The organism is Lactiplantibacillus herbarum, assembly GCF_001039045.1.
In the GTDB taxonomy this organism is placed as follows: domain Bacteria; phylum Bacillota; class Bacilli; order Lactobacillales; family Lactobacillaceae; genus Lactiplantibacillus; species Lactiplantibacillus herbarum.
On record NZ_LFEE01000042.1, the window covers coordinates 40626 to 89422 of the forward strand.

Here is a 48797-nt window from a genome sequence, read left to right on the forward strand (position 1 = left end):
CAGACCATTAACCTAAAAGTCACTCGTAATCACGCTAATTTAGCGGACTGCGGGTGACTTTTTATGCTTAAATTAATGCTGTAACAATAAAAAATTTAACGTTAGCAATGATAAACAATCCAAATACAAGCCCCATACTAAGATGATTCAAACCCTGCCGATCCGCAGTATTGGGGAATAGAATAAAGTGCAAATCTAATATCAGCAGCGAACTAAACGCACTGACCGTCAGCCACCAAACCGTATTAGCCATCAGTGTAATCAGTAGTATGGCAGCAACGCCAATAATAAAACCCTGACGCCATCGAAGTGCAGAAAACTTTGATAACATAACATATTACCCCCTCCTTTAACCACATCATACGAGGGCTGACATCAAAGCGTTAGGCAATACATTTGTAACTTAACTGTTCAAATATTGCAGTCCTAAACAACAAAAGGTAGCGTACTCAGGCTTGGATAAGCTCCGTGTACACTACCTTTTAGGCAATCATAATTGCTAATTTATTTATTTTTAAACCTATAACTTTCTAGTGATATAGATCAAAACGCCCCTTGCTGAAGACGGTCCCTAGATGGGCACTTTCCATCAATGAACGGTCCGTAATAATCTTCTTCAATGCTGAAGCTGGGTAGCCATGTACTGGTTTGTTACTGCTGAAAACTTCACCGATCCCATCGCGGTCACTCAATGAGGCCACGGTACCGCTAGATTCATACTTGAACGCCGTCGTTGCTTGATCATGGCGTAGAGCAGCAATGTTCTTGGCCGCTTGTTCACCCGCAGCTAACGCAATTTGAGCCGTGGTTGGGTATGGACGGTTACTTTCTGGATCCATTACAGCTGAGACGTCTCCGACAATGAAGACTTCAGGATGATCATCTAATGATAGATCGGGTTTAACCACAACACGGTTACGGCGTTGTTCAAAACCAGAATCCGCAATCACGTGTGATCCACTAACCCCAACGGTCCAAATAATCGTGTTGGCCGAAAATTCATGTTCTTGCTTGTCCGTATCGCTGTAAACGACGGCACCTGGCTTAATAGCTTCAATAATTGAACCTAAGCGCATCTCGACGTTGTTCTTTTCCATGAACTTCAAGGCATAGTCCCGCAATTCTTGCGTAAACATTGGCAAGATCGAAGGCATCCGTTCCAAACAAACTAGCTTGATAGCGGGTGTTTGGTACTTCGCTTGTAATTTTGGTAACGACTGGGTTAATTCGCCCAACAATTCAATCCCAGTAAAACCGGCACCACAGACTGCGATCTTCAAGTCATTCTTATCTTGCGTCGTCTTGTATGCCTTGATGCGATCTTCAATATGTTGATAGACCGCTTCAGAGGTTGCCAAGTCATCCATTGGTAGCGCATTTTCATCCGCACCAGCGACACCGAATGTTTCAGACTGGAAGCCCAATCCTAAGACAAGATAGTCATAGGATAAATCCGCGTGATCTTCAAAACTAACTTGTTTAGCTTCAATATCCACGTGCTTTACGGTCGCTTGGACAAATTGTACCCGTTTCCCAATGATGTCTGGAATTTGATAAGTAATCCGCTCAGGTGCAATCGTCCCCGCTGCGACCTCATGAAGATTCGTCTTCTCCGTATGAGTCGCCGTCTGATCAACCAGTACGATTTCGTCCTCAGTTGGTAAGCTCTTCTGCAAAAACTTAACGGCACGCATCCCTCCGTAACCTCCACCCAATACTAAAGTTGTTGCCATAATCTATTAACCCCTTTCATCACGGGCTTAACGTGATGCCAAAACGCACTTTATCACTAGACCTAATCGCGTTACGTCAATCATCATCAACCCATTTATAGCCTGATAACTATACTTACATGGTACACTGTTCTTTCACAAAATTCAGCTAAAACGGCATACTATTTTCATTGTTTACAATTAATTTGTTAACTAAGCAAAAGACGAGCTCTTCAACAGCTAATTTTGCGATAAAAACACCCTTTATTCGACTTTAATAACTGCTTATAGGCAATCACTCACTTCTCACGCCAACCAAAAAAATCATTCCTGCATAATCGCAAGAATGATTTTTTAGTTTTATTCAGTTTTAGCAAGTCGTTCGACATCACGAACAATCATCAATTCTTCGTTAGTAGGCACAACCATGACCGTAACCGGTGCATCGTCTTGGCTAATAACCTGTTCTTCACCGTGCATGTGGTTCTTTTCGTCATCAACAGTCACACCGAAGTAACTTAATTCATTTAAGATCCGTTCACGAATCATCCATGAATTTTCACCGACACCAGCGGTAAAGACTAAAGCATCGATCCCGTTCATTTCGGCAATGTAGCTCCCCACGTACTTCACAACCCGATTAACAAAAATTTCGATTGCTAATTCAGATTGTTCACGGGTTTCCTTAGTCTTATCAAGGTCACGCATATCTGGTGACAAGCCTGAAATCCCAAGTAAACCTGATTTGTGATTCAAAATATCCACAAAGTCTTCAACGTCTTTGATTCCGAGGTGACGCATTAAGAATGGAATCAAAGAAGCATCGATGTCACCAGAACGGGTACTCATTGTAATCCCAGCTAATGGTGTGAAGCCCATTGACGTATCAACGGCCTTACCGTGATCAAACGCCGTGATTGAAGCTCCAGATCCAAGGTGTAATGTGATTAATTTCAATGAATCTAGCGGTTTGCCTAATAATTCAGCCGTCCGGTTAGCAACGTAGCGGTGGCTAGTCCCATGCGCACCGTACTTACGGGCACCAAACTTTTCGTAGTATTCATAAGGAATACTGTATAAGTAATTGACCTTAGGCATGTCCGAATACAGTGATGTATCGAATACAGCGACCTGAACAGCCTTTGGTAATAAATCACGGAATACTTCAATATAGTAAGCCTGCGTTGGATTATGTAGCGGCGCATACTCAGATAAATCCTTGATTTGTTTCAAAGTCTTAGGGGTAATCACAACGGAATCTTTAAATTCCTCGCCACCCGCAACGACGCGGTGGCCAACCCCAGTAATTTCGCTCAAATGTTCCACGATATTGTCACTCTTTAAACGAGTAAGAACCATTGCTGCGGCTTCTTTGGCGTCAATATTATCCTTAGTTTCAGAATACTTAGTGCCATCCGCTTTTTTAATCTTAAATACTGATTCTGGTAACCCTAACCGGTCTACCATTCCTGATGCGATCACCGTTTCTTCGGGAACGCTAAATAGTTTCCATTTTAAAGTTGAACTGCCGGCGTTAATTGCTAAAATTTTTGCCATGACTATTTCCTCCATCCATCATCAAGTGCCTACTGCCAGTTTATCCAATTATGGATGCGCTTTCAAGGCCTTTTTCACAAACTCTTAGTTTTCCTTAACCATAACAACTAAAACGCTTGCATATTGTTGTTTTCATAAGTCTAAATTAACGTATAATAGCCGTAAATGAAAGCGAGGTGTTTGTGATGGCAAAAAAATCATTTTCTTGGACGCTCAACAACTTGTTTGCCGCCCTACTGCTACTCGTTGGTTCGGGACTGACCGTAACGGCACTAACCATCAGTTTTGGTAGCTGGATTAGCGTTGAAGCTATCGTTACGGCTGCCATCCTAGGATTAGTCGCACTAATTTTTCTTCACCCGGCACCCATCAGTGCCCTTGTCCCGATCACTATTCTGATTAGCCTCGGCATAGGTTACGCGACCTATTTCAGTACAACTTCACACACTTGGCTAATGACCAGTTTAGCCGTCATCATCACGGCTAGCATCATCGGTTATGGATTACGATTAAGACAGACTATCCGACAGCGCCACAGCCGTTGGTACCGCTGAGTTAGTATTAGTTTGACTGATCAAATTAATCCTTTTTACTTCTATAATGTATATTAAGAAACCAATTCAGCTTAAAGGCCTAACTCAAAATAAGCGACTTCAGTAATATCACCATTCTGGAGTGGCTTATTTAGCTTGCCAATTTATTAGTCCCAAAACGTTCACCCACAGGCAGACAAAACCGAACAGATGTTTTATAATGAAGGATAACTAATCTCAGAAAGGACACCCCAATGACAACTAAGATCGGTATTCGCCAACTCGTTGAATTTGTACTGCGGCAGGGCGATTTAAATGAAGTTAAAAATAGCCAGAACACCGCCCTCAACGGTGCCAATATCCACCGTCAGTTGCAGAGTACCCGGGGTGCCGACTATGAGAGCGAGGTCTATCTTAAACAGACCGTCAGCATGAACGATACTGACTACATCATTTCCGGACGGGCTGACGGTGTTCAGCTCAACGATGATGGCGCTCTGATTGAAGAAATCAAGACATCAGATCAAGCATTCACTGATTTGACCCCCAATACCCAAACACTCTACTGGGGACAGGTACAAGTTTATGGTTACCTGCTATTACAGGATCATCCTGAACTTGACCAAGTGACCTTACAGTTAACTTATTTTCAGGTTATCGCTGAAAAGATCACTAAGACGCAAAAAATCATGCACCGTGCGGAACTAGATACTTTCTTCAAAGACCTGATTACTGAATACGAATACTGGCTAACCCTGCGTGCCGACCTCCGGCAAAAACGAAATGCTTCTATTCAAGAATTGCCCTTTCCGTTTCCCGCATTTCGACCGGGACAACGAGAACTAGCGGCAGCGGTCTATAAAGCGATTCGCTTACAAAAGCGGCTTTTCGTGGAAGCTCCCACAGGAACCGGTAAGACGATTTCGACACTATTCCCCGCCATCAAAGCAATGGGCGAGGATCAGATTGAACGTCTATTCTACTTCACTGCTAAGCAGAGCACCCGCCACGTCGCTGAAGAAGCCGTGACCTTGATGAGTCAAGATGGTCTGCAGATCAAGAGTATTACCTTAACGGCTAAGGACCAGATTCGCTTTCCTGAGGAACAGGATGTTCTGCCTGAAGATAATCCATTCATGATTGGTTACTACGACCGCCTCAAGCCAGCGCTCAAAGATATTCTGACACACGAGAACCAACTTACCCGGCCCGTGATTGAAGACTATGCACGCAAACACACCGTTGATCCGTTTGAATTCTCACTGGATATCTCACTATTCTGTGACATTGTCATCTGTGACTATAATTACTTATTCGATCCATTAGTCTACTTGCAGCGATTCTTCAGCGAAAGTGACGACGAAAACTTTTTTCTCGTCGATGAAGTTCATAATCTCGTCAGCCGAGCCCGCGATATGTACTCGGCTACCGTTAGCGACCAACCAATTGGCCATCTGCTAAAGCTAGCCAAGCCCGATAAGAGTCAACCAAGCGACGATCTGCAGCGAGAACTTAAAAAAGTTCGCCGCAGCTTTACCCGTATCAGTAAAACGCTCGTTGATGATGAGGTTACGGAACAAGTCTTGCCAGATCCGCCCGATAAATTACTGCGCACACTCCGCATGTTCAATGAGTTTATATCCGACTGGCTCATGAAGCAGAAGCCTAGTGCCTTGCTCGATGCCGTTCGTGACTACTTCTTCGCTTGCCTTACCTTTGTCAAAATCGGTGACCTCTACGATGGTAGTTATCAGACGCGCTTCGTTATCGAAGATCGGCACCTAACCATCAAAGAGCTCTGCCTTGACCCTAGTGATTTCTTACACCGCTCGCTGCAACTCGGTTCAGGGGCCATCCTTTTCTCGGCAACCCTCTCACCAATGGATTACTATCAGCGAGTTCTGGGCGGTCAGGGTAACAGCATTGCCTACCAACTGCCATCACCCTTTCCACCAAAGCACCAAGCAATTCTAGTCACTCAATACGTTCAAACGACTTACCGCGAACGTGAACATAATATAGAAAGAATCGTTGCTAGTATCCACGCAATGCTGACAGCCAAAACCGGGAATTACCTTGTCTTCTTCCCGTCTTACGGCTATTTAACTCAGATTGCCACTGCCTTTAAAGCGACTTATCCTGATATTGCGACGACCATGCAAGCACCGACAATGGATGCGGCTGCACGCCAAGCCTTCTTAGACCAATTCACAGATGCTCCCGAGCAGACTTTGCTAGGATTCTGTGTCCTGGGTGGTATCTTTTCAGAAGGAATTGATCTCCGTGGTGAACGTTTGATTGGCGTCGCTATCGTGAGTGTCGGCTTGCCCGGTATCAACGCTGAAACCAATCTGATTCGCGATTACTATGACCATCAAAATGGCCAGGGATTTGCTTACGCCTATCAATTGCCAGGCATGAATAACGTTTTACAAGCCGCGGGACGCCTGATTCGCAGTATGACTGATACGGGGATCATCCTATTACTGGATCAACGTTTTGCCAGTCGCCGTTACGCGGAACTCTTCCCACCACACTGGCAGTATTTTCAAACGATTGACTCGCTACCTCAATTAGCAGCAACGATTGGTAACTTTTGGCAACAGACGGAGGATTCTCATGAAAACTAAACTCACGCGCCAATTAGAAACTACCCTCTATCAGTATTGTCTGGAACAGGGGGCCTACGTTGTCGAAGAGGTTGCGATGCCTGACAATCAGGGTATCGTTGACACGCTGAGTTATCAGCAACTTCCCGATAACCAGGTCGAGTGGCGTTGTTATGAACTCAAAGTGACTAAGGCAGACTTTCATTCTAAGGCTAAGTTGTCATTTATCGGCCACTATAATTACTTTGTCTTGCCGCAAGCACTCTATGAAGAAGTGCAGGCTGAAATTCCGAGCCATATTGGCGTATTGAGCTACCGCGCTTTTGATCAGCGCGCACTCGACCTTTCTCCCCAGCCATTACGCACACCCGGATTCTTAACAGTTGTCAAAAAAGCGCAATATCAAGACTTGCAGGTTGACCAACTTCCTTTGATCAGTCACTTTATTACGTCTTTATTTCGCGAAGTCGACAAGGCCAAACGGGTCAAAAAAGGACTTCAGCTCTATTCAGATGACCAATTATTTAAGGAACTGAAAAAAAGAGCACGAACGGGTTACGACGTTTACGATCCTGAACAAAACATATACGACCGCTTTATCAAGGACACTCAGACTGATGCCATTACAGCGCTACAAGCTGAATTAGATGCCCGCAATGCTGAGTACCAAGCGTTACAACTGAAGTATCAGGAACTACTAGCACCTAATCTGAGGGAACACCTATGATAACTTATTACCCTTATTTTCGCGGGCGTATGTATGATTTACTCGCACTCAAAGCCCTTTGTGAACAGAAGCAATTGGGACCACAGATCATTCCCGTTATTGAACCGGTGCGAGATTCTAAAGAATTACAGCAACTTGTTCAGGCGTTTATAAATACGCAACAACCTTTTAGTCTCATTGCTAATCCGCAAGTTAGCGTGTATGGTTTAAATACGGTTAAACGGTTTCCGTTACCAGACTTATCTAACGCGCCGTTTTATCACCCAGGAGCGATTCTCGCTGCAGATTTTAGTAGCGCTTTTGTACACACCGAGGTCGGACAAACCAGCTTGCTACTCGCACCTAACTTTCCGTTACTACAAGCTTATCAGGATACCGAGGTCCTAAATCAAGTCAGCGGTGTCCTGATTCCAAATGAAGCCCGACTACATCAACTGGTCTCCAAACAAGCCATTTTATTGACCGACTCAATTGTTCCACCACATCACTCAGACGAACCTGATCTGATTGATAGCTACTTTTCATCGGCATTCTGGGCACACGTACCAGTTGGTTATCAAGGTTTCGGCGACTATTCCTTAATGGGCAGCACTTACTTTGATCACGGGATGCCCTCGCGAGCCATCACTCTGCATATTATCTATGTGACAGTTGATGGCACCTTACGAATACACCATTTTGTCTCTGATAGTAATGACAGCATGCGTGGGCAGAAGCAGAAATTTTTCGAAGCGCTCCACAAATTAACCGCTTGGGCACCACCTTATTTAACCGGAATCAACCAGACACCAGCCCTGAATGAGTTACTCGCTTATGCAACTACGACTAAATTTCCGGGCCTCGGAACCATTAAGAAACTTGCAATCATGCACCACCTACAACTCATGCGTCGGTTACTGGCGCTTAATATAGGAGCGTAATCATGGCACAACACGAATCTGCTTGGAAACAAATGATTAACTATTATCGGACTGATTATCAAGAAAAGCACGCACCCATGCTTTACGGGAATGTCTGGATAACAACCAAATCTCACCAACGCTTTGTTCTTGGACTCACTGATTCAGCAACCGCAACATTCACCAACATCAATCAGGTTGAACTTCCAGCAGCTGGTGATCACTTAGCGGCTGGCGAAACGCTCGTGACGATTACCGCTGATGGTAGCCAGCATGTCATTACCACACCATTCAGTGGCACCGTTAAGAAGTGCAACACAGCGTTAGATACTGATCCAGCTGTGTTAAAGGCCACTAAACAGGCTAAAAACTGGCTCATTCAGCTAAAAGCAGACTAATTAGTTACTTACTAATAATAAGTAACGGTGCTTGGTAATAGATTCATCAATTATCAAACAAATATCACCTGAATTTATTAATTTTATTCACGAAAAGTCCAATTACCAGCGTAATAGCCTGATAATTGGGCTTTTTCAGTACATATATCGTAGTTATCCCATCTAATAGTCAGTCCCCTAATTACTCAAACCGGTTAATCAAGCCGATTCGCAGTGGTTAATCCCCTGCGTTATATTACAAAAGATTACAAAAAAGCCCGTTTATTACAATTAACCGTTGATTTCGTAAAGTTCCTGCTATTTCACTGTCACAATCAGCAGTTATACTAGGTTTATTCAATGCGCTTGGGAAACATTACGGGGCCAAGCCAAATTCGGACTAAAAAATAGGAGTGTACAATTACATTATGAAGATTAAGAATGCTTTATTATCAACTGCTGCCGCTACTGCTAGTCTCTTTGCCATTGGTGCAACCGCCCAAGCTGCTACGGTAACTGTAAAATCAGGGGACACCGTTTCAGAAATTGCTTCAAAAAACAATACAACGGTTGACGCTATCCAAAAAGCTAACGACTTAAATAACGTTAACTTGATCTTTGTTGGTCAGCAACTAGAAGTAAATGGTGACAATACAGCTGCTACTACGTCAACTACAACGACGCAAGCAACTCAAACTTCAACGACTACTACTAGTCAAAGCACTCAAGCTAGTCAATCAAGCCAAGCTAGCCAAACACAGAGTTACAGTGCACCAGCTACTACTACCACAACTGCTTCAACACAAAGCTCAACGTCAAACTACAGCAATAACGGTTCTGACAGTGCTGCAAAAGCATGGATTGCTAACAAAGAATCTGGTGGTTCATACAGTGCTCGCAACGGCCAATACGTTGGTAAATACCAATTAAGTTCTTCATACTTAAACGGTGATTACTCTGCTGCTAACCAAGAACGTGTTGCTGAAAGCTACGTTTCTTCACGTTACGGTTCATGGTCAGCTGCTAAGAGTCACTGGCTTTCAAACGGCTGGTACTAAAATTCTAGCTTAATCTAAAAATTCAATTGATAACGGGTGTGCGATTTAATTCGCCACCCGTTTTATTTTGCGCTAATTACTGTTTCACTATATTGATTCCATTCATATGGGTAAGCAACCGCTCGTAACTGCTATAATATCCACCTTGTTAGCTAAAAACCTTCTATTATTTTAAGCATCTTTTTTTACATTACTTCTATAGTATAGAAACAAAATTCCAATCGGCTACTAAAGGTTGAAAGTCCCAAAACAACTTAAACCATTGATTTAACAGTGAGTCTTGGATGAAAATTAGTATCAGTGCTTAATTCTCCGCGCCCGTCAGCCATGAAATCGTGTCATGGGGAACGGCCCCAGCCAAACAGCGGTCTGGGGCCTCGCTTCAAAGCCTTAAAGGACAATCTTTTGAAGACGTCCCGCAACCGCAAGCTAAGGCGGCCAAGAACGCCGTCTTAGCTTGCCTTCATGACACATTTCCCGGCTGACTCCGCTTAAAACGGAGGCAATCTCTAGCTCCTTGGTTATACGTAATTCGCTTGATCGGAACTAAAGTTAAGCACGACTATCGTAATTAACAACCAGTCTAGACGGAGGTGGGCAGTACTAGCGATGCTGTGAAGGTGGCGTTAGTTCGGTGATTTTCCGAAGTTAGGCCACGGACGTCCTTGGTCATTGGCGATTTTTGCTAAGGGCCAAGACGAGGGTTAAGACCGCTTCTCAGGCTTAACCCGGTCCCAACAAGTGAGCTAGTACGGACCACCGGAAGCGAAAGTTGTGTCTAGTTTTAACTTTTAGACCACAAGCATACCAACACTTTCAGCAAATAATTAACTTTTAACCTTTAGTTAATGGTGCATTTTGAATTCGAGATAGCGGTCGTTATACAAACCGACTTTGGCTGGTGATAAATCTTGATAGATCTGCAAATGCTTGATCGTATTATCATCAGGGTAGAACTGTTTATCTGTTCGAATCGCTTTAGGTAATAGAGCCTTCGCTGCTTTATTAGGTGTCGCATAGCCAATGTATTCAGCGTTTTGAGCTGCGTTCTTCGGTTCGCTCATAAAGTTTAAGAAGGCGTAGATGGCCTTGAAATGTTTAGCGGTTTTGGGAATGACTAAGTTGTCAAACCACAAGTTGCTACCTTCAGAGGGAACCACGTAATGTAGGTGCGAGTTACTTGCGAGCATTTCGCTGGCTTCACCCGACCAATCCACAGCAACGGCCGCTTCATTTTGAATCATGTACATCTTGATTTCATCGGCGACAACGGCCTTAACGTTTGGCGACAGTTTATTCAACTTATTACGTGCCGCTAAAAGCGTGGCTGGATCAGTCGTATTCAAGGATTGATTCATGGAAGCTAGTGCAAATCCCATGACATCACGGGCACTGTCGATCAACATGATTTTATTGCGGTATTTGGTCTGCCACAAGTCGTTCCAGTGATTGATACTTCCTGGTTTGACGTACTTATCATTGTAGATAATACCCAACGTGCCCCAGAAATAAGGCACCGAATAACGATTGTGCCGGTCAAAATCAAGGTTCATGAAGCGGGAGTCGTAATTACTCATCCCGGTCAGCTTGCTCTTATCTAAGGGTAAAAGTAAGTTGGCTTTTTTCATCTTTTCAATCATGTAGTCACTGGGAACGGTTAGGTCATAGCTAGTCCCGCCTTGCTTGATCTTGGTGTACATCGCTTCATTGCTGTCGAAGGTTTCAACGTTGACGTGATAACCCGTCTCTTTTTGAAACTTCGTCAACAAGCTCGGATCAATGTAATCGCCCCAAGTATATAAGTTGAGTACCTTTTTACCGGTACTCCCAGAACTTGTCTGTAACTTTTGGGCACCGAATGCCAGTAAGCCACAAACGACTAACAGGCCGAGGATAATACTAAATAGTTTTTTCATTTCCGCCGCCCCCTAACTTTTGGTCGCCGGTGTCGACTGCTGTACTGGTTGACAAAGTAGTAGCCAATCACAAGTACGAGGGCCATCAAGAACATCAGGCCGGACAGTGCGTTGATTTCCAAGTTGATACCTTGGCGAGCCCGTGAGTAAATCTCGACGGAAAGGGTAGTAAAGCCGTTTCCAGTCACGAAGAAGGTCACCGCAAAGTCGTCGAGCGAGTACGTCAATGCCATGAAGAATCCGGAGAAGATGCCGGGCATGATGTAGGGTACGATAATCTGACTGAGGAGCTGCCAGTTGTTAGCTCCTAGGTCAGCGGCCGCGTCGAGCAAACTCGAACTCATTTCCTGAATCTTTGGTAAGACCATCAACACAACGATTGGAATCGAAAAAGCGATGTGGCTGAGCAAAACGGAGCCAAAACCGAGTGGGATTTTTAACGCTGTGAAAAAGATCAAGAAGCTGGCCCCAATAATAACATCGGGCGAAACCATCAGGATGTTATTCAGTGACAATAACGTGCTACGAGTGATCGGTTTGGTTGTGCTATTGATGCCCAAAGCTCCCAAGGTTCCAATCACGGTGGCTAAGATTGACGATAACAGTGCAATTAAAATCGTATCTAAAAAGATGGCAATTAAACGACTGTCAGCGAATAGATCCTGATAGTGTTGCCAAGTAAAACCGTGAAAATTATTCATGATCGTACCTTGGCTGAATAAATAAACGACTAGAAAGAAAATGGGCGGGAAGAGCACGATGAAGACGAGCCACAAATAAAGGTTACGCCATTTGAAATTACGAAAGGTCATTATTTAAGCCCCCTTCGTGTCCGTCGTTTGCCGCCATTTGTCAGCCACATAATGATGACCATGGCGATGATCAGGACGACGCCAATCGTGGAGCCCATGCCCCAATTCATGGTTGTTAGGAAATGTTCTTCAATCGCGGTCCCCAGCGTTATGACCTTATTGCCGCCGATTAGACGTGTCAGCATGAATAGGGAGAGCGATGGGATGAAGACGGCTTGAATCCCCGCCCGAACACCCGGTAATGTCAGTGGAAAGAGGACTCGACTGAAAGTCTGCCAGTTAGTAGCTCCCAAGTCACGACTAGCATTGACGTAAGAGGTGTTCAATTCACTGATCGAATTGTAGATTGGTAAGACCATGAACGGAATCTGAATATAGGCGGCTACAAATATGAAACTGAAATTAGTGAACAGGATCTGTTTGGGACCAATCCCGATAAAGCTCAGAAATTGGTTCGCAATCCCAGCTTGGCTGAAGATCCCAATGAAGGCGTACGCCTTTAATAGTAAATTGATCCAAGTGGGCATAATAATCAGGAGTAACCACAGCTGCGGATGCTTGGTTTCATTCAATAAATAAGCAGTAGGGTAGCTGATCAGTAAGGTCGCCAGTGTGATTAAAAAGGCGTACCAGACCGAGTTCAATGTCATCATCAAGTAAGTACTCGATGAAAAGTAGGTCTGATAATTAGCGAACGTGAATTGCCCGTTGATACTGAAGAATGATTGATAAATCAATAATAGGACCGGTGCGATAACGAATAGCACGATCCATAACATATACGGAATAAAGTAGGCCGTACTGCGGCTTAACCGTTGTTTTTGTTGCATCGATACGCCCCCCTAATCGTCTTCGTATTGTTCGAGGCGGGCGTCGGAGGACGCTTCGCTTTCGTTAAGCCGCATGACGTGAATGTCTTGTGGGTCAAAAGTCAAACCGATTGGTTCCCCCTCGGTGGCTGGGTTAGTTGAATGAACTAGCCATTCGTTACCATCCGTATCGTATGCGACGATTTCAAAGTAGTTACCACGAAATAGTTGTGAATCGACGGTAACCACGAGCTTGCCTTGATCTGCTGCCACGATGTCGAGGTCTTCTGGTCGTAAGACGATTTCGACGTTTTCGTTGGGCCGCATGCCAGCGTCAGCACATTCAAAATTTTTACCGACGAAGCTTACTTCAAAATCTTGAATCATTTGACCGGGGATAATATTACTTTCACCGATAAAGTTGGCGACAAAGTGATTGATCGGTTCGTCATAAATGTCGACGGGGGAGCCACTCTGTAGGACTTCGCCAGCGTTCATAACAAAAATCTCGTCACTCATAGCTAAGGCTTCTTCCTGGTCGTGAGTCACGAACAGGAAGGTGATGCCGAGACGTTGTTGCAGATCCCGTAGTTCGTACTGCATGTCTTTACGCAACTTGGCATCGAGTGCGGACAGGGGTTCATCTAATAATAGGACTTTTGGTTGCATCACCAGTGCCCGAGCGATGGCGACCCGTTGCTGTTGACCACCGGAGATTTCACTGATTTCACGTTCGCCAAAATCAGCGAGTTGAACCATCGCCAGTGCTTCTTGGACGCGTGTTGCGATTTCATCTTTCGGTACCTTATGTAGTTTTAGTCCGAAAGCCACGTTTTCCGCCACGTTCATGTGTGGAAAGAGGGCGTAGTCTTGGAAAACGGTGTTAACTTGTCGTTGGTTAGCGGGCAGATTGTTGATGACCTGACCATCGAAATAGACTTGGCCAGAAGTCGCGTCAGTGAAGCCAGCAATTGTCCGTAGAATAGTTGTTTTACCACAGCCGGATGGGCCTAACAGCGTATAGAATTTACCGGCTTCGAGTTCTAAATTAATCTTTTTTAAGACTTGATGGTCACCATAACTCTTGGTGACATCAGTTAAACGAATGATTGGTTGTGTGTTAACCGCCAAAGTGAAGACCTCCTCTAATTGTTAGCCAATAAATTTTGGCTAGCTAGTTCTCAATTATAAGTAGGACGCGGTCGTGACCAAGGTGAACGTACAGGACGTCGATCCTTGGTTACGAATTTGATGCGTCTCAGTAGCGTGAAAATAAAGCGTATCACCCGCGCTTGCAGTGTGACACTGTTCTCCTAATTGTAAGCTCAAAGTGCCGGTTTGAACCATAATAAAGGTTTCCGCCGGCGAAGGCTCAAAAGATTTGAAGCGACCGTTGGGAGCTAGCGTAATGGTGACCGGTTCGAGCTGATTCTCGTTGGAGGCCGGTACGAGCCATTTAACGCGGTAACCGCGGGCTTCATCGTCATAAGTGGTCTGTTCTTCAGGATGGTACACAATTTTACGGGGCGGCTGTTCCAACGCAAAGAATTCAGCGGGGTTACTACCTAGAACGGCTAAAATAGCAAAAAAAGTCTCCATTGAAGGTGATGACTGGTTATGTTCCAGTTGGGAAATATACCCCTTACTCAAGTCGGTGCGTTCACCGAGTTCTTCTTGGGTCAGCTGTTTTTGAATCCGTAAATTGTGGATATGTTGACCGATGTCCATGACATTCACCTCGAATCGTTGGTTTTGTTAAAGTAAACAATAAGTTTAGTACGACCTTTAATTATAGCGGAAATTTTAGTTGTGACAAGCGATTTTGAGGTCGACTTTTAAATAAATTCAACGTCCAGATTGCTGGTCTTCATTGGTATAGTTGAAAGTTGGCATGGCGACTGTTCTAACTAAGAAGCCATAGAATCTGATGCCAGCAAAAAAGCCCAAGACACATGGTCTCAGGCCGTTATCGTTATTCATTAGTCTGCACGGTAAACGACTTCGAAGACTTCGCTAACCATGGGTGTGTCAGCGTCAAGTTTACGATCATGCGCTTCCAGATTAGGGGTGAATTCTGCTGTCTTGATCTTGCGCCAATCGGCAAGGGTCCGGTCACCGACAGCTTCGTGATAAGCGTGTTCGGCTGAAACTCGGTAAAACGGAATCAATTCTGAAACGACCGTTTTAAGAATAGCTACGGGTTTCATATCGCCATCTAATAAGACGTTATAATCACCGGCTTGAGGGATTGCGACACGTTCTGCCGTGTAATCATCCAGTGGTGTCGTTGTGGCTGTTTGGGTACCAGCCAAGATCCCATCTGTTAGAGCTTGGACTTCGGCGGGGTTACTCTGTTGACCGAACCACCGTGTTTGATAAATGGTGCCGTTAGTATCGGTTGTTTCATTATAAGCTTTCCATAATTGTTCTGCTGATTGTGCTGGCATAAGCTTCACCTATTTTCGATTAGAATATTGAATTCAGAATATGTAACCGAATTCACAATTTAAGTATAGCATTTTGAGGGTTAAAACGACACGTTCACGCCTGCATTTTACTGGAAAATAAGGTTAGCCAACTATTCATAAATATTTGCTATAATGATGATACTAATTAGGAGGCGAGTATATGGAGATTACCCCAGTTAAAATGGCGGATTTGCCACAGATTATGGCGATTGAAAAGGCTGGCTTTTCGGAAGATGAAGCGGGTAGTGAGGTCGCTTATCGAGAACGGATTGAAAAGCTACAAGATACCTTCTTAGTTGCTCGCGACGGTGCGATTGTACTTGGTTTTATTGTTGGGCCCGCGGTTAAAGAACGCTATATTGAAGATGAGATGTTTGCGACGACACCGACAAATTTGGCTCAGGGTGGCCATCAGCTCGTCTTTACGTTAGCCGTCTCGCCATTAGTGCGAAAACAGCACATCGGTAGTCAGTTGTTAGCGGCATTGGCAACGGCCGCACAGGAAAAGGGTCGTACAAGTCTATCATTGACTTGTTTGGCCCGCTTAGTGCCTTTTTATGAACGCAATGGATTCACTAATCAGGGAGTAGCGGCATCTGAGCACGCCGGTGAAACTTGGTATAACTTAGAGAAAGTCTGGGATTAACTTATGAAATTAGCAACGTTACAGGAACAATTACCGAACTTCAAAATCAAACTATTAACTTTGGCTGATCAGGAAGCATTGATGCAGCTCGAACAGAGTAATCCGGAGTACCATCAGTATTTTTCACCGGAACCATTGACGGCGGCAGAAGTCGAACGTGATCTAACGGCTCATCCTGATGAATTGGCTGCAGAACAGAAACAAGTCTTTGGCTTTTACCTTGCCAACCATTTAGTGGCTGTTTTGGACGTCTTGAGTCAATATCCACAAGAACAGTGCTTGTTCGTTGGATTATTGATGGTCAATCAAGCTTACCAGCGTAAAACGGTTGGTAGCGTCATTGCCACGGGACTTATGCAAGCCGCTTTACAGAGTGATATTAAGATGATTCAACTGACTAGAGTGTCAGCTGATGAGGGTGTTGCGCACTTCTGGCAAAAACTGGGCTTTGAAGACGGCAATCAGTTGTTTTTACCACTGCAACATGGTGGCCGAATCGCTGTGACAACAATGACGCGAGTACTCCAATAGAACTCTAATCAAACTTTTAAGAAGGACGCTTATTAAGCAAACGGATTCATGTTAAACTCATTGTGACTTATAAATAGAAATGGGGTTAACACGATGATTAAGCATTGGGGAAAAACCGATACTGGCATGTTAGTCGCTGCGGTTGTCTTAGTGATGATGATTTTTGTTTTCTTTGGTCTGACAGCTAGTTTAACGATCAGTATTATTGGTTTTCCAATTAGTTTGATTGTGTTGATGGCGGTTATGGAATACGCTGCAATGGAACTACGGCGGAAGTAATGATAATAGAGTGTCTTCAGCAGGCGGTTAGGGACCGAGCATAGCCTAGGAGTGGTAAGGATTGCGTTCTTTTGCAATCGTTGCTGCTCCGTAGCTAAGCGGAGGTCGCTGCCTGCTGAAGCACGTTTCGGCTAGTAATAGTTCGTGGTAAAGCTTGGAATAAACATTCCAAGCTTTTTTATTTACTGAAAATTAAGAATTATAGAGTCTACCAGTTTTATCTATGTAGCTAGTGAGCTGTGTCGGGGTTTACGGTTCTTACTAGGGTTATTAAGTAAGGGATAACTAATGCCAAGATGGCTGCTGATCACTGATTTACCTTGTCAGTAATTACGGAAAGTTGTATGATTTCCTGAAGCAGTACAGCATAGTACAGTTGGGAGGCACGGTGATGCAGATTGATCATGAGAACGGTCAGCCGTATTATAGCCAGCTGGTTACGGGAATTAAACAAGATTTGGCTCATGGCATTTTGCAGGTCGGTGATCAGTTGCCGTCGGTGCGTGAAATGGCTCGGCAACACTTGTTGAAACCCAATACGGTGAGCAAGGCATACAAACAATTAGAAGCTGAGCACGTGATTCGAACAGTCGCGGGGAAGGGCACGTATCTGAATACGGTCGACCCGGAAGCGGTACAGATTGAAGTACGACAACAATTACAGCGAGTTGTGGATCAGGCGCAACAAGCAGGTATCAGTGTGGCTGAATTACAAGAATGGCTCAGAGAGATGGAGGAGATGGAATGAGTTTAGTTGTTGATAAGTTAAATAAACAAATTGACCACCAAGCAACTTTGGATCAGATCAGTTTTGAAATTCAACCCGGTCAAATCATCGGGGTGATTGGACGTAATGGTGTGGGGAAAACAACGCTATTTCGGACGATCAATGGTCAGTATTTGGCGGACACCGGTACGGTTTTGGTGGATGACCAGGTCGTTGCTGATCAACCTGAATTACGGACTCAGTTATGCTTCATCGATCCGTTGGCTAACTTTTTCAGAGGGGCAACAATCAAGCAAATTCAGTGGTATTACCAAAATGCCTACCCTGATTTTGATAATGAAAAATTTGAAGGCTTGTTAACGCGGTATGGTTTAACAACGAATCAAAAGTTACGACATTTTTCCAAAGGAACTTTCGGGCTCTTTACGATTATTCTGAGTGTTGCAACGCAGGCAACTTATCTATTCTTAGATGAACCGTTGGATGGCTTGGACGTGCTGACGCGGAAAAACATTCTCGGTATTTTAATTGATGAAGTGGCGGATGGCAAACGTTCAATTCTGATTGCATCACATAACTTGGCCGAATTAGAAGGGGTCATTGATCGAGCTTTGATGCTTAAAGATGGTCAGATTGTGAATGATTACCAGTTAGAGACGATGCGTAGCAATGCGCGTAAATTGCAATTGGTTTATCGGGATAAGCAGATTCCAGCAGTCGTTCGTGAATTAGGGCGAATCGTGCACGTTTCTGGTCGGGTGATCGTGGTGGTCTTTGAGGATTATACGGCGACGGTGCAAGCACAACTGGCGGCAACTGATCCGGTCTTTCAGGAAGAGTTACCATTGTCATTGACGGACTTGTTCTTGGCAAACTTGACGGATCAAACCGATTTTGAAGTGTTATCGTAGGGGGCGTTGAAATGACAAATCGTAAATTATGGCAATTATTATGGCGACATTATCGAACTTTACTACTGGTTGCCGGTGTATTAATTATATTAGCGGGGATTAAGGAAGGTTTTAGCGCCGTTCATGATCCCAAGCTATACCTAGTTGATTTCATGAATCAGCAAACTTTTGCCATTCCGAGTGGGGGTAATTTACGGGTGCTGGTTACAATTGTGGTCAGTTTTGTATTAGGACTAGTCTTGTTTTTGAGTGATAACTTCACTAATTTTGATCAGTATTTATTCAGCCTACCAGTAACGCGGCGGTGGATTTATCGGCGTAAAGTCGGCCTGTTAGTTGGAACGTTAACGTTAAGTTATGTTCTTATGGAAGGCAGCTATTTATTAATTATTCACCGAATACTGATGGCAAAGCATATCCAGATTAACTGGACTGCTAGTCTGTATGAGAGCCTAGAATCAATTGCAATTATCTTAACGTTAAGTCTGCTGGCAGCGACGTTTGGACTATGGGTCGGCCACGTGATGGCCAGTGCACTAGCCGGATTTATCTTTAGTTGTAGTTTAGTGTTTGCGTATAATGGTTTGATTAACATTGTCGCTGGTGTGACTGGTTCTAAGTATCATCAAGTAGACGTTTTGAATCAACTGAACGGTGATCATTGGAGCGGTCTGGTGACAATTGCAATAATCTGTTTAGGATTAAGTGCTTTCCTATACTGGTTGAATCAGTGGGCGTTCGAAAAGCTCTCACTTGAAAATAGTCGCGACTTTTTCCGCTTTCCACAGTTGCGGATGGCGGTACTGGTTTTTGCCATTGTGTACTTGATTGTGGCAATCAGCTGTTCTCAGTTTGGCTTGGGAATTTTAGGAATGATTACGGATCATTATCGCGAACAGATGCCATTACCAGCAGGAACTGTTATGACCGTGGCAGTTGCTTACTTGACGTGGAGCCTCGGTCGCTGGTTCCTGTATCGACCTGATAAGTTTCGGGATGTCTGGACGTTTAAACGATTAGAATAGGAGTGCTAAATAATGGCAAAACAACGATATGCGGTGATTCCCGCAGTTTATATGTTGATTAAAGATGCGGATGGAAAGACGTTATTTTTACGACGGCACTTAACTGGCTACATGGATGGCCGTTTCAGCTTGGTAGCTGGGCACGTTGAACAGGGCGAAACACCCGTGATTGCGGCAATTCGTGAAGCTCGCGAGGAAGTTGATTTGACTTTGAAGGCGAATGATCTGCAAGTCGTGCACACCTGTTACCGGCCACAAGTTGGACGCGTGGACTTCTTTATTCAAGTTGGTGCATGGGCGGGCCAACCGCGCATTATGGAAACTAATAAGTGTGATGAGCTACGGTGGTCGGCGGAAGTGCCGGATGAATTGATTCCTAGCTTGAAGCCAGTACTGCGAGCGATTGGTGAAGGTCAGCATTTCTCAACGTCGACTGAGTAGAATCTGCATTTAAGTAATATTGGTAATCATGAATAACGATATAAAAAAACAACCTAATTTGACTGAGACGGAAGCTGTTTCAGTGGAATTAGGCTGTTCTTGCAATGGATCTGTTTAAAGTGATGCCCGATTAATTGGACGTGATAGAATTGAATGGTCACCGGTAGCAAGTAGTGTTAGAACTTTATCAGTATTAATCTCATAAAGTAACAGCCAGTTGTTGCATGTCCAGGTGCTTTTTATATAATTTCTTGTAGTTACGGTCAAAAACTTTAGTTGTTTGAACCTTATTCAGCATCGGCTATGTCACATAAATTTTTTGAGTGAGCATGTAAGCCGGTGCGATTATACTGTTTTAAATTTTTAGATTGTGCTTCAATCAAAGCCGGATCCAGATCACTTAACTGGTTAGTAGGTCGAAATGGGAGCCCATTATCTGTAATCATTTGATTGATGAAAATTTTTAGAGCATCGTCTAAAGTAATTCCCATATTATTAGCAATTGTTTCTGCTTGTTGTTTTTGACTAGTGCTTAGATTAACAGTAATTCGAGTTGTTTGATTGCCTTTAGATGCGTTTAGCATAGGTAGTCTACGTGCTTGATAAGGTCCTGATGCAGTTATTTTAACATGAAGCATGGGCAAAGCTATTTAATTATGTTCTAAGAGTAACTGTTCTATGTAGAGACTTGTTTAGGATTAGGTTACTTTTGTGTAAATTAGTGAAGCAAAGTGAATGTCTGAAAAATGATGTACGAAAATAAAGCACGCTACGAGATTCCTAAATAGGAGGTAATCGTAGCGTGCTTTATTGATGTAAAACATAACTAAAACGTTTGGTTGGCGGCAACAACTAGTGTTTCAGTAATCTTGAAGGATTAACGAATTTTATTTAAGCGTTTGGCAACGGTCTTGATGTTCAATAAGTCCCAGTCTTCCAAATTGTGAGAGATTGAGTTATGACCCCAAGTTCCACAGCCCAAAGTAAGTGATGGGGCAACGTTGTCATATTTGAAACCAATGGCTCCTTGTGATGATGGAACGTTGATCAAGGCACGGCAAGCAGTCATTTCAAGCGCAAACTTGTTCATGACTTGTTCGTCCGTTGTGTGCAAGGCGGCAGTGTGACCTAAACCACCTAAAGCAAGGCTACGTTTCATTAAGTTGAAACCGGCGTCAGTATCTTTAGCGTGAACCACGGCCAAGACAGGTGATAACTTTTCACGTGACAACACTTGGTCACCACCGATATCGGGAAGTTCAACGGCTAAGACCTTAGTGTCAGTTGGAACTTCAAAGCCGGCCCACTTAGCGATTTGCCATGGTGTCTGACCCGCAACTTTAGGATCAACGGCTTGTTTTTCAAGGTTCATAACGGTACTTTCGAGGGCTTTGAAGTTATCTTCGCCGACAAAGTAAACGCCGTTGTGACTTAATTCACTTTTAACCTGGTCATAGATACTGTCATCCACGATTAGGTTGGATTCAGAGGCACAGATCATTCCGTTATCAAATGACTTAGACGTGATGACATCATCGACAGCCTGTTTAACATCAGCTGTCTTTTCAATGAAACAAGGAACGTTACCAGGGCCAACGCCTAAAGCTGGTTTGCCCGTAGAATAGGCCGTCTTGACCATGCCGGCACCACCAGTTGCGATGATGGTTGCCACGCTAGGGTGGTTCATCAAAGCATTAGTTGCTTCGAGACTTGGTTGCTCAATCCATTGAATCCAGTCTTTGGGTGCACCGGCTTCAATCGCCGCGTCACGGATGATTTTACCGGTAGCCACACAAGCTTTTTGAGCGAAGGGGTGGAAACCGAAGATAATTGGATTACGTGTCTTTAAAGCCAGCATCGCATTGAAGATAACCGTTGAAGTTGGGTTAGTAACGGGTGTTACCCCAGCAATGATCCCAACTGGTTCAGCGACTTTGATAATGCCACTGACAGGATCGTCATTGATGATACCCACAGTTTTGTCGTCCTTGATATAGTCGTAGACATTTTTAGCTGCGAATTCATTCTTAGCCACTTTATCTTGGTAATTCCCACGGCCAGTTTCTTCGATAGCCATTTCAGCTAACATACCACGAGCAGCGTGAGCAGCCTTAGCTAAGGCTGCGACTGCTTGATCAACTTGTTCTTGGTTCATGACTTCTAAGCGACTAGCAGCTAGGGAAGCGTTTAAGGCTAGGCGATCGGTAGCTTGTTTAACTTCAGAACTTTTATCGATTGTTTTTAACATCAATGATTCCTCCTATTTGCGACGCCGGCTTGTTGTTTATTTCACAAGTCCTATTATAAATACTTTTTCACAAATGTAAATAGCTAATTTTAAATTTCAAAAACAAGTTTATTTGATTGTTTATTGCTATTATAACGGCATTCTTAAATGAAATTAATGATTACGCTTACATTTTAAATGTAGTGATAATAGTTACTATATTCACAATTGTAAGTTTTGCTTTTAAATTATGATTATTAACCGGCATTAAATAATTTATCATAAATGGAAGGGCTTCCATTTGCCGTAGCGGTGAAAAGCTAGAAATAAGTAGGTGTTATAGCGGAATAAATATGTCAAATCGGTTATCACTCCTATCTAAAAGTGTGCTAAAATGAATGTGATTCAAAAATAGATCTCTTAATTAACCTAGGAGGGTTTACTTTATGTCATTTGTAAATGCTGTTGATATGACACGTAACGCATACGATAACCAATACGCTATTGGTGCGTTCAACACTAACAACCTTGAATGGACTCAAAGCATCTTACAGGCTGCTCAAGATACTAAGACACCTGTTATTATCCAAGTTTCAATGGGCGCTGCTACTTACATGGGCGGCTACAAACTCGTTATGGACTTAGTTGCTGACACTATGGAAAGCTTAAACATTACTGTTCCTGTTGTAATGCACTTAGACCATGGTAACTACGAAGCTGCTAAAGAATGTATCGAAGTTGGTTACTCTTCAGTTATGTTTGATGGTCATGACCTACCATTTGCCGAAAACTTAGAAAAGACTAAGGAAATCGTCAAATTAGCTCATGCTAAGGGCATCTCTGTTGAAGCCGAAGTTGGTTCAATTGGTGGTGAAGAAGACGGTATTATCGGTGAAGGTGAATTAGCTGATGTTGAAGAAGCTAAGACTTTAGCTGCTACTGGTATCGACATCTTAGCTGCTGGTATCGGTAACATCCATGGTAAGTACCCAGCTAACTGGACTGGCTTACACTTTGACCGTCTTCAAGAAATCTCAGAAGCAGTTAAAATGCCATTAGTACTTCATGGTGGTTCTGGTATTCCTAAGGACCAAATCGTTAAGGCTGTTGAATTAGGTATTAGCAAGGTTAACGTTAACACTGAAAACCAAGTTGCTTTTGCTGACGCAACCCGTGCTTATATCGAATCAGGCGCTGACCAAACTGGTAAGGGCTACGATCCTCGTAAGTTATTGGCTCCTGGTAAGAAAGCTATTCTTGACGTTGTTACGTCACGTATTGGCTGGTTCAAAACTCCAGCAGTTAAATAATTGAATCTTTGATTCAGAAAAAGTCGACTCTTGGGAGTCGGCTTTTTTCATACATAAATAAAGGTCTAGTTTTGTGTTGTGGGGATCAATGCAAAAACACGTCTGAGATAAAATCTCAGACGTGTTTACTATTCCGCGTGAATGACCGTTTGTAATTGCTTTTCGTTATAGAAGAGCAGAACGATGAACATTACCAAGTAGAGCAGTAGTGGTAACCAAGCATAGTTCAACGTAATCATGTGTTGAGTTGCCACGTTTTGCGCGTGATTGGCTGTGTAACCGCTCAGGTGGAAGAGGCCAGCTGTGACCAGACCACCGAGTCCTAAGCCGACGTTGACGCCAAAATCGTCGGTTGAAGCTAAGATGCCTTCTGCCTGAATTCCGAGGGCCGTACCATAGCGGATTGTATCTGCAATCATGATGGATACAAGACCAACGATTAGACCATTACCGACCGCGTTGACGAGGGTGCCACCGAAGATTAATGGCAGGTGACCTAGTGTGGTTCCTAGGCCTAAAACAAGTTGACCGATTGCTGCGGTAATAATTCCGACCAACATCGTCTTTTTATTGCCATGGTGATTTGCTAACCGCACGATTAGAACAACTCCGATTAACGAGGCAAACGTAAAGGCATTGACCACTGGGACGAGATCTTCGCGATTGATCAGATATTTGAAATAATAAATGGTTGTTTGATTCTTAATGGCAGTTGTCAGCCAGAACAACAGAATCACACCTGAGAGCACGAACCACGGCTGATTTTTCTTCAGCATACCCCAGATGATTTTTGCTGATTGATGTGGCTGCTCAGGCTGGCTGAACCGTTCACGTACTTGAAAGAAGGTATTTAAAATCAGGGCCAACGAAATCACACCGAATAGGATAATCGTGAGTAAGAAGCCATGTTGCTGATTACCACGACCAAAGAACGCAACGAGTGGCAGCGTGAAGACAGCGACGATAATCTGAACACTGCTGCCGAAGAATTGCCGAATAACCCCTAATAACGTCAGTTCACGTTCGTTTTGGGAAAGTGCCGGTAAGATCGAAGTGATCGGCAAGTTGACGGCGGTGTAGAAGAATCCTAATCCTAAGTAGGTTACGTATGCCCAGACCAATTTGCCAGTATCGTTGAAGTTTGGCGTTACAAAAGTTAAGACCGCAAAGAGCACGTACGGTAACGCGTACCACAGAAAGAACGGCCGACTCTTGCCGAAACGTGAGTGGGTGTGGTCAATCATGATACCGATAATTAAGCTTTCGACGACATCGGCCAAGCGGGCAACGATGAACAGAATCGCAGCGGCGCTCGTGGAAAGGCCGTAAACATCCGTATAGAAAAATAGCAGGTACGTGGTCATCATTTGAAAGACCAGATTGTCCGCGGCGTCACTGAGCCCATAACTAATTCGCTCAGGCCACGCGGTTTGCCAAGGTTGTTTCACAATTAACACCTCTAAACATAGTTTTATGCAATTTAATTTTAACCTATTTAAAATAATAATCATATTTAAAGTACCACTGATAGCGGGATAAGACAGCAAAAGACCCTTTAACCTGTTGTGTTAAAGGGTCTTTTGCTGATTTAAATTGAGTAATTGTCTTTTTTAAACTGGTATTATGACGGGTTATTAGTCAGTTTGCCAATTTTAGTTAATGCTGGAATTAAGCCGAGGCTATCCAACGTCTGGTTTGGTAAGACGACGGTGTTAGCTTTACCGTCTGCCAAAGCTTTAACGGCTTCGGTATTCTGGAAGATGAAGTAGTTTTCAGATGATTGCGATAAGGCTTCGTTCAAGATCCGAGTCCGGTAAGCATCGGCGTCCGCTTCTGTCTGAACGGCGGTTGCTTTGGCGGTAGCGCTATTAACTAACGCTTCATTTTGTGCCTTGTTAGTTGCCAGTAACGCTTTATTGTTGGCTTCGTTTTCTAAGGTAATCGACTTGCTCTTACCTTCAGCGGTTGCGATGGTAGCGTCCCGTTCACGGGTAGCTTGCAAGAGTTTGTTCATCGAAGCTTGGATGTCAGCGGAAGGATTAACCGAGTCAATATTGACCCGATCAACGTTCAAACCATAACCGGCTGTTACAGATGAAATTTCTTTGAACAACGCAGCGTTAATTTCTTGCGTCCCGTTCAAAACTTCATTAAGTTCTTTATTCCCAATGATTCCACGAAGTGCTGCCCGCGTATCTTGAATCATACTACGAACAGAATCCTCATTTTTGAAAACAAAATCTTCGATATTAGTGACGTGATACTTCAGTGAAATTTTAACTGAAATTTCAGCGTTATCTTTAGTGATAACAACTTGTTGATTAAGATCGACCGGTGTTTGAGCGGTATTTACCGTAATAATCCGTGAGATAAATGGTTTGATAAAATGAATCCCAGAATCTAAGACCCGTTCGAACTTCCCGAAAGTTAAGACGACCCCCTGATTAGGCTGCGTAATAATTCGAATGGACGCAGCCAACGTTAAAATAACGAGTAATACGATGATGATGCCAATAATTAGACCTAACATAATAAAATCCCCCTTATTCTGATGGTACTATGATAATTACTGTTAAACCGTGCGGGCTGGTGGCCGTAATTTCGACGGTATCACCAACGTGTAACGGTACGGCGGCGTGCAAATGGTAAAAGATACCATAGAAGGTAACACCGTCAGTTAGATCAGTTGGTTGAATAACGAACTGTTGCCCGATTAAGCGTTGATCCAAGTATCCTTCTTGCATATGTCTTCCCACCTTTAACTAGATAATAATTAGATTATAGGCCGTTTATGTAGAGAATGATAGGCTTTTGCATGGGTTTAGTTACGTGGCGGAGCTGTTTATAGGGGGAAGTTAGGTGGGGATGTTGTGGGTGGGAGATGAAGGGGAATTCTGTAGTACTGTTATGTAGTCGAAATATGCTCGGCGGGGCAGCTGGTTGTGCTTGCTACGCTACTGTTACAATGCCAAAACCGCATCACTCGAGATAGTCGAAACGTGTTCGGGCCAAGCAGGTGGTTGTGGTTAGCTACGCCACATCATCGATTGGGAAAGCCCGCCCAACCAATGATATGGCTAGGCTAATCCTCGCCACCTACCCGCTTGGACCTCACACTCTGCACAAAAAAACCTTCGTACGGGAATACGAAGGTCAAAAGGAGTAGGTCTATATACGACGGGGAATCGTATATAGAAAACTTGATGAGCGTTTATTCATATAAGCGGGGGGACGTTCACATGCCGCTCACCAAGCTGTCAAAGATTTCGCTTTGACAAATTTCATTACTTTGGAGGAGTAAATGAAAAAAATGTTAATTATTTTATATAGCAACCTTGGAGGGGGATCCTTAATTGCTATGGATACATCATAACAACCAATTGTGAAGAAAGTGTGGCGATGATTTTTCGAAATTAAGAATTATTCATTAAAGTATAAAAAGATTGGTTTTAATAAATAAAAACATCTGCAATTAAAATTGCGTAAGAATTAACTGTTAGCGCTTCCGATAAGGTGGCATTTTTAATGAGAGCGTGTATCATTGAATGTGATCATGATTTTAAAGACTGGAGATGTTTGCATGTACGAACAAGCTTGTACAACCATTTTAGTAGGTAAAAAGGCCACCGTTGACGGTTCACCGATGACTGCTCGTAATGATGATACTTTTATGCCCATCACACCACAAAAATTTATCGTTCATCCAGCCGTTCACGGTCGGAATGAAACGTTAACTTCTGGTAAGAACGGTTTTACCGCCCCCCTACCAGCAGACGGCTACCGCTACCAAGCCGTTCCTAATATTGAAGTTGCCGAAAAAGGTGTCTTCGAAGAAAACGGTTTTAACGAAAAGAACGTCGGTGTTTCTTCTACCGAAAGTGTTTACGGTAACGAACACACTTTAACGTTTGATCCATTTGTTAAAAATGGTTTAGCTGAAGACTCACTACCAACGATGGTAACGCCATTCATTGATTCCGCTAAGGGCGGGGTTGAATACTTAGGTAACTTGATTGCCAAGTATGGTTCGCCAGAAGGTAACGGTGTTCTCTTCAACGATAAAAATGATGTTTGGTACATGGAAATTGTTACTGGTCATCACTGGGTTGCTCAACGGATTCCTGACGATGCTTACGCAGTCGCAGCTAACCAGGTTGCCATCCAATGGGTTGATTTCAACGATAATGACAACTTTATGTGGTCAGATGGCATTCAAGAATTTGTTGAAAGTAACCATTTGAACCCTGATAAGGAAGGTTTTAACTTCCGTCACATCTTCGGGACAGACAATGAAAAAGACCGTCACTACAACACCCCACGTGTTTGGTATGGTCAACATTACTTCAATCCTGAAATCGAACAGGATCCACAATCAAGTGAATTGCCATTCATCTGTTACGCAACTAAGAAGATCTCAGTTGCGGACATTGAATACGTCTTAGGTTCACATTACAACGAAACGAAGTACGATCCATTCTTGAATACGCCAGAAGCTAAGAAATTCCGGCCAATCTCAATGAACCGTACCCAAAACTCACACGTGATGCAGATTCGTAATGACGTGCCTGAAGAACAAAGCGCCATTATGTGGATGACCTTTGGGGTGCCTTCATTTGCACCATACTTGCCATTCCATGCCAATGTGTCTGAAACTGATCCCAGTTTTGCCAACACACCACTTACCCATGACATGAAGAGTGCTTACTGGTTATACCGGACGCTTTCAATGATCGTGGAATCACACTACGCTGACTTCGTTCAAGAAGATATCGATTACTTGAAGGAATGCCGGATCGAATTAGTTCAATTCGTTGCTAAAACTGACGAACAAGCCGCTAAGTTATCTGGTGAAGCCTTGACTGATTTCTTGACGGAACAGGATAAAGTGATGGTTGCGCAAATGCGTGATAAAGCCCAAGCTTTGATTGGTCAATTGGTCACTAAGGGTTTGACGCTGTCACAATTAACTTATAACGTTGATATCAATCTTTAAACTTTCAACGTTACCGGTTCAGCGTGTATAATTAAGGTATAAACTACAAGGAGCTGATTGCAATGGATGAAAATGTCTTATTTAATCCCGGTGATGCGATTTCGGAATCTCACGATTATAGTGAAGCTCTCCGTAGTGCTGACGTGTATAACGCGCAGCACGGTCGCAAGCGTGGGCTGATGATCGCCCGGCCGTTGGAACAAGAGAACGGCTACTCGGTCTTTTATGCGGATGATTTGATTTCGGCGGATACTCCCAACCCGGAAGCACGTAAGTACCACGTTGAAAAACGGATTCCTAAAGATTGATTTGTAAGTCCCGTAACCATTTAATCGTGGTTACGGGACTTTTTTTGTTAAACAGTAACCCATGGTATTGATATCGGGTTACTGTTGGTCTATAATTGCGTTTAAATTGATTAACAGGGGTGCAATCATGACGAATCAACAAACGGCAAAACACTTAACACAGACGGCGATGGTGACCGCACTGATTATCGTACTTGGCTTTTTCCCGGGTATTCCAATCGGATTTATTCCGGTACCAGTCATTTTACAGAATATGGGGATCTTTCTGGCAGCCGAATTATTGGGACGTAAGTATGGCACGATTGCGGTAGGGCTGTTTTTAGCATTGGTCGCATTGGGGTTACCGCTATTGTCCGGTGGCCGTGGTGGCGCCGCGGTCTTCTTGGGACCAACCGGTGGCTACTTAGTTGCTTGGCTGTTAACACCGTGGTTAATTGGGACGTTAATGCACGTAACACACGCGACTACTGCTAAAAATTGGTGGCGAGAATTATTGATTGTCGGTATCGGTGGGATTTTGTTTATTGATTGCGTTGGTGGCGTTTGGCTGGCCGCGCAATCGCACATGGCGTTGTCAGCAGCATTGTTATCTAACCTAGCATTTATTCCAGGGGATTTAATCAAGGCTGGCCTGGCTGTGCTGGTTGCGCGACGTGTCCGGGCGGCAGTTAACTTCGATATTGCGATGTAGGTGTAGGAGGAATTAGCATGACAACAAAGGAACAAGTTTTGGCCGCGTTGCTCCAGAATCCTGATACTTGGCTATCGGGAGATGAGTTGGCTCAGCAGAGTGGCCGTAGTCGTGAGAGCGTCTGGAAAGCAATTAACGCGCTGAAGAAACAGGGGCATCTGATTGAAAGTCGCAAAAATCGCGGTTATCGTTATGCCGGTAGTCAGCAATTGGATGCTAATGCCATTCAAATCTATGGTCAGCAGCAGTTTGCTGGCCCAATTGAAGTGGTTAGTGAAACGAATTCAACTCAAAGCTTAGCTAAACAATTTTTGAGTCGGCACCAGCCACAGTACGCGGCATTTTTTGCGGATCAGCAGACTGCGGGTTACGGTCGCCAAGGACGTGAATTCTATTCGCCCGCCCAGACTGGTTTGTATTTTAGCTTGATCTTGCCGAATCCCACGAATGCGTTGGCGAATGTGGGATTATTAACGACGGGTGTGGCTGTCAGTGTATTGACGGTGCTACAGCGTTTCTACCCAGATAAGGTGTTTGCATTGAAATGGGTCAATGATATCTTGATGGATCAACGCAAAGTTGGCGGTATTATTACGGAAGCCACCTTAGAGTTAGAATCGACCTCTGCCTCAGCTTTTATCGTGGGCGTCGGTCTCAACTTAACGACGACCGACTTTCCAGAGGAATTGGTGACGCGTGCACAGGCGATTGATCCAACGACTGCTGTTGATCGTAATCGGTTGGCCGCAGCGTTATTAGCGCAATTAGTTGCATTAGATCAACACTACTCACAGGCTGAATTCTTGCCGACTTACCGGGAGAATTCAATGGTGTTAGGCCAACAAGTCACGTTACAAGTTGGTAATCAAACGATTCACGGCACGGCCGCAGCGATTGATGAACGTGGTGGTTTGGTCGTTGAAACTAGTGACGGTGAACGGAAGACTTATATGAGTGGCGAAGTGATCAAAGTAGACTTACCAGCATAAGGCGGTGGGATGGATGACTGAAATTTATGGTATCGGGTTAGATATTGCGGGTCGTTGTCAACACTATCATCAAGATGAAGATGTTGCGGCGTTGTGGTGTGCTGAATGTCAACGATACTATGCGTGTTATCAGTGTCACGACACCCTTTGTGACCATTATTTTGTGGCTAGCAAAATAGGATCGTTAGCAGTTTTGTGTGGCGTTTGTCGGCATCGATTGACGACAGATCAGTATCAACTTGGCCGTTGCCCTTATTGTCAGCAGTGGTTTAATCCGAGGTGTCAGCGGCATTATCAGATTTATTTTGAGGAATAAGAATAATCAGTATCGAAAGGACCGCAGTATTAGCATTTTTCGCTGATACTGTGGTCCTTTAAAAGTAGAAAAGTCTGATTATTCAGTTTTAAAAATGATATTAACAGTTAATTTAATTAACGAGGACAACGACTTTACCCAAGCCGGTTGCGCTGGCTGAGTATTCGTGAGCTTGCCGTGTTTCATCAAGTGAGAAAACTTTGCTAGGAGTGACGTCGATGTGCCGCTCTTCAATATACGTAAATAATTCCTGAATCAGTTTGGCTGAAACGTCACCTGAGTAGAATCCGGTCAGATAACTATTATTGGGAATAGCAGTAATCGGGTCAAAATCATTAAGGGTCCACTGACCGCCTAATTGGCCAGTAGAACTGACAATTCCGAATTCATTAAGGTGCGCTAAGGAATCGGAAACTGAGGCTGGGCCAATTAGGTCGATAACTTTATCGAAAGTGCCGCTATTTTCAGGTAAGTGTAGCGTATCGGGGGTGACTAATACTTCATCGATACCCAGTGCGATTAATTGATCGTTCTTCTTATCAGAACGAGTTGTCCCGACTACTTCAGTCTTAAAGGGCAAAGACTTGATAAGTTGCAGTGCGGCAATCCCGACACTACTAGTTGCAGCTCGAATCAGAATGCGATCGTTTTCCTTAATTTGGAGGCTCTTAAAAATACCGAAGGCGGTATAGTAGGTCTCGGGAATGGCCGCCATTTTGTCCCAACTTAACGTGGACGTTATCGGATAGACCTGCTTATTTGGTAATAAAACGTATTCGGCATAACTGCCATCAAATGCCCTGCCCATTTCGCCCATCAGTGAGACGACTCGTTGACCGACCGTGAAATCATCAGGTGCGGTAGTTGCGTCGATGGTTCCAACGACTTCGATACCCAGAATCCGTGGGAATTGAACGGATGGTGATTGGCCTTCACGAGTGAAAACTTCGGAATGGTTGATGCCGAAACCAGCGACTTTAACGCGCGTCCAGCCAGGCTTTAGTTCTGGTAACGGAACATCAGTGTAGTTTAATACTTCGGGCCCACCTGGATGAGTGACGACGATAGCTTTCATTGATAAGATTCCTCCTTGAATAATTTGTGATTTTTGAAGAAACATGATACTTGGTGATTGCTTGTTATTATTTTGACATTAAATGCTGCAGGAACGCTGTTTATATCTTAATTTACGAATACATACTTAACAAGTTAGAAGACTGAATTTGGGGCAAAAGATGGCAAAAATTAGAGAGGCTGAAGTAAATGTGTAAATTCCTAGACTGATTAAAAATAGCGACTTGATTCAGATCTTCGGATCGAATCAAGTCGTTATTTGTTGTTTTTATAGATCAATCGGTTAGTTGCTTGTTAGACTACAGATTACCGGCATTCTTCAGGCGTTTCTCCAGCAAGTAGGCGTCCATGTAACCGAAGGAAAGTTCCACTACCTGATCGAGTTCAATCAGATGTCCCACGTGATTAATCTGGTTATCTTCGTCCACCGTATAGAAGACGAAGTGACCATTGGTTAGTGTGCTTGGGTAGCCCGTCATAGCAGGTAGCATTGGATTTTCGGTTGTCAGATGCACCAAGTTATTGAAAGTGGCAGCTTGTCGCAGGATACTTTCAAATAAGTCGGTCGTGGCGTCGAAGAGCCGTTCATCGTTGAGGACGGGCTGAACATTGAGTTCATATTGTTGATTCAATTCAATGAAGCCGCGCATGGTCTGTAGATAGTCGGATTGAATCGTCACCGATTCGATCAGTGACCGGCGGCATAGTGTGTAACCACCGAACTGCCCGGTCATGTCGATTAGATTGATCAATACGCTATCCGTATTCAACGTGTTGATGAAGCCTACGAAGAACATGCCGGAGCCGTCTGCGGAACGAATCGCAATCAGTTCATTATCTTTGGCTGCCTGTTTTAAGGTAGCATCTACGGCTGGATCACCGCTGACGCGGATGGTGTCTTCGTGTGGCCGAGTGGTTTTTACGAATGCACTTTCAAGTAAGAGCTCATTACCGCAAAATTCAAGAGTTTGAATGTCACTTAGCGCGATTTCGCGGCGATCGTGGTGGGTGAAATTAAATTTGTCAAAAACAGTGAAAGTTAATGATTGGGCAGTGACGTGATTGACCTGTCCCTCCAAATAATTATCACTATCGGCTAAGACTAATAGAATAACTTGCCCGTCAGCCTGAGCTTGCATGGCAAGTTGTGGTAGGACGGCTTGCTGTTCATCTAAATCAATGTCTGGTTGGGGGACGGCGTTCAGTCCCTCGGTTTCAGCGTTGGCAATTCGGAAAGTCATATTGTCGAGATCTTCACTCGTTGTTTCAACTTCATCAATACTGTCGTAGCGTGCGAAGACTGCACCGTCGTGAAGACCAGCATCGTCATGAGTGTTGATGACGACGCCATCGGGTGCCAGACGGTCGATGTAGCCGGTGTACACCACGTCGCTATTGGTTTGGTACAAATTGATTAAGAATCCTTGGCGTGCAGCTAGTTGTAAATCTTCAATAATTGAATTCATCGTGTCTAACCCCCTTAGTTAATGTCTTCCTATCATAGCACTTTTTGGTGCTAAACCGTTATTTGAGGCATTGTTTTGACAATTTTGCTAGTTAATTGTGAGTACAAGATTGGCAGCCACTTGAAAACGAGAATTTCAGCGATTGAAGGACTGTTGTCATAGTTGATTTATGATTAACCCTTGCAATATATCGAAAAGATACATATACTAAGAATCGCGAAAGTTAGGTGAGTTGAAATGTATGAATTATTTATTTTAGGTCAACTGATGGACCACCCGATGACGGGATATCAGTTGCGAAAGGCGCTAGTAAACGTGGTTGGGTCTGAACTGACAATCAGTTTTGGTGCGTTATACCCATTGTTGGATAAACTAGCGACAGCCGAGGAATTGACGCTGGCGTTTAAGGATACGACGAGTAAACGCCCGCAGAAATTGGCGACGATTACGACAGTGGGACGGGAACGATTTGCACAGCTCATCCAACAGCCCGTTGTTTTGAATAAACAAACGCAATTGACGTTTCAGATGAAAGTTAACTTTTTACATCTATTGCCAGTGGCGCAACGGCGAGTCGTGTTACAAGCCTTTTCAAGAGTTTGCGCGCGACCAGCTTGAACGACTGGCAATCCAACGAACTCATGTGACTAACAATCCCAATATGCTGGCCGCAGATATTCAAGATGCGTTGGCGGTTAATGACTTGCAGCGGGTACGAGCCCAAGCACAATTAACATGGGTGACTGAACGATTAACGCAAACAAAGGGGTAAAGAATTGATGAAAACAACAGCATTTGCGGCGGACCCGCAAATTCAAAAGCACCGCTGGTGGATCTTGGTAGCGGTGTGTCTATTTACATTTATGTCAACGCTCGATGGTAGTATCGTGAACATTGCGTTACCCGTGATGAGTAAGGATTTGAACATTCCGATGAACCAAGCGGAGTGGGTCGTGTCGATTTATTTGATTGTGATTTGTGCACTGTTGCTATTATTCGGAAAACTCGGTGATATTTACGGTAAGATTCGGGTCTTTAAGCTCGGGTCGATCCTATTTATTCTGGGTTCATTATTATCAGGTTTTAATTCTGGTTTAGGTGTGTTGTTAGCGGCTCGAAGCGTTCAAGCGATTGGGGCGGCGATGACGATGAGTACTAATAACGGGATTATCACCGAAGTCTTTCCGTTCAAGGAACGCGGACGAGCACTAGGAATGATTGGTTCATTCGTTGCACTGGGGAGCATTGCGGGACCCGGAATCGGTGGTTTGATTTTGGCTCACTTGAGCTGGGGCTATATTTTCTGGATCAACGTGCCAGTTGGAATTCTTGCGATGATCTTGGGTGCGGTGATTTTACCCAAGGATATTACAACGACCCAACAACCGCTCGATAAAGCGGGAGCAGGCTTGTTTGCAGTGCTGATTGTGGCATTATTTGCGGGAATCTTCATCGGGCAAGAGATTGGGTTTACGCAACCCACTATTTTAGGTTTGTTCGCGGTAGCTTTAGTGACCCTAGTAATCTTTATTCGGGTCGAATTGCATCACGACAATCCGCTGCTGGCATTACAGTTGTTTAAAAACGCGCAGTTCAGTATCAGTATTTTATGTGCGCTCTTGATCTTCATTGCGAACTTCTTCTTTAACGTAATTGCGCCGTTTTATCTGGAAAATGCCCGTGGCTTAGAAGCGAACTACGCTGGTTATGCCTTGATGGTCTTTCCAATCGTGCAAGTAGTTGTCGCACCGATTGCCGGGACGATTTCAGATAAGATTGGGCCCGAATTATTAACGTTTGTCGGTCTGGTCTTGATTTCAATCAGTCAGATTGGCTACATGGTGGTAGGATTAGCAACGCCATTGTGGTTCTTCCTGTTCTTCGTTGGCTTGGTTGGTTTCGGTAACGGGATCTTCATGGCGCCAAATAACTCGATCGTGATGAGTTCAGTGCCGGTTAAGGATCTTGGTGTCGCGGGTGGTATCAACGCACTGGCTCGTGAACTCGGCATGATTGTCGGCATTTCGGTTGCCACGACGGTACTGTATTCAGCAATGAGCCGTACAGCAGGATACAAGGTGACGTCATACTTACCAGCTCATCCTGAAATCTTCATCGACGGAATGCACGTGGCCTTTATGGTATCGCTGGGGATCTGTTTGGTGGCGACGGTCATCACGGGTGTCCGGTTGATGAGACGGTCACGAGGTTAAGATTAGTTATCACTTTACGTATTGAGTTAGTTTAATTGTTCTATAAATAAATGCGATACGTGCGGATTTATCCGCCTACCGGGGCGATCTGAAAACGCTGGAACGCCATGGGCACGATTTTGAGCTCACCAGCACAACCCGCTGTCAATCTCAAAACTCGGCCTTACACTAACCTGAGCAAACCACTCAGCTAAGTGTAATTTCATGGCTGAGCGTTGTCAGATCACCCCTAACGGCTAGTTTTGATTACTATTTTAAATAGTAATCAACTGACGGTTTTTCAGTAAATACCACTTAAATTTTAGTAAGTCTTTGTTAATTGGATAATTGTTTCCTAGTTAAACCTTGGTCTTTAGCGAAATGGATTCTAAATAGATGAAAAAGCCGCCTGAAAAAAATCAGGCGGCTTTTTGGATAGTTGAGATGTAATTAGTATTACCGGAATCGATGCTGCTGATCATGCAGTTGTGAGAGTTGCCCCTGGAATTCGTCGCTGTGTTGCTGGATACTGCTTAGATCACGACTCAATTCGACGGTGTAGTCGGCAACTTCACCGTGTTCACCTTGATCGAGACCGACTTCTTCTTCGTGCGCATCGACCCGCATTCTGATGACTCGTTTTAGAATAACGATGATCACGATGCACATGATAGCGGTGAACACGATCGTGAAGGCGGTGGCTAATAACTGAAGGCCAAACAATTTGAATCCGCCGCCGTAAAAGAGCCCGTTGAGTGAAATGGTATTGTTGACGGCTTTGCTAGCGAAGAGTCCGGTTAGAACACTGCCGACGATTCCAGAAACGCCGTGGCAACCGAATGCGTCAAGGGCGTCATCAATTCCTAGACGTGGTTTGATTTTAGTGATAAATAAGTAGCTGGTTAAGGTGGCGATGAGGCCAATCCAAAAGGCACCGCTAACGGTAACGTAACCACAAGCTGGCGTGATGGCAACTAAGCCACACAGAGTACCGGTACAGACGCCAACTAAGGTTGGTTTGCCCTTAGTTAACATATCGACGACCATCCACGTCATCATAGAAGTGGCGGTTGCAATGGTCGTGGTTAGGAAAGCTTGAATGGCAATGCTATTCATGGCAAGTGCTGAACCGGCGTTGAATCCGTACCAACCAATCCAGAGAATAGCAGTCCCAAGGAGGACCCATAAGATGTTGTAGTGCTGCGTGGCATCTTTACTATACTTGTGGCGAGCACCAAGGAAAGCTGATAAGACGAGGGCGGTAATCCCGGCGTTGATATGAACCACGGTCCCACCGGCAAAGTCGATCACGCCGAGTTTAGCTAACAGGCCGTTGTCCCAGACCATGTGGACCATGGGATAGTAGATCAGTAGTGACCAACAGATAATGAAGGTTAAGAGAAATTTGAAACGAATCCGACCAACGACGGCGCCGACGAAGAGCGCTGGTGTGATAATTGCGAACATCATTTGAAAAATAAGGTACAGACCGTTGGGGATTTTAGTTGGCGTCAAGGCGGTTAGATCGATGCCATGCAACCAAACTGCTTTGAAGTTACCGATAATACCGCCGAAATCACCGGAAAAAGATAGCGAGTAGCCGAAAGCAACCCAGAGTAGGATCGCTAAACCACAGATCATGAAGACAGATAACATCGTATTGACGACGTTACGCTTAGAAACTAAGCCCCCGTAGAAAAAGGCTAACCCTGGTGTCATGAACAATACCAATATGCTAGACAAAACTAAAAATGTTGAATTTGCAGCACTCATAATCCCAACTCCCATCCATACCATTTGATGTTAGAAATTATAACATTGATTTTTAATAAACACACTGTTTTTTTAGATTTAAGTCAAATTACAAACAATCATGGCTTGAAATAGCGATTTTTAAGCCGAGTAGTGTAATGTTTTGTAACATCTATATCAGCTAGTGTTCTGTGAATGATTAGTTAAGGTCGTATAGCTGGATAGAAGGTGAAGAATGTTGAGAATAGGCCCGCGAATAGCTAATTATCTTAATTTTAATGTGACCGCTAGCTGGGTATTTGTGAGATAGTCATTAAGATAATAACTATCTGTCGCTTAAACCGCTTTCTAAAATTGACGATAATTTAAGACCGCTGTATGGTTGGAATCATTAAAAATAAATGAGAACAATTCTCATAATAAATAGTGGAGGTTCAGCTTATGCGGAAATATGCGATTATCGGGGTTGGTCATGTCGGGGCAACCATTGCCTATACGTTAGTTTGTAAAGGAATTGCCGACGAATTGGTGTTAATTGATACTAACGTGGGTAAAGCTCGCGCAGAACAGTTGGATCTACAAGATGCCCAGGCTCGTTTGGACAGCCGAACGATTATCAAGATTAATGACTATCAGGAACTAGCTGATACGGATATTCTCTTCATTACTAGTGGCAACATCCACGCACTTGACCATGCGTCGGGTAATCGTTGGGCTGAGTTTGAGTATACGCAGCACATTGTGCAGGCAATCGCACCGCAAGTTAAAGCGACCGGTTTTAACGGTGTTGTTATCGATACGATGAATCCTTGTGATGCGATTACGCACTATTTTCAGCGAGCGACTGGTCTATCTCGGCAACAAGTTTTTGGGACGGGGACTTTTCTGGATACGGCCCGGATGCAAAAAGTGGTGGCAGAAGTCTTCAACTGTGATCCCAAGAATATCAGTGGTTACGTCTATGGTGAACACGGTGAATCCCAATTCAGCGCGTGGTCGACGGTACAAGTCAACGGTATTCCGATTACAACGTTAGTGGATCAGTACCACTTAGACTTGGACGAATTGGAAGCGGAAGCCCGGCACGGCGGTTGGGCAGTGCATTCTGGCAAGGGCTACACCAGCTTTGCAATTGCGACTTGTGCGGTTAAGTTGAGCGAAGCAGTCTTGGCAGATGCTCGGTTAGCTTGTCCGGTGTCGGCCTATAACGAAACGTTTGGAACGTACGTTGGTCAACCAGCGATTATTGGTAAACACGGCGTTGAACAGGTCACCAAGTTGGCATTGACGGCAACCGAACAAGCTAAGTTCCAAAACTCTGCGAAGACGATCATTGAAAAATTCCACGCGTTTGATGAGGCTTTGGGGCTTGAATCAGCGGATGAACGTCAACAAGCTTAATAATCTAATAATTAGTTTAGTTGGCAAATCCTTAACAAAATGGTAAAATTCAAGTAGAGTAATATTAACTGCATTAACTATATATGGTGGGATGTAATATGTATCAACAACTGACTGGGCGTCAACGGTGGCTAATTATTATCGTAATAACGATACTTGGTGTGGGCTGTGCCTTGCTGGGTAAGTGGGGAAGGCTCCTGAGTGTTGTGATGATTGGCTTTTCACTGATGGTCGTGACTAGTGGCTGTTTAGCCTTTTGTCGCCGGCACGGATTTAAGCCGGGGAGTGAGATGCTACTTGCGCTAGGTGCCGCTGCTGGGTACGTCTTACTTATCTTGGGTAGTTACGGTTACTTATTACATAGCTAATTAAATTAGCATTGGGTTATTGCTGATTTGGGATTGATTGAAGTGTTGTGTGAATTTTGGCAACAAAAAAAGAATCACGATTGAAGCTCGTGATTCTTTCGAGGGCGTGGCATTAATTGAAGTGGGGTCCGACCATACCCACGAGTTTTAATGACAAGCCTGATTGCTGGGACTATAATCTACCGACTGCTAATCGGTAACGTAGTCTGACAGCTGCAATATCGGCACTGCTAATGCCGTTATAGCGGTTGTTGTTCAACATAACACTGTGTCGATCACGGCTATGTTGTAGGCCCATTGAATGCCCTAATTCGTGTTCAGCTACATGAACTTGATCCGTATAGGAATAACGGAAATTACTTAGATTCCGTGTCAGTAATAAGACACGAGATTGAGTGTAGTAGCCGTTATGATAGCCGGTTTGAAATGTGATTCCTGATAAGCGGTAGAACTGTCCAGTAGTTGAAGTACTGGTTGTTAAGATAACTTGGTGATGAGCATTTGAGCCTTGGACAAATCTGAACTGTCCGGTTGCGTTCCATGCACGGATCGCAGCTAGATAGACATTTCGTTGATAACTTGGTGCTTGAATCACGTATGTGACTTGAGCACGTGGCCAGCGACTACGTGAAAATGGTGTTGCTGACGCTTGTGCATTGACGACGGGAATTAACCCGAAACTAATAATAACTGTTAAAACTAAGCGAACTAATAGACTATGACGCTTTTTACTCATTGTTGTAACCCTCTCTCTTTACAATGAAGGTTGGCATCAACTAACCCCATTATAAAATGTGCGGTGGTCAGTGTGATAATGAGAAGTTTGAACTAGTTGGCACAATTGGGTATTATGCCAACTGAACGGTTAGTTAAATACGCTATCATTTATCAGCGTTATGCTATACGACAATAACTGGTGTGTTTGGGCAAACAAACACATCAGTTATTGCTATTTATAGGCATTTAGAAGAGAATATGTAATGATTCATAATCTATGGGAGTGATAAATATGACGATTAAACAAGCCATTGTTCAACAAGCACTAACACTGATCAAACCAGGAATGGTGGTCGGTTTTGGCGGCGGCAGTACGGTCGGTGAACTCGTTAAGGAGGCGGCTAATCTTATTAACGAGATTACGATTGTGACGCCTTCGCCAACGACGCGACAATTAGCAACGGTTTTAGGTTATACGGTTGTGGACACGCAGTATTGTGAGCGTGTCGATATTGCATTTGATGGTTGTGACCAATTGGACCATCATGGTAATGCATTAAAAAGTGGCGGTGGTATTCACGCTAACGAAAAGATGATTGCTAGTCTCGCAGATGAATACTGGCTACTGACCATGCAAGAACGGTTAGTAGATGAGTTCGATATTAAGACGCCGTTAGTACTGGAAGTTTTACCTGCCGGATTATCGCTCGTCATGCGAACGGTTGGTGACCTGGGTGGTCAGGCAACTATTCGTACGGCGACTAACCGGGATGGTTTCACGTTAACTGATAACGGCAATCTGCTAATTGACTGTCATTTTCCAAGTTATGCGAAATTACCCGCACTAAATACCGAACTAGCAGTACTAGCCGGTGTTGTTGAGACCAGTTATTTTGATCACTTAGTAACCAATGCGCTGTTAGGTGATGAAGCTAGCCAGCAAGTTAATCAGTTATACTAATTAGCGAGCCTAAGCTGGGTCGGCAGCTAGCTTAACAGCAGGCGCACGATTGACACCTATTTAAAATAATTCTAAACTAGACATGACGAGCTATAACGTCGCGCTATTATATAGGATAATTTTAATTTTAGGGGGATCTCAATATGGCAAAAAAAGTCTACACTGATTATTTTTTTGATGAACCTGCTTACAACACACATGATGGTGGTTATATTCCATTGATCACACCAAAAGTTGAACCACAACCGTTAGCGATTCCGCCGTTGCTTAAGCCGGATCGTCAAACAGCCACAAGTGACTATTATACCGTAACGGCACAGGAAAGTACTACACATTTTTTACCTGGGCAACCAACAAAAACTTGGGGGTATAATGCGAGTTTCTTGGGCCAGACGATTGTGTTTCGTGAAGGTAAGCAGACCCATATTGATCTCAAGAATGACCTACCAGAATTAACGACGTTTCACTGGCATGGTTTGAACGTGCCAGGTCCGATTACGGATGGAGGTTGTCATGCACCCGTTTATCCAGGTGAGACCAATCATATTGACTTTAAAGTGCAGCAACCAGCCGCAACACTTTGGTTACATGCCCATCCTTGTCCATCGACAGCAACGCAGGTCTGGAAAGGCTTAGCCACGATGGTCATTGTGCAGGATGCTGTGGAGGCCAAACTGCCACTGCCGCGTAATTATGGGGTCGATGACATTCCAATGGTCTTACAGGATCGTGAATTCCATGCTGATAATCAGTTTGATTACCGGGCGGATTATGATCCTGATGGTGTTCAAGGGCACACGGCACTGGTTAACGGGACGGTCAATCCTTACTTTGATGTGACGACCCAACGTGTTCGCTTACGGATTTTAAATGGCTCTAACCGTCGTGAATGGCGCTTGCATTTTAATGATGACTTAGCGTTTGCTCAAGTTGCTTCCGATGGGGGTATCTTACCAGCACCGGTCTACATGACTAAAGTGATGGTAACTTGTGCGGAACGCGACGAAATTGTGGTCGACTTTGGCAAGTATCACGTTGGCGATGTCGTGACCTTAATGACGGATGAAACGGCGTTATGCCAGTTCCGAATTAAGGACTTTGTCCCTGATGACACCAAGTTGCCAGAGCACTTAGTCGATATTTTAGACGAAGCACCAACACCGGATGTGCCGGTCCGTAAGATTACGATGGATGGCATGGATGATGAAGTTGCATTGAATGGTAAGAAGTTCGACATGCAACGCATTGATGCTCGTCAACGGGTCAATGACGTGGTAATCTGGGAGATTCGCAATACCAATAGTTGTAAAAATGGGATGGTACACCCATTCCACGTTCACGGAACACAATTCACCGTACTATCTCGTGACGGTGGGCCGGTCTATCCAAACGAACACGGTTTGAAAGACACGGTTGGAGTTAACCCAGGCGAAACGGTAAGAATTAAAGTAAAGTTTGCTCTGACTGGGGTCTACATGTATCACTGTCATATCATTGAACATGAGGATGGTGGCATGATGGCACAGATCGAGTCATATGATCCAGCACATCCACAGACGTATCATTTAATGGATATGGAAACGCTACGGAATGCTTTTGCGAAGGAGCAAGGCGTTAAGCCGGAAGACGTGTGGATGCCAGGGTGTTAATAAAGTAACAGCGTGTATCAGAAGCCGGGGCACTACTGAGCGTAATTTTGCGAGACGAATGATTGGTTTTCAATCGTCAAGATTGCGATACTAAGCGAGGGTAGTGGGCTTTTGATACACGTTTTAATGACAGTATGTTTGGAAAGCTAACAAAATATTAGGGCGCTAACCACATGTTTTTATACTCAGGAGGAAATTACAGATGCAAATTGCAGCAACAGTTATGGCCATAGTGGTCGCAATCGAACACGGTTTTATCTTATGGTTAGAGATGTTTAATGCGGATAGTGAAATGGCCGTCAAAGCGTTTGGGGTACCACGTGAAGATTTGAAAACGCCGTCGGTTCAGCTGTTATTTAAGAATCAGGGCCTATATAACGGTTTTCTAGCAGTTGGGATTTTATTCGGGCTCTTCGTTGTGCCGGCTGTAGCGAGTGCCGGAGTCGTGTTATTTTTCCTAGCTTGTGTGATCGTTGCGGCTATTTATGGTAGCGCTACGGTGAGTCGTTCAATCATTGTTGTGCAAGGATTGCCCGCATTGATTGCATTTTTCTTGGTATACTTTGCTTAAATAGTAATGGCCGATTAATTGGTTTGTGGCTAAGCAATAAAAAGAGCGGTTGTGACAATAAGTCACAGCCGCTTTAACGTCAATAAATATGAGTTGGTACAAGTGGAAAGCTAGTACCAAATATTAGTGCCTGATTATTAGGCTTTACCAATGACTGTTGTTTTCGCTGTTGCAAGTACGTGACCCGCGATCGCATCGTGAAATTCGTTGAGCCAGTAGCCTGGTCGGAGATCTAACTCGGTATCTAATGCGAATAACTTGAGGGAATAACGGTGGTCTTTATTTGGCGGGTACGGACCAACGTAATGTTGACTGACTTTTAGATCAGTCTCATTGACGTAACGACCGGCTGTTGAATTATTCCCCTGAATCATTGGAATAGCACCAGTCTGGCTAGCATTTGCTGGAATCTGAGTTACGGTAGCCGGAATGTTGGCGGCAATCCAGTGAATCCAAGTGAAACCACTGACTGGGATTGCATCGTAGTCAACGAAAGTAAACGCTAATGAGTGGGTACCCATAGGAACGTCACTGATATTGATTGGAAATGAAATGATTGGGTGGCCCTTGTACATCTGGGTAGGAGCGGCCTGTTTAGCGTAAGTTGCGGCTAGGGCCCCATCGACGGTCGGAATTGATACTTGCATGGCGGAATCCCTCCTCTTGTAATTAACTTTAATTATAACGCTAATAAACGTTTACGTAATGCTGGGTCAACCGCATAAAGGTAGAGACCATAACGACCGCGCTTCATGAGGACGTTGATTGAATTGAAGATGATCTGTTCTTTTAACTGCGTTAGTTCACCGAGGTCAGAGCGCTTCTTAAATGCTTCTTGGTCTTCATAGCGTTCCGGTTTCACGATAATCCGGTCTGTTGTGGCATCGTAGCCAACGGAAGGACCTAAGATCACACCGGCATAGTTCAGATCAAACCCCTGAATCGTGTAGATTGAACCGACCTCATCCAGTGTTTTTGGGCGCAGCGCCCACGGGTCATCGGTGAGGTTGACCTTGTCCCACGGCAGTTTCAGATCACCAGCCGTTACGTACCAAGTGCCGTGGTTAACGACGTAGGGAAAGTCAGCGGTCGCTATCATGCGGGCCAAACCGTGCTGGTGATCTTGTTGGCGAATACGGTCGTACATTGGTTGACCATCGTCAAAGATGCGGAGGTCAAAATGCGGATCGTGTGGTAGGGCGGCTAACTGGCCATTAGTAAAATTGTTGATCCAGTTGACGACAGCCGGACTACCAGTAATTCGTAACTGCTGGTCGAGATTGAAAGTGGCGTGCGGGTAATGATTCAGAAACGGTTGTAAGTCGCTCGCTTGCCAGTAACTCTTCAGTTTGAGAACTTGTTTTGTGTCGAATACGAGTACGACGACACGACTGTGTTTTAATAGTTCGGTCAGTTGATTGTGACCAGTGAAGCGATTGTAGCGATCTGGTTGAGTCAGTAGTAAGTGCGCCTCATCAACGAAGACGACGTCAGCTTGTTGCAGTTGCTTGGCAAGTCGATTGATGAGTGGTGTTGGTTTTTGAAAGTCTTTTTTACGAAGGTTCGGATCATCTGTAGCTAACCGTTTGTAAATCTTCAACATCTCGTTATGGTTAACGACTAAGTAATTTTCGGTATCTTGCAATAGCTGCGGTGTCTGGCTGCGACTAAGCGCCTGCAAGTGACTGAAGGCAGCGGCCAGGACGGCGCTTTTACCTGTACCCGCGTCGCCATGAATGACGAAGAGCCCGGGTTCAGGCTGGCTGAGATGATTGCTAATGAATGTCAGTAATTGTTGTTCTAACTGTTGTTGTGCTGGCGATAAAGCAACTTCGTCAGCCAACTTAAAGGTTGCGGCACTAATGGTAGATGGCATAATCTTCACTCCCAGTCGTCATTATAGCGTAATTTGGGAGTGAATTGAAACCAGCAAAATTACAGTTGGTGGTAGAATGGAAGTACGATCAAAAGGACGGAGGAAATGGTATGAAACTAGATTTTTCGGTAGCCGTACACAGTTTATTGTACTTAGACGTGCACCGCGATAGCAAAGTGTCCAGTCGGGAACTGGCACAATCGTTGCACTTGAATCCAGTTATGATTCGCAACATTTTATCCGTATTACATAAACAAGGGTATTTAACAGGGACGGTCGGTAAAAATGGGGGTTACCAACTAGAAATGGCGTTGGCTGATATGAATCTGGGTGATCTGTATGACTTAACGATTCCGCCAACCATCAGCTATGCCCGCTTCATTACGGGACCGTCTAAGACGGACGAACAGGTCAACCAGTCAGCGATTGCGGCCAATATCAGTGAGACCTTGACCGATCTATTCTCGGTGGCAGATCGCCAATACCGCGTCTACTACCATCAATTTACGATGGCTGACCTGAAACGGGACTTAGATCACCACGGCTATTTTCTGGCGCAGGAAGATGCGGGCAGCACAGACTTATAGTGTAATAGCAGCAATTAAGGTGAACTAAAAATCAGTCTGATCCCTGATGAAGCGGGATGCTGGCAAGTGAGTGCTCGAATATTGACGAATTCTTAACGAAGGATTCATACTTCCACCACATTCCTGCGCTAAACTATGCGTTATAATCGAAGCGTAATTATTGGAGGGTGTTGTATGGAATTAGAGAAGATCTATCAATTAATGGATAAATTTGAACAGAGTAGTCTGACTAGTTTTGAATACCACGATAAGGACTTTGGTGTTCAATTCGGAAAAAAGGGTCACGGTAGGCCAGCAGATGCCGGTCAAATCGTACCGTTGCCTAGCGAACCGGTTGTCACACCGGAACCAATCGCGCCCACACCAGTCTCAGTGGCCAGTGCACCCGAAGTGGAACCAGTCGTTGAGACACGGGTAACGTCTGCGGCTCCAGTAATCCCAGTAGTATCAGAAGCGCCAGCTGAATCAATGAGTGCACCGAAGCCAGAACCCATTGATCCCAAGGAATGCGTCACTGCGCCAGTTGTTGGAATTTACTACCCAGCACACTCGGCAGCGGAAGCACCATACGTTAGCATTGGTGACCATGTCAGTGCTGGACAACAGGTCGGCTTGATTCAGGCCATGCAGATGATGCGGCCAGTTGTTGCCAAGCAGGCTGGGACCGTCAAGTCATTCTTAGTGAAGAATGGCGAAGAAGTCAATTTCGGTCAACCATTGATCCAGTTGATTCTGGATGCGCCGGATGATATTTAATTTGAATTGAAGAAAAAAACAGGTTACTTCAGAATTTTAATTTCTGAAGTAACCTGTTTTTAGTTATCACGTTTTGTTTTAATATGAGTTTATTGAGATTAATCGATTGCTGCGACGGTCTTCAAGAACCACTGGTTGAAGGCGTCAGCGTTAATGTCGACACAGACTGTCGCGTTGGTCTTGCCATCGTGGTAAGCACCGCGGATATCACCGACAGTTTCACCATTAGCTGGGCCATCTGTCTGCACGTCGATCCACATGTCTTCAGTCGTGAAGGCTTCTGGATGTAGTAGGTAGAATAAGGTGTTAACGTCGTGCATGGCAACGCCCGTCTGATTGCGGTCGTTGTAGTGACCAAAGAGGGCGTGAAGCATGGTACCCGTGCGGCCTAATGCAGGTAATTGATCAATGGATTCGCGCGTCAATAAGGCTTTCATCGTGACGTCCAAACCTACCATGGTAATGTGCACGCCGGATTGATACATGATTTCAGCGGCGTGGGGGTCAGTGAAGACGTTGAATTCGGCGGCACTGGTCATGTTACCTTTACCAAGTGCACCACCCATAGCGACGATTTCCTTAATGTGTGGTAACACTTCGGGATAAGTCTTGAATAGTAAGGCGATATTCGTGTAAGCACCGGTTGGCACCAAGGTAATGGGTTCTTCTTCTGCCATGATGTAGTCGCGTAAAGCTTCAACCGCGGTCATTGGCAATGGATCAGGTAGATCGGTTGGGAAGTCATAACCAGGCATCCCAGAGACACCGTGAATCCGAACGGCATCTTCGAATGGTTTTAACAGTGGTTGAGCTGCGCCACCCGCAACTGGCACCTTACTATTGAAGAAACGGGTCAGCTTGAGGGCGTTGATGGTGGTCTTGTCGACCGTCACGTTGCCGGCCACCGTTGTGATTAATTGTAAGTCCAAGTCGGGATGATTGAGTGCAAACGTGATTGCCGCAGCGTCATCAATACCAGGATCTGTATCCATGATAATTTTTATTGACATGTGAATTCCTCCAATTAAAGAACGTGTTTGTGATTAGTTCTATTTTAGCATATTACCGGCAATGAATTCGATTGCAATTCGGCGGGACTTGACGTAGCATGACAGTAAATAACCGGAATGATGGAGGAACAAACATGAATCAACCACGAGTAATTCTAATTACGGGTGCTTCAGCAGGTATCGGTAAAGCGACCGCGCTCAAACTACAGGCGCAGGGTAATATCGTCTACGGTGCGGCTCGTCGTATCGAGAAGATGACGGATTTGGCAGCGGCCGGAGTGCACGTACTCAAACTGGATGTGACCGATGAAGCCACGTTGATCGCAGCGGTTAAGACGATCGAAGTTGAACAGGGGCGTTTGGACGTCTTGATCAACAACGCTGGTTACGGCTCATACGGTGCGTTGGAAGACGTGCCGTTAGCGGAAGGTGAATACCAATTCAAGGTCAACGTCTTCGGTGTGATGCGGTTGACGCAATTGGTCTTGCCACTGATGCGCGCACAGCATCACGGCCGGATCATCAATACGTCTTCAATCGGTGGGAAGATCTACCAGCCGTTGAGCGCATGGTACATGGGGACTAAGCACGCCATCGAAGGAATGACGGACGCCTTGCGGATGGAAGTCGCACCGTTCGGGATCGACGTGATCCTGATTGAACCGGGTGGCATCAAGACCGAATGGGCGGGCATTGCTGAGAAGAACTTGCTGGCTGTATCTGGCGAGACGGCCTATCATGAGCAAGCCGTAAAAGTTGGCGCAATGTTGTCGTTATTCGACCAGTTCGCGTCTAACCCTGGTGTGATTGCTAAATTGATGGTTCGTGCGGTCAACGACATTAAGCCGAAGACGCGTTACCACGCTGGGATGGGTGCTGGTTTGTCATTAACGGCACGCAAATGGTTGAGTGATCGCCAATTTGACCGGATGATGACGGGTGCCGTTAATGGCGCGGCTAAATTGTCGAAAGTCACTGGCCGTAAGAATCGGCGGGCTGGGAGTCGGCACTATCAACATGGTAAGGCGACGGAATAAGGCTGTTCTAAAGCTAGCTAGATTAAGAAACTAAAATTGAATAAACATGAGCCACTCGCTACGTGGGCCTATTGATGGTCCTGGAGCGGTGGCTTTTTTATGTGATTTTCAGGAGCCTATTACGGTGATAATAAAATTATTAATATCAAGGTTGATCTTAACGAGACATAGCGATTCAGACAACCGTTATATTTTAATGAAGCATGGTAAAATAATTGTAGCAAAATGGCTGAATAATAGGATTTTGTCTGGCATAGAAAATGATTTATCGAGGTAAGGTAATGAATGAAGTGTTTCGTGAAATGGATGAGGAAGAAATTGAAGTAGCGATGAGCAGGTTCTTTGCTATTACACACGGTGAAAAGCTTCAAGAATTAGATGATAAGCATGTCTTGATAGAACAAGATGCTTTAATTTCGTACACAGGGAAAGATGAATTTGCCTATTTGGATTTTCAAACTTTCTATAAGTATTTAGCGCATGAAATAAATAAACGTGCTAAAAGAAAT

At 44.4% G+C, this 48797-nt stretch carries 50 protein-coding genes and 1 pseudogene; 30 read left to right on the top strand and 21 right to left on the bottom strand.

What is annotated here, in order from left to right:
• Window positions 1–67 precede the first annotated feature (67 nt).
• The 3 genes from ACG95_RS12800 to ACG95_RS12810 all read right to left on the bottom strand — a co-directional run bounded on the left by ACG95_RS12800 (window position 68) and on the right by ACG95_RS12810 (window position 3269).
• Complete coding sequence (locus tag ACG95_RS12800) at window positions 68–331, bottom strand: hypothetical protein (RefSeq protein WP_048000905.1); 264 nt, start codon at window positions 329–331, stop codon at window positions 68–70.
• A 199-nt stretch (window positions 332–530) separates the two neighbouring features.
• Window positions 531–1733 carry an NAD(P)/FAD-dependent oxidoreductase gene (locus ACG95_RS12805; RefSeq protein ID WP_048000906.1) on the bottom strand — a complete coding sequence of 401 codons (1203 nt, stop codon included), beginning with the start codon at window positions 1731–1733 and terminating at the stop codon, window positions 531–533.
• A 339-nt stretch (window positions 1734–2072) separates the two neighbouring features.
• A complete protein-coding gene (locus ACG95_RS12810; protein WP_048000907.1) occupies window positions 2073–3269 on the bottom strand; it encodes an acetate/propionate family kinase in 1197 nt (398 codons plus the stop codon).
• 185 nt (window positions 3270–3454) lie between these two features.
• Here ACG95_RS12810 and ACG95_RS12815 point away from each other — a divergent pair, with 185 nt between their 5' ends.
• The 6 genes from ACG95_RS12815 (at window position 3455) to apf (ending at window position 9472) form a co-directional block, all read left to right on the top strand.
• Entirely contained in the window at window positions 3455–3823 is a 369-nt protein-coding gene (locus ACG95_RS12815; protein WP_048000908.1) for a hypothetical protein, read from the top strand.
• Between the two features lie 233 nt (window positions 3824–4056).
• Window positions 4057–6432, top strand: coding sequence for an ATP-dependent DNA helicase (locus tag ACG95_RS12820; RefSeq protein ID WP_048000909.1), 2376 nt, complete (start codon window positions 4057–4059; stop codon window positions 6430–6432).
• Window positions 6422–7138 carry a hypothetical protein gene (locus tag ACG95_RS12825; protein ID WP_048000910.1) on the top strand — a complete coding sequence of 239 codons (717 nt, stop codon included), beginning with the start codon at window positions 6422–6424 and terminating at the stop codon, window positions 7136–7138. The genes ACG95_RS12820 and ACG95_RS12825 overlap by 11 nt, the downstream gene beginning before the upstream one ends.
• Window positions 7135–8058, top strand: coding sequence for a sce7725 family protein (locus ACG95_RS12830; protein ID WP_048000911.1), 924 nt, complete (start codon window positions 7135–7137; stop codon window positions 8056–8058). Before ACG95_RS12825 ends, ACG95_RS12830 begins: the two co-directional genes overlap by 4 nt.
• A gap of 2 nt (window positions 8059–8060) precedes the next feature.
• The gene (locus tag ACG95_RS12835) at window positions 8061–8435 is read left to right on the top strand and encodes a glycine cleavage system H family protein (protein ID WP_048000912.1); all 375 of its coding nucleotides are present in this window, start codon (window positions 8061–8063) and stop codon (window positions 8433–8435) included.
• Window positions 8436–8842: 407 nt separating this feature from the next.
• Window positions 8843–9472 (top strand): aggregation-promoting factor, encoded by a 630-nt coding sequence (gene apf, locus ACG95_RS12840; protein ID WP_048000913.1) that lies wholly within the window; start codon window positions 8843–8845, stop codon window positions 9470–9472.
• A gap of 845 nt (window positions 9473–10317) precedes the next feature.
• Here the strand turns inward: apf and ACG95_RS12845 are convergent.
• The 6 genes from ACG95_RS12845 to ACG95_RS12870 all read right to left on the bottom strand — a co-directional run bounded on the left by ACG95_RS12845 (window position 10318) and on the right by ACG95_RS12870 (window position 15456).
• On the bottom strand, window positions 10318–11388 hold the full coding sequence (locus ACG95_RS12845) for an ABC transporter substrate-binding protein (protein WP_048000914.1): 1071 nt from the start codon (window positions 11386–11388) through the stop codon (window positions 10318–10320).
• Entirely contained in the window at window positions 11385–12200 is an 816-nt protein-coding gene (locus ACG95_RS12850) for an ABC transporter permease (RefSeq protein WP_048000915.1), read from the bottom strand. Before ACG95_RS12850 ends, ACG95_RS12845 begins: the two co-directional genes overlap by 4 nt.
• Window positions 12200–13030: an ABC transporter permease gene (locus ACG95_RS12855; RefSeq protein ID WP_048000916.1), complete on the bottom strand. Its 831-nt coding sequence runs from the start codon at window positions 13028–13030 to the stop codon at window positions 12200–12202. The genes ACG95_RS12850 and ACG95_RS12855 overlap by 1 nt, the downstream gene beginning before the upstream one ends.
• 12 nt (window positions 13031–13042) lie before the next feature.
• Complete coding sequence (locus tag ACG95_RS12860) at window positions 13043–14140, bottom strand: ABC transporter ATP-binding protein (protein ID WP_048000917.1); 1098 nt, start codon at window positions 14138–14140, stop codon at window positions 13043–13045.
• 54 nt (window positions 14141–14194) lie between these two features.
• Complete coding sequence (locus ACG95_RS12865) at window positions 14195–14737, bottom strand: helix-turn-helix domain-containing protein (RefSeq protein ID WP_048000918.1); 543 nt, start codon at window positions 14735–14737, stop codon at window positions 14195–14197.
• Window positions 14738–14988: 251 nt separating this feature from the next.
• Window positions 14989–15456, bottom strand: a complete 468-nt coding sequence (locus ACG95_RS12870) for an ASCH domain-containing protein (protein ID WP_048000919.1) — start codon at window positions 15454–15456, stop codon at window positions 14989–14991.
• A 181-nt stretch (window positions 15457–15637) separates the two neighbouring features.
• Here ACG95_RS12870 and ACG95_RS12875 point away from each other — a divergent pair, with 181 nt between their 5' ends.
• From ACG95_RS12875 to ACG95_RS12905, 7 genes are all read left to right on the top strand, one after another.
• Window positions 15638–16123: a GNAT family N-acetyltransferase gene (locus ACG95_RS12875; protein ID WP_048000920.1), complete on the top strand. Its 486-nt coding sequence runs from the start codon at window positions 15638–15640 to the stop codon at window positions 16121–16123.
• Between the two features lie 3 nt (window positions 16124–16126).
• A complete protein-coding gene (locus ACG95_RS12880; RefSeq protein WP_048000921.1) occupies window positions 16127–16654 on the top strand; it encodes a GNAT family N-acetyltransferase in 528 nt (175 codons plus the stop codon).
• 93 nt (window positions 16655–16747) lie between these two features.
• Window positions 16748–16933, top strand: a complete 186-nt coding sequence (locus tag ACG95_RS12885; RefSeq protein ID WP_048000922.1) for a hypothetical protein — start codon at window positions 16748–16750, stop codon at window positions 16931–16933.
• Window positions 16934–17324: 391 nt separating this feature from the next.
• Complete coding sequence (locus ACG95_RS12890; protein WP_048000923.1) at window positions 17325–17681, top strand: GntR family transcriptional regulator; 357 nt, start codon at window positions 17325–17327, stop codon at window positions 17679–17681.
• Window positions 17678–18571, top strand: a complete 894-nt coding sequence (locus ACG95_RS12895; RefSeq protein ID WP_048000924.1) for an ATP-binding cassette domain-containing protein — start codon at window positions 17678–17680, stop codon at window positions 18569–18571. The genes ACG95_RS12890 and ACG95_RS12895 overlap by 4 nt, the downstream gene beginning before the upstream one ends.
• Before the next feature lie 11 nt (window positions 18572–18582).
• Entirely contained in the window at window positions 18583–19596 is a 1014-nt protein-coding gene (locus ACG95_RS12900) for a hypothetical protein (RefSeq protein WP_048000925.1), read from the top strand.
• 12 nt (window positions 19597–19608) lie between these two features.
• Window positions 19609–20037, top strand: a complete 429-nt coding sequence (locus ACG95_RS12905) for an NUDIX domain-containing protein (protein ID WP_048000926.1) — start codon at window positions 19609–19611, stop codon at window positions 20035–20037.
• Window positions 20038–20324: 287 nt separating this feature from the next.
• On the opposite strand, the gene ACG95_RS12910 is transcribed toward ACG95_RS12905, so the two are convergent.
• Window positions 20325–20675, bottom strand: coding sequence for a type II toxin-antitoxin system RelB/DinJ family antitoxin (locus ACG95_RS12910; protein WP_082137373.1), 351 nt, complete (start codon window positions 20673–20675; stop codon window positions 20325–20327).
• Between the two features lie 239 nt (window positions 20676–20914).
• Window positions 20915–22285 carry an aldehyde dehydrogenase family protein gene (locus ACG95_RS12915; protein WP_048001005.1) on the bottom strand — a complete coding sequence of 457 codons (1371 nt, stop codon included), beginning with the start codon at window positions 22283–22285 and terminating at the stop codon, window positions 20915–20917.
• Window positions 22286–22710: 425 nt separating this feature from the next.
• Here ACG95_RS12915 and fba point away from each other — a divergent pair, with 425 nt between their 5' ends.
• Window positions 22711–23574 (top strand): class II fructose-1,6-bisphosphate aldolase, encoded by an 864-nt coding sequence (gene fba / locus ACG95_RS12920; protein ID WP_048000928.1) that lies wholly within the window; start codon window positions 22711–22713, stop codon window positions 23572–23574.
• Between the two features lie 128 nt (window positions 23575–23702).
• On the opposite strand, the gene ACG95_RS12925 is transcribed toward fba, so the two are convergent.
• The 3 genes from ACG95_RS12925 to ACG95_RS12935 all read right to left on the bottom strand — a co-directional run bounded on the left by ACG95_RS12925 (window position 23703) and on the right by ACG95_RS12935 (window position 26318).
• Complete coding sequence (locus ACG95_RS12925; RefSeq protein WP_048000929.1) at window positions 23703–25022, bottom strand: MFS transporter; 1320 nt, start codon at window positions 25020–25022, stop codon at window positions 23703–23705.
• 173 nt (window positions 25023–25195) lie between these two features.
• Complete coding sequence (locus tag ACG95_RS12930; RefSeq protein ID WP_048000930.1) at window positions 25196–26104, bottom strand: SPFH domain-containing protein; 909 nt, start codon at window positions 26102–26104, stop codon at window positions 25196–25198.
• A 13-nt stretch (window positions 26105–26117) separates the two neighbouring features.
• Window positions 26118–26318, bottom strand: coding sequence for a hypothetical protein (locus tag ACG95_RS12935; protein ID WP_048000931.1), 201 nt, complete (start codon window positions 26316–26318; stop codon window positions 26118–26120).
• Window positions 26319–27154: 836 nt separating this feature from the next.
• On the opposite strand from ACG95_RS12935, the gene ACG95_RS12940 reads away from it, so the two are divergent.
• The 5 genes from ACG95_RS12940 (at window position 27155) to ACG95_RS14280 (ending at window position 30871) form a co-directional block, all read left to right on the top strand.
• Window positions 27155–28567, top strand: coding sequence for a C69 family dipeptidase (locus ACG95_RS12940; protein WP_048000932.1), 1413 nt, complete (start codon window positions 27155–27157; stop codon window positions 28565–28567).
• Between the two features lie 62 nt (window positions 28568–28629).
• Window positions 28630–28875 (top strand): hypothetical protein, encoded by a 246-nt coding sequence (locus tag ACG95_RS12945; protein WP_048000933.1) that lies wholly within the window; start codon window positions 28630–28632, stop codon window positions 28873–28875.
• A gap of 127 nt (window positions 28876–29002) precedes the next feature.
• Window positions 29003–29566: a biotin transporter BioY gene (locus ACG95_RS12950; protein WP_048000934.1), complete on the top strand. Its 564-nt coding sequence runs from the start codon at window positions 29003–29005 to the stop codon at window positions 29564–29566.
• 17 nt (window positions 29567–29583) lie between these two features.
• Window positions 29584–30555, top strand: coding sequence for a biotin--[acetyl-CoA-carboxylase] ligase (locus ACG95_RS12955; protein WP_048000935.1), 972 nt, complete (start codon window positions 29584–29586; stop codon window positions 30553–30555).
• 13 nt (window positions 30556–30568) lie between these two features.
• On the top strand, window positions 30569–30871 hold the full coding sequence (locus tag ACG95_RS14280; protein WP_082137374.1) for a CHY zinc finger protein: 303 nt from the start codon (window positions 30569–30571) through the stop codon (window positions 30869–30871).
• Window positions 30872–30983: 112 nt separating this feature from the next.
• On the opposite strand, the gene ACG95_RS12960 is transcribed toward ACG95_RS14280, so the two are convergent.
• Both ACG95_RS12960 and ACG95_RS12965 read right to left on the bottom strand, forming a co-directional pair.
• Window positions 30984–31946: a zinc-binding alcohol dehydrogenase family protein gene (locus tag ACG95_RS12960; RefSeq protein WP_048000936.1), complete on the bottom strand. Its 963-nt coding sequence runs from the start codon at window positions 31944–31946 to the stop codon at window positions 30984–30986.
• Window positions 31947–32244: 298 nt separating this feature from the next.
• Complete coding sequence (locus ACG95_RS12965; RefSeq protein WP_048000937.1) at window positions 32245–33411, bottom strand: hypothetical protein; 1167 nt, start codon at window positions 33409–33411, stop codon at window positions 32245–32247.
• Between the two features lie 237 nt (window positions 33412–33648).
• Here ACG95_RS12965 and ACG95_RS12970 point away from each other — a divergent pair, with 237 nt between their 5' ends.
• Window positions 33649–34029 carry a PadR family transcriptional regulator gene (locus ACG95_RS12970; protein ID WP_237756526.1) on the top strand — a complete coding sequence of 127 codons (381 nt, stop codon included), beginning with the start codon at window positions 33649–33651 and terminating at the stop codon, window positions 34027–34029.
• A 161-nt stretch (window positions 34030–34190) separates the two neighbouring features.
• On the top strand, window positions 34191–35624 hold the full coding sequence (locus tag ACG95_RS12975; RefSeq protein WP_048000938.1) for an MFS transporter: 1434 nt from the start codon (window positions 34191–34193) through the stop codon (window positions 35622–35624).
• A 435-nt stretch (window positions 35625–36059) separates the two neighbouring features.
• Here ACG95_RS12975 and ACG95_RS12980 read toward each other — a convergent pair whose 3' ends face one another.
• Window positions 36060–37376, bottom strand: a complete 1317-nt coding sequence (locus ACG95_RS12980) for an ammonium transporter (protein WP_048000939.1) — start codon at window positions 37374–37376, stop codon at window positions 36060–36062.
• A 420-nt stretch (window positions 37377–37796) separates the two neighbouring features.
• Between ACG95_RS12980 and ACG95_RS12985 the strand changes: the two genes are divergently transcribed.
• Window positions 37797–38756 (top strand): L-lactate dehydrogenase, encoded by a 960-nt coding sequence (locus ACG95_RS12985; RefSeq protein ID WP_048000940.1) that lies wholly within the window; start codon window positions 37797–37799, stop codon window positions 38754–38756.
• Window positions 38757–38854: 98 nt separating this feature from the next.
• Window positions 38855–39124, top strand: coding sequence for a hypothetical protein (locus ACG95_RS12990; protein ID WP_048000941.1), 270 nt, complete (start codon window positions 38855–38857; stop codon window positions 39122–39124).
• Between the two features lie 172 nt (window positions 39125–39296).
• On the opposite strand, the gene ACG95_RS12995 is transcribed toward ACG95_RS12990, so the two are convergent.
• Entirely contained in the window at window positions 39297–39860 is a 564-nt protein-coding gene (locus ACG95_RS12995) for a M57 family metalloprotease (protein ID WP_048000942.1), read from the bottom strand.
• A 273-nt stretch (window positions 39861–40133) separates the two neighbouring features.
• Here ACG95_RS12995 and rpiA point away from each other — a divergent pair, with 273 nt between their 5' ends.
• The 3 genes from rpiA to ACG95_RS13010 all read left to right on the top strand — a co-directional run bounded on the left by rpiA (window position 40134) and on the right by ACG95_RS13010 (window position 43022).
• Window positions 40134–40802 carry a ribose 5-phosphate isomerase A gene (rpiA, locus tag ACG95_RS13000; RefSeq protein ID WP_048000943.1) on the top strand — a complete coding sequence of 223 codons (669 nt, stop codon included), beginning with the start codon at window positions 40134–40136 and terminating at the stop codon, window positions 40800–40802.
• 143 nt (window positions 40803–40945) lie between these two features.
• Complete coding sequence (locus tag ACG95_RS13005; protein ID WP_048000944.1) at window positions 40946–42451, top strand: multicopper oxidase family protein; 1506 nt, start codon at window positions 40946–40948, stop codon at window positions 42449–42451.
• 202 nt (window positions 42452–42653) lie between these two features.
• A complete protein-coding gene (locus tag ACG95_RS13010) occupies window positions 42654–43022 on the top strand; it encodes a DUF1304 domain-containing protein (RefSeq protein WP_048000945.1) in 369 nt (122 codons plus the stop codon).
• Window positions 43023–43159: 137 nt separating this feature from the next.
• Here the strand turns inward: ACG95_RS13010 and ACG95_RS13015 are convergent, their stop codons facing one another.
• Together ACG95_RS13015 and ACG95_RS13020 are read right to left on the bottom strand one after the other, a co-directional pair.
• On the bottom strand, window positions 43160–43669 hold the full coding sequence (locus tag ACG95_RS13015; protein ID WP_048000946.1) for a YbhB/YbcL family Raf kinase inhibitor-like protein: 510 nt from the start codon (window positions 43667–43669) through the stop codon (window positions 43160–43162).
• Between the two features lie 32 nt (window positions 43670–43701).
• Entirely contained in the window at window positions 43702–44898 is a 1197-nt protein-coding gene (locus tag ACG95_RS13020) for a DUF2075 domain-containing protein (protein WP_048000947.1), read from the bottom strand.
• Between the two features lie 110 nt (window positions 44899–45008).
• Between ACG95_RS13020 and ACG95_RS13025 the strand changes: the two genes are divergently transcribed.
• Together ACG95_RS13025 and ACG95_RS13030 are read left to right on the top strand one after the other, a co-directional pair.
• Complete coding sequence (locus ACG95_RS13025; protein WP_048000948.1) at window positions 45009–45485, top strand: Rrf2 family transcriptional regulator; 477 nt, start codon at window positions 45009–45011, stop codon at window positions 45483–45485.
• 174 nt (window positions 45486–45659) lie between these two features.
• Window positions 45660–46241, top strand: a complete 582-nt coding sequence (locus ACG95_RS13030) for an acetyl-CoA carboxylase biotin carboxyl carrier protein (RefSeq protein ID WP_048000949.1) — start codon at window positions 45660–45662, stop codon at window positions 46239–46241.
• A 98-nt stretch (window positions 46242–46339) separates the two neighbouring features.
• Here ACG95_RS13030 and rihC read toward each other — a convergent pair whose 3' ends face one another.
• The gene (rihC, locus tag ACG95_RS13035; RefSeq protein ID WP_048000950.1) at window positions 46340–47251 is read right to left on the bottom strand and encodes a ribonucleoside hydrolase RihC; all 912 of its coding nucleotides are present in this window, start codon (window positions 47249–47251) and stop codon (window positions 46340–46342) included.
• A 134-nt stretch (window positions 47252–47385) separates the two neighbouring features.
• Between rihC and ACG95_RS13040 the strand changes: the two genes are divergently transcribed.
• Window positions 47386–48288: an oxidoreductase gene (locus ACG95_RS13040; RefSeq protein ID WP_048000951.1), complete on the top strand. Its 903-nt coding sequence runs from the start codon at window positions 47386–47388 to the stop codon at window positions 48286–48288.
• A gap of 281 nt (window positions 48289–48569) precedes the next feature.
• Window positions 48570–48797: pseudogene (locus ACG95_RS13045) on the top strand (hypothetical protein); the annotation flags it as partial.

Bases quoted from the DNA above. Each gene is read 5' to 3' on its own strand.
- ACG95_RS12990 (WP_048000941.1), top strand. From the start codon at position 38,855: ATGTATCAACAACTGACTGGGCGTCAACGGTGGCTAATTATTATCGTA.
- ACG95_RS12845 (WP_048000914.1), bottom strand. From the start codon at position 11,388: ATGAAAAAACTATTTAGTATTATCCTCGGCCTGTTAGTCGTTTGTGGC.
- ACG95_RS12895 (WP_048000924.1), top strand. From the start codon at position 17,678: ATGAGTTTAGTTGTTGATAAGTTAAATAAACAAATTGACCACCAAGCA.
- fba (WP_048000928.1), top strand. From the start codon at position 22,711: ATGTCATTTGTAAATGCTGTTGATATGACACGTAACGCATACGATAAC.
- ACG95_RS12910 (WP_082137373.1), bottom strand. From the start codon at position 20,675: ATGCTTCATGTTAAAATAACTGCATCAGGACCTTATCAAGCACGTAGA.
- ACG95_RS12975 (WP_048000938.1), top strand. From the start codon at position 34,191: ATGAAAACAACAGCATTTGCGGCGGACCCGCAAATTCAAAAGCACCGC.
- ACG95_RS13020 (WP_048000947.1), bottom strand. From the start codon at position 44,898: ATGCCATCTACCATTAGTGCCGCAACCTTTAAGTTGGCTGACGAAGTT.
- ACG95_RS12905 (WP_048000926.1), top strand. From the start codon at position 19,609: ATGGCAAAACAACGATATGCGGTGATTCCCGCAGTTTATATGTTGATT.
- ACG95_RS12815 (WP_048000908.1), top strand. From the start codon at position 3,455: ATGGCAAAAAAATCATTTTCTTGGACGCTCAACAACTTGTTTGCCGCC.
- ACG95_RS12965 (WP_048000937.1), bottom strand. From the start codon at position 33,411: ATGAATTCAATTATTGAAGATTTACAACTAGCTGCACGCCAAGGATTC.
- ACG95_RS13010 (WP_048000945.1), top strand. From the start codon at position 42,654: ATGCAAATTGCAGCAACAGTTATGGCCATAGTGGTCGCAATCGAACAC.
- ACG95_RS12875 (WP_048000920.1), top strand. From the start codon at position 15,638: ATGGAGATTACCCCAGTTAAAATGGCGGATTTGCCACAGATTATGGCG.
- ACG95_RS12945 (WP_048000933.1), top strand. From the start codon at position 28,630: ATGGATGAAAATGTCTTATTTAATCCCGGTGATGCGATTTCGGAATCT.
- ACG95_RS12955 (WP_048000935.1), top strand. From the start codon at position 29,584: ATGACAACAAAGGAACAAGTTTTGGCCGCGTTGCTCCAGAATCCTGAT.
- ACG95_RS13015 (WP_048000946.1), bottom strand. From the start codon at position 43,669: ATGCAAGTATCAATTCCGACCGTCGATGGGGCCCTAGCCGCAACTTAC.
- ACG95_RS12830 (WP_048000911.1), top strand. From the start codon at position 7,135: ATGATAACTTATTACCCTTATTTTCGCGGGCGTATGTATGATTTACTC.
- rpiA (WP_048000943.1), top strand. From the start codon at position 40,134: ATGACGATTAAACAAGCCATTGTTCAACAAGCACTAACACTGATCAAA.
- ACG95_RS12935 (WP_048000931.1), bottom strand. From the start codon at position 26,318: ATGCAAGAAGGATACTTGGATCAACGCTTAATCGGGCAACAGTTCGTT.
- ACG95_RS12855 (WP_048000916.1), bottom strand. From the start codon at position 13,030: ATGCAACAAAAACAACGGTTAAGCCGCAGTACGGCCTACTTTATTCCG.
- ACG95_RS13030 (WP_048000949.1), top strand. From the start codon at position 45,660: ATGGAATTAGAGAAGATCTATCAATTAATGGATAAATTTGAACAGAGT.
- ACG95_RS12865 (WP_048000918.1), bottom strand. From the start codon at position 14,737: ATGGACATCGGTCAACATATCCACAATTTACGGATTCAAAAACAGCTG.
- ACG95_RS12880 (WP_048000921.1), top strand. From the start codon at position 16,127: ATGAAATTAGCAACGTTACAGGAACAATTACCGAACTTCAAAATCAAA.
- ACG95_RS12915 (WP_048001005.1), bottom strand. From the start codon at position 22,285: ATGTTAAAAACAATCGATAAAAGTTCTGAAGTTAAACAAGCTACCGAT.
- ACG95_RS12825 (WP_048000910.1), top strand. From the start codon at position 6,422: ATGAAAACTAAACTCACGCGCCAATTAGAAACTACCCTCTATCAGTAT.
- ACG95_RS12890 (WP_048000923.1), top strand. From the start codon at position 17,325: ATGCAGATTGATCATGAGAACGGTCAGCCGTATTATAGCCAGCTGGTT.
- ACG95_RS12810 (WP_048000907.1), bottom strand. From the start codon at position 3,269: ATGGCAAAAATTTTAGCAATTAACGCCGGCAGTTCAACTTTAAAATGG.
- ACG95_RS12800 (WP_048000905.1), bottom strand. From the start codon at position 331: ATGTTATCAAAGTTTTCTGCACTTCGATGGCGTCAGGGTTTTATTATT.
- apf (WP_048000913.1), top strand. From the start codon at position 8,843: ATGAAGATTAAGAATGCTTTATTATCAACTGCTGCCGCTACTGCTAGT.
- ACG95_RS12970 (WP_237756526.1), top strand. From the start codon at position 33,649: ATGTATGAATTATTTATTTTAGGTCAACTGATGGACCACCCGATGACG.
- ACG95_RS12960 (WP_048000936.1), bottom strand. From the start codon at position 31,946: ATGAAAGCTATCGTCGTCACTCATCCAGGTGGGCCCGAAGTATTAAAC.
- ACG95_RS14280 (WP_082137374.1), top strand. From the start codon at position 30,569: ATGACTGAAATTTATGGTATCGGGTTAGATATTGCGGGTCGTTGTCAA.
- rihC (WP_048000950.1), bottom strand. From the start codon at position 47,251: ATGTCAATAAAAATTATCATGGATACAGATCCTGGTATTGATGACGCT.
- ACG95_RS12870 (WP_048000919.1), bottom strand. From the start codon at position 15,456: ATGCCAGCACAATCAGCAGAACAATTATGGAAAGCTTATAATGAAACA.
- ACG95_RS12820 (WP_048000909.1), top strand. From the start codon at position 4,057: ATGACAACTAAGATCGGTATTCGCCAACTCGTTGAATTTGTACTGCGG.
- ACG95_RS12805 (WP_048000906.1), bottom strand. From the start codon at position 1,733: ATGGCAACAACTTTAGTATTGGGTGGAGGTTACGGAGGGATGCGTGCC.
- ACG95_RS12835 (WP_048000912.1), top strand. From the start codon at position 8,061: ATGGCACAACACGAATCTGCTTGGAAACAAATGATTAACTATTATCGG.
- ACG95_RS12950 (WP_048000934.1), top strand. From the start codon at position 29,003: ATGACGAATCAACAAACGGCAAAACACTTAACACAGACGGCGATGGTG.
- ACG95_RS12940 (WP_048000932.1), top strand. From the start codon at position 27,155: ATGTACGAACAAGCTTGTACAACCATTTTAGTAGGTAAAAAGGCCACC.
- ACG95_RS13040 (WP_048000951.1), top strand. From the start codon at position 47,386: ATGAATCAACCACGAGTAATTCTAATTACGGGTGCTTCAGCAGGTATC.
- ACG95_RS12980 (WP_048000939.1), bottom strand. From the start codon at position 37,376: ATGAGTGCTGCAAATTCAACATTTTTAGTTTTGTCTAGCATATTGGTA.
- ACG95_RS12985 (WP_048000940.1), top strand. From the start codon at position 37,797: ATGCGGAAATATGCGATTATCGGGGTTGGTCATGTCGGGGCAACCATT.
- ACG95_RS12930 (WP_048000930.1), bottom strand. From the start codon at position 26,104: ATGTTAGGTCTAATTATTGGCATCATCATCGTATTACTCGTTATTTTA.
- ACG95_RS13025 (WP_048000948.1), top strand. From the start codon at position 45,009: ATGAAACTAGATTTTTCGGTAGCCGTACACAGTTTATTGTACTTAGAC.
- ACG95_RS13005 (WP_048000944.1), top strand. From the start codon at position 40,946: ATGGCAAAAAAAGTCTACACTGATTATTTTTTTGATGAACCTGCTTAC.
- ACG95_RS12850 (WP_048000915.1), bottom strand. From the start codon at position 12,200: ATGACCTTTCGTAATTTCAAATGGCGTAACCTTTATTTGTGGCTCGTC.
- ACG95_RS12900 (WP_048000925.1), top strand. From the start codon at position 18,583: ATGACAAATCGTAAATTATGGCAATTATTATGGCGACATTATCGAACT.
- ACG95_RS12885 (WP_048000922.1), top strand. From the start codon at position 16,748: ATGATTAAGCATTGGGGAAAAACCGATACTGGCATGTTAGTCGCTGCG.
- ACG95_RS12995 (WP_048000942.1), bottom strand. From the start codon at position 39,860: ATGAGTAAAAAGCGTCATAGTCTATTAGTTCGCTTAGTTTTAACAGTT.